The organism is Tessaracoccus massiliensis (assembly GCF_000826065.2).
GTDB lineage: Bacteria > Actinomycetota > Actinomycetes > Propionibacteriales > Propionibacteriaceae > Arachnia > Arachnia massiliensis_A.
The window spans coordinates 740,881-798,229 of the sequence record NZ_LN623543.1; the positions used below are offsets into that span (position 1 = coordinate 740,881).

The window sequence follows — 57,349 nt, forward strand, 5'->3', positions numbered from 1 at the left end:
GCAAGACGTACCACCTCAATCAGCCGTTCATGGTGATCGCGACGCAGAACCCCATCGAGATGGAGGGCACCTATCCCCTCCCTGAGGCGCAGCGAGACCGCTTCATGGCGCGCATCACCATGGGCTACCCGGCCCGCACTGCGGAGGTCGCCATGCTGGAGCACCACGCCGGTGGCGACCAGCTGGATTCCGTCTCCTCGGTGACGGACGCGGCCAGCGTCGCCGCCGCCATCCGGGCCGTGCGCAAGGTCTACGTCGCGCCGGTGATCAACGACTACATCGTCAGCATCGTCGAGGCCACCCGAACGAACTCGGATCTGCGCCTGGGCGCCAGCCCCCGCGCGTCGCTGCACCTCATGCGCGCCGCCCGCGTCGAGGCGGCGCTGGCCGGCCGCGACTACGTGATCCCGGAGGACGTGCGCACGCTGGCCTCCGAGGTGCTGTCGCACCGCGTCCTGCCCACGGTCGAGGCGCAGGTCGCCCGCCGGGACCCGGCCGAGATCATCCGCTCCGTGCTGCACTCCGTGCCGACCCCGGCCAGGAACTGAGCCCGTGCGTCGTGGCACCTGGCTGACCGGGCGCGGCATCGCGATGCTGGCGTTCGGCATCCTCGCGGCTGGCGCGGCCGGCTACTTCGGCGAGACCGACCTGCTCTGGCTCGGGCTCGCCCTCGTGGCCCTGCCCCTACTCGCCTTCGGCTACCTGCTGCTGGCCAGGCCGCTGGTCACCTTCGACCGCACCCTCACCCCGGCCATGATTCCGGTGGGCACCTCCACCCGCGTGGTGCTCAACGTGGCGAACCAGTCCCCCGCCCAGGCCGCGGCGCTGCGCTTCCACGACACCGCCGACGAGTCGCTCGGTGGCGGCGCAGCGTTCGTGATCGCTCGGGGGTTCGGCGAATGGACCCAGGCAGTGGGTTACACCGTCGAGGCGTTGCGCCGGGGCCGGTTCACCGTCGGACCCCTCCGCGCTGATGCCTGGGATCCGCTGGGGTTGGCCCGGCGAGGCTTCACCGCCCGCGGTGCGGAATCCACGCTGCGCGTCACCCCACGCATCTGGCGACTGCAGGACCTGGCCGCCGGCACGGGGTTGGGCAGCGCGGGCGACGCCACCCCGCAGCGCATCGGCGCCGCCGGCGCCGATGACGTGCTCGTACGCGAACATCGCCACGGCGACGACCTCCGCCGGGTGCACTGGAAGATGACCGCCAAGAAGGACGACCTCATGGTGCGCCTCGAGGAACACCCCTGGGACCCGTCCAGCACGTTGATCGTCGACACCCGACGGGGGGCGCACTTCGGCGAGGGAGCCCAGGGTTCCCTCGAATGGGCCGTCTCTACGGTGGCCTCCATCGCGGCACTGTTCAGCGAGGGTCGCCACAAGGTGGCCATCCTGGCGCCGTCGGGCCGGGTCTTCGAATCCGGCCACGCCGTCGGGGAGGCATCCAAGCAGATGATGATCGAGGCCATGACGGATCTGGAGTCCTCCGAGGAGGGATGGCTCGGTTCGGCCGTGGAGGACCCGGAGTCGCTGACCTCGGTGGCCTCGCTGGCTGCCGTGACCGGGCGCCTCTCAAACTCCGATGCGGCCGCGCTTGTGGCCGCCGGTGGCCGTGCCCGCAGCCTGGTGGCGATCGTGCCGGACGTGGCCGCCTGGCAGCCCGGCACTGAGGACGAGGAGCACAAGGAGGCCATCCGCTTCCTCCGCGGCCGCGGTTGGCGCGTGGAGACCTTCGGCCCCGGCGAGCCGGCGCCCCAGGTGTGGGGGCGGGTGACCCGATGAAGTTCACCTACCACCCGTTCTCCAGCGTCATCGTCGCGGTGGCTGTCTGGCTCAGCCTCGTCCCACTGTCACCCCTGCTGGCCGACACCGGCACGATCCTCACCCATTCCTGGTTCATCCTCGGCACCTCCGCTGCAGTGGGCCTCCTGCTTGCGCTCCTCCGCGCGCCGCGCGCGCTGATCCTCTTGAGCCAACTGGTCGCCATCCTGGGCGTGCTCGCCTGGCGGGGGCTCAGCATGGCGCCACCCGGAGACAGGGTGGAATCGCTGCGCTTTCTGACCGCCGACGGCATCCGCTCGATCCGCGAGGGGATTCCGCCGGTGCCGCTTGAGCCCGGCCTGCTGTGGCTGTGCCTGGTGCTCACCGCGCTGCTGGTGATCGTCGTGGAACTACTGGTCAACGGCCTGGAGCAACCGGCCTGGACGATCGCGCCGCTGGCGCTGACCTATGGTGTCGCCGCGCTGGTGGTGACCGAAGATCTTGACTGGACCCTGCTGGTGCCCGTGCTCGTCGGCTACGTGGCCGTCCTGTTGAGCACCACGGACATCGGCTCGTCCGCCGGTAAGGCGTCGCGGGCCGCCTCGCACCACCTGTCCAGGGTCTCCGTGGGGGTGGCGGGTGGAGCGGCCGCCCTCGCGCTGGCCATCCTGGTCTCCTCGGTGGTGCCGCTCGGCGACAAGCAGCCCTGGCCCGAGGGCGGCTCCAGCGGCCCCATCCAACTCGCGGACCCGACGGTGCGCCTGGACGAGGACTTGCGCCGCCCGTCGGATCGCCCCATCCTCAGCTACCGCACCGATACGGGCCAGGGCGTCTACCTGCGCACCGTCGCCCTGCCCAGCCTCACCTCGTCTGGCGCGGGCCTGCTGCCCATGACGCTGAGCCGCTCGGGCCTGGGCAGCGCCTACGACTACGAAGGGGTGCCCGTCAAGGTCGAGGTGCAGATGGAGGCGGTGCCGTCGGAGTACCTCCCCGCACCGTTCGCCGCCACGGATTTTGACGCGGAGGGCTCCTGGAGCTTCGACCCGGACACGCTGGCCATCGTGGCCTCGGGCGACAACCGCACCCAGCAGACCGTCAACCTCAGCTACGAGGTGGAATCACAGGTGCCCTCCCCCAGCCGCGAGGAGGTTCAGCAGGCGGGGGCGGGCACCGGCCTCGACCCGGTGACCCGCGAGGTCCCCGAACTGTCTGCCGATGTCATCAACCTCACCAAGGATGTGGTCAGTGGCGCCAGCACCGCGGGGGAGAAGGCGTTGGCCATCCAGCGGTTCCTCCGCTCCGACGCGTTCACCTACACCCTCCAGGCGCCCAACTCGATGGGCAGCGACGCCATCTCCAGCTTCCTGCTCCAGGAGAGGGCCGGGTACTGCATCCATTTCGCCGCGGCCATGATGACCATGGCCCGGGTGGAGGGCATCGACGCCCGGATGGCCGTCGGCTTCGTGCCGGGCGAGCGGCAGGAGGACGGTAGCTACCAGGTCACCTCCCATGACGCCCACGCCTGGCCGGAGCTGTACCTCGACGGCCTGGGCTGGGTGGCGTTCGAGCCCACGCCCGCCTACCAGGGCGACCCCGAGTACGTCGACCCCTCGGCGATGCAACCCACCCCCACCCCCAGCGCAGCTTCCAGCCAGGAGTTCATGGACAAGCTCGAGGAACGCTGGCGCCGTCGCCAACAGGGCGACCTCTGACTCTCGTGCTCTGATTCTCACGATCCCTGAGCCAGCCGTCTACGGCTGGTCGAAGGGCCCTGAGCGCTCAGCTTCAAGGAGAGGCCGGGCACAGGGGGTCGCATGTCGGCGTTCGGATTGTGCCCCAGACGGAGCAAAGTGGTTGCCCGGCAACCGCAACCAATAGACGGACGTACCCTGTGCCCGGACGCTCCGGCACTGACCTCACCCAGGGTTTCGGTCAGCACCACCAACAGCCGAATGGATCAAAGCCGGAGCCGGGGAAGGAAGGGCGCGAGTTCGAGTCCACCCCGGTCAGATCCCGCCGAAACGTCGCCAGAGACACCACTACAACACGAGCGCCCTTCCTTCCCCGGATCCGGCGGAACGGAGTCATGCACCGTTGGCGGAAGCGTCACTCAGGACGCCTGGCGCTCGACCCGGCGGGTGAGACGGGCGCGTTGCACGGCTTTGGGGCCGAAGCGCAGCACCGCCCTGTCGATCGCCTGTTCCGCCTCGCTCCAGCCGTGGGTGGGCTCGTCGAGTGCGGGCTGTTCGTAGGTCTCGGCCTTCGGCACGAGCTTCTCCATCCGCACCCCCACGCGCCGGATGCGGGCGCGCTGCAGGTTGAGCCGGGTGAACAGTCGTAACGCCTCGGCGTAGATGTCGTTGGTGCGGTCCGTGTACGCCTTGAGCGTGCCGGTGCGCGTGATGGTGGTGAAATCCGCGAACCGGATCGACAGCGTGACCGTGCGCCCCACCATCTGCTGGGCGCGCATGCGGGAGGCGGTGCGCTCCGCCATCCGGAGGATCTCCGTGGTGACGATCGAGGCGTCGTCGGTGTCGCGGCCGAACGTCTCCTGCGAGCCCACGCTGTGCTCGGCGGGTTTGCGGGCCAGCACCGAACGGTCATCGCGACCCCAGGCCAGGTCGAACAGCATGGCGCCCTGATTGTCGCCCAACGCCCGCTGCAGGGTGGCGCGCGGGGTGTTGGCCAGCTCCCGCACCGTGTCGAGGCCCAGCTTCCGCAGTTTGCCCGCGGTGACCTCCCCCACCCCCCAGATGGCGTCGACTGGCAGCGGGTGCAGGAACGCGATGACGTCCTCTGCCTTGACGCGGCACAGCCCGTCCGGCTTGGCCTGCTTCGAGGCGAGTTTGGCGATGAACTTGCTGGGGCCGATGCCGACGGAGCACGCCACGCCCTGTTCGTCCATCACCTGGGCGCGCAGCTGCTCCCCGATGCGGACAGGGTCTCCACCGAGCCTGCGCAGCGCGGTGGTGAGATCGATGAACGCCTCGTCGATGGAGGCCATCTCCACCCTGTCGGTCAGCGTGTCGAAGATCTCCCCGATGCCGTTCGAGACCGCGCTGTAGTGGTCATGATCCGGGTGCACCACCGCCACCTGGGGGCACAGCCGCCGGGCGCGGCTCGACGGCATGCCCCCGGTGATGCCGTACCTGCGGGCCGGGTAGTTGGCCGACAGCACCACCCCGCGGGTGGAGCCGCCCACGAACATGGGCACGTCGCGCAGTTCGGGGTGGCGCGCCATCTCCACGGAGGCGTAGAACGCGTCCATGTCCACGTGCAGGATGGTCTGCACCGCCGCCTTCGCCGCTGTCTGCATGATGGGTCTACCTCCCTGAACTGCCCGGGCTGGAGTGCCACAGCTTGCGCGGGGCGTCTGCGGCACCGGTGCCCGCCGGTTTGATATCTGAATACGGCGACTGCTTGAACCCGCTGGCGTGCACCAGCACCCGCCGCCTGCCCATGCCGCCGGTGTGCTGCTGCGGATCCGGGGGCGGCTCCTCCCCGTCAGCAGGGATGGGGGCGGGTTCGTCTGCTGGGGGGTTTCGACGCGACTGCGCTCCTCGTTCCTCGGGGGCAGCCGGCTCACCCAGCGTGGGCTTCCACTCGCCCACCAGCGAGTAGCCCTCGGGCTCCTCGTTCAGGATGGCGGTCACCGCCGCGATGGCCTCCTCCTCCGAGGCGCCCTGATTCAGCGCGGAGCGCCACTCAGCGTCGAGGACGCCGAGGTCCCAGGCGCCGGTGGCGCGGATGGAGATGCCACGAGCACCAGTGCGGCGGATGAGGCCCCGCACCAGCAGGATCCACGAGGAGAACACGGTGGCCGCGTACGGGCCCTGCACATCCTCGAAGAACGTGGTGTCCACCGGGCCGGTCGAGTCGTCGAGGGTGAGGAAGATCACGCGCCGGCCGGAGCGCACCGGTGGCGTCTGCGTGGCCACCTTCACCCCGGCCACCAGCACCTCCTCACGGTTGCGGTGTTGCAGCAGGGTGCGCGAGCTGGCCGCGCCGATGGCCCGCAGCAGCGGGAGGTAGCGCTCCATGAGGTGGTGGCTGGCGTCCAGGCCGAGGATCTCCAACTCGGCCTTGAGCCGCTGTTCGTCGTCCATCTCCGCCAGGCCGGTGGGCACCACGTCCGAGGTGGGGTCGACGTCTGCATCCTCGTCGCCGAAGCTGAACGCGCCCTGCAGCGCCCCCACCCTGCTGTCGGCGCGGCGTTCGCGGTGCAGGTCAGCCAGCGCGAGCAGCAGGTCACGCCTGGTGACCTGCGTGCGGCGCTGCACCGCGGCGTGGCGCCCGATGCCGTAGAGCTCGTCGAACGCACCGGCCAGGATGAGCCGCTCGACGACGGGCTCCGACACGTTGGCGCGGGACCAGAAATCCGTCAACGACACGTAGGGCTGAGCGGAGACGATCTGGGCCATCTCCTGCTCCGAGATGCCCTTGACGTCTGCCAGCGCCAGACGGATTCCCCAACCCTCAGCCAGCGGCTCGGCGCGGTAGTCCTGCACGCTGCGGTTGATGTCGAGGCCGAGCACGGCGATGTCCATCCGGCGGGCCTCCTCCAGGAGCAGCCGCTTGGGATACATCCCCGGGTCGTGCGTGAGGACGCCGGCCAGGAAGTGCGCCGGGTGGTGCCGCTTCAACCAGGCCGACTGGTAGGTGGGCAGCGCGAACGCCGCGGCGTGCGCCTTGCAGAAGCCGAACGAGGCGAAGGATTCGAGAATGGCCCAGATCTCCTCACACAGGTGCTCCGGGTAGCCGTTGCCCAGCGCCTTGGGCATGAACCATTCCTTGACCTTCGCCTGCCCCTCCCGGTCTCCCAGGGCGCGGCGCACCTCGTCGCCCTGGGCGAGGGAGCAGCCGGTCACGATCGAGATGATCTGGATGATCTGCTCGTGGAAGACCACCACGCCGCAGGTCTGTTCGAGGGCCGGGATGAGGCTGGGATGGAGATACTCCGGCTCCGCCCAGCCCTGGCGCGCCTCGAGGAAAGGGGTGACCATGTCCGACTTCACGGGGCCGGGGCGGAACAGCGAGATGTCGATGATGATGTCGTGGAAGGTCTCGGGCCCGAACTTGCCCACGAGCTCGCGTTGGCCGGGCGACTCGATCTGGAAGCAGCCCAGCGTCTGGCGGTGGGCGATCATCTCGTAGACCTCCGGATCGTCGAACGGCGCGAGCGCGTCGATATCCGGCGCCGGCCCGTCGGTGCGTTCGATCTCCGCGAGCGCGTGGGCCATGGCGGACTGCATGCGGATGCCCAGCACGTCGAGCTTGAGCAGGCCGAGATCCTCCACGTCGTCCTTGTCGAACTGGCTCATGGGGTAGCCGCTGAAGCTGTTCTCCAGCGGGGTGCGCTGCCCCAGCGACGAGTCACTGAGGATGACGCCGCAGGGGTGCAGCGCGATGTGGCGGGGCAGCCCGTCGAGGGACTCCACCAGGGAGAACAACATGTCGAGGCGCTCCTCGCCCAGCCCCGCGGCCCGTAGCTCCGGCAGGTCGCGCAGCGCGGCCCTCGCATCGCGGGCGCGGATGTGCGGGAAGGCCTTGGCCATGGCGTCGATCTCCACGGGTGGCAGGCTGAGCGCCGCCCCCACGTCGCGCACCGCGTGGCGCACGCGGTAGGTCTCGATCATGGCCACGCAGGCCACCCGCTCCCGACCGAAGGTGGCCAGGATCTTGTCGTAGACCTCGGTGCGGCGGGCTGATTCCACGTCGAGGTCGATATCCGGCAGTGCCACCCTCAGCGGGGAGAGGAAGCGCTCCATCAGCAGCCCGTACCGCATGGGGTCCACCCCGGAGACGCCCAGCGCATAGTTGACCAGGCTGCCTGCGCCGGAGCCGCGGGCCGCGCAGCGGATGCCCAGCTCACGGATGAGGCCCACCACATCCGCCACGGTGAGGAAGTAGGACTCGAAGCCCAGCGTGCCGATCACGGCGAGCTCGTCGTCGAGCCGGGTGAGGGTCTCCGCGTCCGGCGTGCCGTAGCGCTCCGCCAGGCCTGCCTCGCAGCGGGCGCGCAGCACCCCGGGCGCCTCCTCGACGGTGGTACCGAGCTGTTCGAACTCCGGCAGCCGGATCTCCCCCAGCCCGATATCCGCGATGGGGTCCAGCATGCAGCGCTCCGCCAGGCCGCGGGTGGCGGCCAGCAGCGCCGACGCATCCGGCCGGCCGGCGAGCAGCGCGGCCTCGCCGGCGGCCAGCGCCATCGCGGCCCCACCCTTGAGGTGGCCCTCCGCGTTGCGGCGGTCGATGTTGCGTGCATCGAGGGGCACCAGGCGGCGGGCGGCGTCGAGCACGTCGACGGTGGCGGCCTGTTCGCGGCGGGCCATGCGCACCATGTTGGTCAGCACCACGGGCACGCCCAGCTCGTCGCCCAGCCGGATCAGCCCCGCTGCCTGGTGCGCGGAGGCGACACCCCGGCCGCCGGTCTGGTGGTTGGTGGCCGCCAGGAAGAGCCCATCGCCCACCTCTGCGCGCCACGCCCGCACCTCCGCGGCCGCCTCCGCGGGATGCCCGGCGACGAGCAGCTCACCCACCCGCGAATCCGCGCCCAGCAGCACCACCACGTCGTGGCCGGCGCAGTGCTGCGCGATGATCTCGCGGGTGACCACCGGATCTGAGCGTTCCCCCGTGGTCTGCGCCGCCGTGATGAGCCCGCACAGCGCGCCCCACCCGGAGCGGGAGGTGGCCAGCATGACCGCGCGGGGCAGCCGCTCGTCGCGCAGTTGCCCACCGCGCGCCGCGGTGGGGCGGCGCCGGGCCATCCACCCGTCGGGCTTGACGGCCAGATCCACGCCGACGATGGGCGAGATGCCCGCCTGGAGGCACGCCTTGGCGAACCGCACGGCGCCGTAGAGGCCGCCGCGGTCCGTGATGGCCAGCGCGTCCATGCCGTGCGCCACGGCCTCGGCCACCAGCGCGCTGGGGTGGGAGGCGCCGTACTGGAAGGAGTAGCCTGAGGCCACCCGCAGGTGCGTGAACATCAGTCCAGCACCGCCTGGAGCACCCAGTCTTCCGCGCCGATGGTGCGGGCCAACTCGTAGACGCCGCGGTGCCGGCCGTTGCCGGCCTCCACCCGCCACACCTCGCGCTCGCCCAACACATCCGTCCCGGCCGCCGTCGCCTCGGTGACCTCGCCGCGGGCGGCGCGCGCCTGCCGCCCCGCCCACCACGGCGTGGCTCGGCTCCACCGGCTCTGCACCTCTTTGACCAGCAGCAGCCGGTCACGCCAGATGAACTGTCTGGGCTCATCGGCGAACAGCACGAAAATGGGGTCGTTGTAACTGCGCATGGGGCCACCTCCCGGGGAACACGTGAATAGAACAAGTTGTGCTTTCGACCCGGGTGCCCCGGCCCGGCGCAGGGGTCGAGGCTACGCCGGGCCGGGGCGGCCCATTCACCGCACGCCTGTTCCGACCAGAGCTTCCCCGAACTAATCGAACAGGTGTGCAGTGGTAATCACTATAGATCCCTCCTCCGACAAAAGAAAAGAGGGCCTACGATGACGGTCATGCTCATCGTCCGCGGCGCCACCCTGGCCGGCCTGGCCGCCGCTGCCCGGCTGGCCAGGCTGGGCCACGAGGTGACGCTCGACGCGGCGGGCCACGTCCCTGACCCGCTCCCCCCCACAATCGTGCTGCCCGCCACCTGGCGGGACCTGTTCAAGAAATCCGGCGCCCACCTCGTCACCGCGCTCAACGGCGCCGGGCTTGAACTCACGGAGGCGCCGCCCACCAGGCACGTGCTCGGCGACGGCACCGTCCTGGAGCTACCCAGCGAGCGCGGCGCGCAGTTCTATGCGCTGTCGGACGCCTTCGGCAAGGATGAGGCGGCGCGGTGGCGGGACCTGCTCGACGACCTGATGCCGGTGTGGGAGGCCTTCCGACGCCACGCACTGGAGGGCACGGAGCCGGTGCGCACGAAACAGCAGCGCGCCGCGCTCTGGCTCGACCGCAGCGTCGCAGACGTGGCCGGCAGGCTGGGCACGCCGTTGGCCGACGTCGTGCTCGCGCTGGGCCCCGAGCGGCCCGGGATGGCGGCCCTCCCCCTCCTCCTGGAGCGGATGTTCGGGCGCTGGCAGGTCACCCGGGCGGGGGGTCCGCAGCCGGCCGACCTGCTCGTCGACCTGCTCCGGACCAGACTGGCGGAGCGCGGCGTCCGCACCGTCGAGACCTACGACGGGGAGGCCGACATCGACTGCCGTCCAGCCACTGCGAAGACCCGCTGGTGGCAGCGCCCTCCTGCGCTGGGCGTACCGATCAACGACGGCGGGCAACTACGGGCCTCGTCCGCCTCGCCGGCCGGGGCCGCACCCTGGGCGCAGTTGGCCAGCGCCGCGTTGGCGGTCTACGAGCTGCACGAGCGGCTCACCGGTGAGGACCCGCGCCCCACCAACAAGGAGTTCACTCTGCCGCGTCTGAACTGGCCGGGGCGGGGCGACGCAGCCACCGCCACAGCAGCAGGCCTGCGATGACGACGATCACGGCCACGACGGCGAGGTCCGGGATCCGCAGGCCGATCTCTCGCAGCCAGGACTCGAGGTAGAACTGCTGCGTCGCGTCCAGGATGCCGCCGATGCCGGTGGTGGCGTCGGTGGTGATGAACACGACGCCCACGCCGATGAACAGCAGCCCGGAGACGATGCCGAGCACCGAGGTGATGAACGGACCCAACTGGAGGGGGCGCGGCCGCATGCGCTCGCCCAACCTCAGCCGGTCCCACACCAGGGCCAGGACCAGGAGCGGCACCACCATGCCGGCGCCGAACAGGGCCAGCAGCAGGCCGCCGCGCACCGCGTTGCCGCCCACCGCGGCGACGGTCAGCACAGCGCCCAGCAGCGGGCCGGTGCAGGCGCCGGCCAGGCCGTAGGTCATGCCCAGCAGGATGGCGCCGAGCGGGCCTTTGGGGTCGCCGCGCTGGGTGAGACCGGGGATCGGCAGCTTGATGCCCAGCGCCATGATGAGACCGAAGATGATCAGCACGATGCCGCCCACCAGCGCGAGCGTGTCGCGGTGGGTGGTGAGCAGGCCGCCCAGCGCCCCCGCCGCCAACCCCAGCGGGACCAGCGTGAGCAGCAGGCCCAGGTAGAACAGCGCGGTGCGGCCCACGAGACGGGCGCGCCGCTGCCCGAAGGCGTAGGCGAAGAAGGCCGGCAGCACTAGGGCCGCGCACGGGCTGAGGATGGCGGCGATGCCGCCGAGGAAGGCCCCGGCGTAGCCGATGGTCATCCGAGCTTGGCGGCTTCCTGCTCGATGATGCGTTCGAACTCGGCGATGGGCTGGGCGCCGGTGAAGAACTGGGTGCCGACGACGAAGGCCGGCGTGGCGGTCACGCCCATGTCCTGCGCCTCCTGCGAGTCGTTGAGCACCGCCTGCCGGAGTGCCGACTGCTTCCAGTCCTCCTCGAACTGCACGGGGTCGAGCCCCAGATCCGCGACGATGCCCATCACGAGCTCATCCGGGATGTCGGGGTGCCCCTCGTTGGGGGTGGCGGCGAAGATCGCGTGCTGGAACTCGAAGAACTTGCCCTGCAGACCTGCGGCGCGCGCGGCCGTGGCGGCCTTGATCGACTCGTCGCCGAACAGCGCGAGGTCGCGGAACTCGACGCGCAGCGTGCCGTCGTCGACGTACTTCTGCAGCAGCGGCAGCGTCTCCTCCGCGAACACGGAGCAGAACGGGCAACGGTAATCGGCCCACTCGGTCAGCACCACCGGCGCGTCGAGCGCGCCCATCGCCATGGGGTCGCCCTCCATGCGCCGCGGGAACTCCTCGGTGACCCACCTCTCATAATCGGCCTGCTGGGCGCCGGCATCCGTGCCCTCCTCCGGCGGCGGTACGGCCTCGGCGGGATCCCCGGTGGGCACCGCTGCAGGATCCTGCGCGGCAGGCTCCTGAGCGACGGGGGCCTCCGCCGTCGGGGCCTCTGCGGCGGGCGCGGTGGACGCGGGCACCGCTTCACGGTTGGGCGCCGCCTGATCGAGCGGCCTCGTCTGCGAGAAGGCGATCAGGGCGATGACGAGCGCGACGAACACGCCGAGCACGATCCATTTGTCCGTGGTCATCGCCTTCTTCTGCTGCTGGGGGGTGCTCATGGGCTCACTCACATCACTGCCGACTCGGTTTCCCTCCCCACTCTGCCTCATGCCCCAAGCAGCGACCAACCCGGGGGATGACCAGCGACCAACCCGGGGGATGACACTGTCACCGTTGATGCGCGGACCGGTCACCCCCCGTGACCCCGGGGGTAGTAGGGTTGACTGTCTGTCTTTCACGGAGGAAGGTCTGATTTGACCAGCACATCGCGCGCTGACCTCGACCGCGAGATCGCCAAGGAACAGGCGCACGTCGACCGGGTCTACGCCAACCTGTCCACGGCCACCGCCAGCGCCAAGAACCTGGCTCGGCAGGGCCGCGAGATCTTCGTCACCGACCGCACGGATTTCCTGCGTGAGGAGATGGGCACCGCGCTGTTCGAGCGCGACGCGTTCGCCTACCAGGCCGCCAAGCGGCTGGCCATCCTCGACGCGGAGCACGAGGGCCTCGTCTTCGGCCGCGTGGACCTGACCACCGATGAGACCCGCTACATCGGGCGCATCGGCGTGCGCGACGACGACTACGAGCCGCTGGTCATCGACTGGCGCGCCCCCGCCGCCGAACCGTTCTACCGGGCCACGCCCGCCGAACCCATGCAGGTGATCCGGCGGCGGGTGCTGCGCTGCCGCGACGACAAGGTGGTGGGCCTCGAGGACGACCTCCTCGACTCCTCGGTGGAGACCGACCTGCCCATCTTCGGCGAGGGCGCGCTCATGGCGTCGCTCAGCCGCGCCCGTGGCCGCACCATGCGCGACATCGTGGCCACCATCCAGGCCGAGCAGGACGAGGCGATCCGGGCCCCCTACCAGGGCGTCACGATCATCGCCGGCGGCCCCGGCACCGGCAAGACCGTGGTGGCGCTGCACCGCGCCGCCTACCTCCTCTACACGAACCGGGCCAGGCTGGAGAAGGGCGGCGTCCTCGTCGTCGGCCCCTCCAACGTGTTCATGAACTATATCGAGCGGGTGCTGCCCAGCCTCGGCGAGGATTCCGTGACGCTGAAAGCCATCGGCGCGGTCGCCTCAGACGTGCTGGGCTTCGCCACCGAGCGGGTCGACGGCGCCGCTGCGGCCACCGTCAAGGGCTCGCTCGCCATGCAGAAGGTGCTCACCAGGCTGGTGCGCACTCCGCTGCCCGAACACGACGTCACGACCATGCGCGTCACCGTCAAGGGCGAGGTACTCAGACTGGGAGAGCAGGAACTGCACAAGATCCGCGAGCAGGTCCTCTCCAGCGTCAAACTCAACCGTGGCCGGAAGATGGCCACGGACCTGGTGCTCAACGCGCTGCTGCGCAAGTTTCCAGACGACGTCGAGATCGACCCCCACGAACTCGAGGAGCAGGTGCGCGAGCATCCCAACCTGCACTCCTTCATGGCCACCTGGTGGCCAGCGCTGAGAGCGACGCGGGTGCTGGCCAGGCTGGCAGATCCCGCCGTCGTCGACCATGTGGCGCAGAGCCTCGACGCTGGACAACGCGCCGCGCTGGTGTCGTCCTACGCCTGGCTGGCGGCGGCCGATGAGGGCGAGGAGATCGTGCGGGGTTGGTCCGTGGCAGACGTCGCTCTGCTGGACGAACTGATCCACATCCTCGGCACCCCGCCGGAGGAACAGCAGGAGATGGACGTGTTCCTCGAGGGCGGAGACGTGGCGGAGGTGCTGACCACCGCAGACATCCTGCGCCACGAGCGCCACACGGATCCGGATGAGGACCCGCAGACCACGTTCGCGCACATCCTGGTCGACGAGGGGCAGGACATCACGCCCATGCAGTGGCGGATGTTGCGCCGCCGCGGCCCCCAGTCGTCGTGGACCATCGTCGGAGACCCCGCCCAGAGCTCCTATCCCCACCAGCAGGAGACGGCCAAGGCCCTTGCCGACCTGGTGGGCCGGGCTCCCAGCCGCACCTTCACGCTCTCGACGAACTACCGCTCCCCCAGCGAGGTCTTCGAGTTCGCGGCCAAGGTCATCACCAAGGTCTTCCCCGATGCGGACCTCCCGAAGGCTGTGCGCTCCACGGGCGTCGAACCCCGCGTCGAGGCCACCACCTCCGACGGGCTGCACGAGGCGATGCGCGAGCACCTGCTCACCCTGGCGGCCAAGGTCAACGGCACGATCGGCGTGGTCGTCCCGCCGTCGCGGCTACGCGACGTCCAGTTGCATGTCTTCCGCGACGATCGGCTGGCCGCGTTCGAGGATCGCATCATCGTGGTGACTGCCCTGCAGGCCAAGGGCCTGGAATACGACGGCGTGCTGGTGGTCTCGCCCGACGAGATCATCGCCGAGGCACCGGGCGGGGTCCGCGTCCTCTATGTCGCCCTGACCCGTGCGACGCAGATGATGATCACCCTGGACGTCGACACGTCTGACTGGCGCCAACTGCTGAACTGACAACGAGGGCCCCGGTCCCTGAGCGTCGCGCCCCGCGCTGGTTGAGCCCGCGAGTTCTACGAGCGGTGTCGAAACCCCTGAAGCGTCCCCAGCACCTCTCCACAGCGGGTGCGTTCCGCCCCGGCTGGGGAAGAAGGACGCGGGTGGTCATGCTGCGCTGCGCCAAGTGTCTCGCGAGTGACGCCGCAGAAAGGGACACTGCGTAACACGCGGGCTCATAGTGGCACTCCGTGCGGTGTAGTCGCCGCACGGAGTGCCACCATGAACCGCACGAAATCGTTGTGTCAATCAGTACGTCGTCAGGGCGACGCTCAGGGACCGGTTGTGGCCGTCAGCCGACGTTCTTGAGTTCCGCGAGGATCTCGCGGGTCGCCTTGGAACGGTTCTGTGTGAAGAACTGCAGCCCGGGGGCGCCGGCGTCGAGGAGGGTGCGGCACAGCTCGAGGCAGTGGGCCAGGCCGATCTGCCGGACCTCCTCCTTCGAGCCTGCAGCACGCAGCTCGGCGACGAAGTGCTCGGGCAGCGGCTGGCCGCTCAACTCGGCGAACCGCTCGATCTGCGTGATGACGGTCAGCGGCATGATGCCGGGGATGATCGGCACATCGCAGCCCAGCGCCCGGACGCGGGCAACCATGTCGATGTAGGGCTGGGCGTCGAAGAACAGCTGGGTGATGGCGAACTCGGCGCCGGCCTCCACCTTGTCCAGCAGGATCCGCGCGTCGAGGTCCGGGTCGTTGGTGGTCTCATGCGGGTTGGCGAAGGCGGCGACACCAACGCAGAAGTCGCCCTGCTCCTTGATGAAGCGCACCAGCTCGGTGGCGTTGCGCAAGCCGTCCTCGTGGGCGACCCACTCCCCCCCACCGGGCATGTCACCGCGGATGGCCAGGATGTTGGTCACACCCACCTCACGGTAGGCGGCCAGCGCATCTGCGATGTCCGCGCGGGACTGGTCAACGCAGGTGAGGTGACCCACGGTGAGTGGTCCGTCGGCGCCGGCGATACGGCGGGTCGCGTGGATGGTGCGGTCGCGGCGCGAGCCGGTGGCGCCGTAGGTGACCGAGACGAAATCGGGCTCCAGCGGGGTGAGCGCCTCGACGGCCCGCCAGAGGATGGGCTCCTCTTCCTCAGACCTGGGTGGGTAGAACTCGAAGGAGAACAGGGGACCTTGGGCCGAGGAGAACAACTCCCCCACCGACTGTGGTCTGGAGATCGTCGAAGGCATGACTCCAACCATAGGGAAGCCTGGAGACGGTCGACTAAACTGCCCACCGTGCGCACTCCGTTTGACCCGACGTCCCCGCTGAGCCCTGAACTCCTGTCCGCCATCGGCGAAACCATCGAGGGCTTCATCGACAACCAGACGCAATTGCTGACCGAGGTGGGCGCCACCGATCTGCTGCCGATCGCACGGGAGGCGACCGCGGGCGGCAAGCGACTGCGCCCCGCCTACTGCTACTGGAGCTACGTCGCGGCCGCCGGCCAGCCCGAAGATGCGCAACCGCTGCTCGACGTGGCCAGCTCCCTGGACCTGCTGCACGTCTCCGCACTGGTGCACGACGACCTGATCGACGCCGCGGACACCCGCCGCGGCCTGCCTGCCGCCCACAAGCGCTTCGAAGCCCTGCACGGCGAGCGCGGCGGCCGCGGATCGGCCACCGAGTTCGGCGTCTCGTCGGCGATCCTCCTGGGCGACCTCCTGCTCATGTGGAGCATCGAACTGGCGGACCGCTCCGGCGCTCCGGGCCTGGACCGCGCCCGCCCGCATCTGAGCACCATGCGCTCCGAGGTGACCGCCGGGCAGTTCCTCGATGTCAGCGCCCAGTACGGCACCACAGGGGTCGCCGGAGTCGCCGAGGAACTCGACGTGGCCCGGCGCATCCTGGAGTACAAGTCCGCCAGCTACTCCATCCGTCGACCTTCCCTGATCGGCGCCGCTCTGGGTGGCGCGAGCGACCAACTGCTGGGGGCGCTCGGCGAGTTCGGCTCCGTCATCGGGCGCGCCTTCCAACTGCGCGACGACGTCCTCGGCGTCTACGGCCGCCCCGAGGTGACCGGCAAGCCCTACGGAGGCGACATCCACGAGGGCAAGCGCACCGTGCTGGTCCTCACCGCCCTGTCCAACGCCTCGGACGAGGAAGCGCGCGAGCTCAGCGACATGCTGGGCGCCGAGGGGCTCACCGACACCGATATCGACCGCGCAGCCGAGATCATCGAATCGACGGGTGCCCGGGCACACGTCGACGGCGTGATCGAGGAGAACATGCGACACGCGCTCGCTGTACTGGAGGACACAGAGATGACCGCTGACGGCCGCACCGCACTCGCGGAGCTGGCCGAGCGGAGCGTCAAGCGTGCTCACTGAGCTGGCCGGTCTCAGCCCCGCCCAGGTCGCCGAACGGGTCGCGGCCGGGCAGGTCAACGCGCTGCCGTCGCGGTCCGGCCGCAGCACGTGGAGCATCATACGCGCCAACGTCGCCACCCGCGTCAACGGCATCCTGTTCGTCCTGTTCTGTCTGGTGGCCATCACCGGCAACCTCATCCAGGGCGCGTTCGGCCTGCTGATCATCGCCAACTCCATCATCGGCATCATCCAGGAGCTCCGCGCCAAGCGGACCCTCGACAACCTGGCGGTCGTCGGCGAGGCCCACCCCATCGTCGTGCGCGACGGCGAGCGCCGGCAGATCGGGCGCGACGAGGTGGTCCTCGACGACCTCATCGCGATCTCCCCCGGTGACCAGATCGTCGTCGACGGCTCGGTGGTCTCGGCCGATTACCTGGAGGTGGATGAGTCGCTGCTGACCGGCGAGGCGGACCCCGTCGCGAAACGGTCCGGCGACCAGGTGCTCTCCGGCGCCTACGTCGTCTCCGGCACCGGCACCTACCGGGCGGAGAAGGTGGGCGCCGACGCCTACGCGGCCCAGATCACCGCGCAGGCCGCGAAGTTCACCCTCGTGTCCTCAGATCTGCGGCAGGGCATCAACAAGATCCTCAGGATCGTCAGCTACCTGCTGTTCCCGGTGGGGGCATTGGCGATCTACGTGCAGTTCAACCAGCCGGACACCACCTGGCAGGAATCCGTGCTGCGGATGGTGGCGGTGCTGGTGCCGATGGTCCCCGAGGGCCTGGTGCTGCTGACCTCGATGGCCTTCGCGCTGGGCGTCATCCGGTTGGGTCGACGCAAGTGTCTGGTCAACGAACTGCCCGCCATCGAAGGCCTCGCCCGGGTCAGCGTCGTGTGCGCGGACAAGACCGGCACGCTCACGCAGAACGCCATGACGCTGGGCGAGATCGTCGACCTCGACGATGACGCCGAACGCACCCGCCGGGTCCTCTCGCAGCTGGTGGCGGCGGATCCCGCGCCCAACGCCTCGATGCAGGCCATCACCGCAGCCGTCGAGCCGGCCGCCGAACCGTGGCCACTCACCGGGCGAGCGCCGTTCACCTCGGCCAAGAAGTGGTCCGGCATCAGCTTCGGCGCCGGCCACGGCCACTGGGTGCTGGGCGCCCCCGACGTGCTGGCCGGCGAGGGCCGTCTCGCCCGCCGCGCCGAGGAGATCGGGGCCACCGGCCGCCGGGTGCTCCTCCTGGCCGAGGCCCAACGCCCCGTCGACGGCCCCGACGCACCCGGCCCGCTGTCGCCAGTTGCGCTGCTGGTGCTCGACCAGTTGATGCGCCCCGACGCGGCCGAGACCCTCTCCTACTTCCGGGACCAGGGTGTCGAACTGAAGGTCATCTCGGGCGACAACGCGGCGTCGGTGGGTGCTGTGACGCGCTCGTTGGGCGTGACCATCGGCGACGTGGTCGACGCCCGCACGCTCCCCGCGCCCGGCGACGAGTTCAACCGGATCGTCTCCGAGGCCGATGTGTTCGGCCGGGTCACCCCCGAGCAGAAGCGGCAGATGGTCGACGCGTTGAAGGCCGATGGCCATAGCGTCGCCATGACCGGCGACGGCGTCAACGACGTGCTCGCGCTCAAGGACGCGGACCTGGGTGTCGCGATGGGTTCAGGTGCCCCCGCCACCCGTGCCGTCGCGCAGATCGTGCTGCTCGACGACAAGTTCGCCACCCTCCCCCACGTGGTGGCGGAGGGCCGGCGCGTCATCGGCAACGTCGAACGCGTCGCGAAGCTGTTCCTCACCAAGACCATCTACGCGATCACGCTCGCGTTGATCATCGGGCTGATGGGGCTGCCCAGCCCGTTCCTCCCCCTGCAGATGACGGTGGTCGGCTGGTTCACGATCGGCATCCCGGCGTTCATCCTCAGCCTCGCCCCCAATCACGAACGGGCCAGGTCTGGGTTCGTGACCCGCACCCTCGCCGTCGCGATCCCCAGTGGCCTCATCGTGGCCGCGGCCGCCATCATCACCTACGTGGTGACGCGCGGTTTCGGCGACGTCTCGGACACGGCCCAGACGCAGGCCTCCACCGCCACGCTCATCGCGCTGATCCTGACGGCCACCTGGGTGCTCTCCATCGTGGCGCGCCCCTACCAGTGGTGGCGGTTGGGCCTGGTGGCGTTCGCCTACGGCTTCTACTTCCTGGTGTTCTTCCTGCCGTTCGCGCGCAAGCCGCTCGGTCTCGACATCAGCGATCCGTGGGAGATCGCCTTCGGGATCGTGGCCGGCCTCATCGGCATGGCGCTGGTGGAGCTGACCTGGTGGGTCACCAAGGCGATCCGGCGCGAGCGGCCCCGGGTGTGGGCTCAGCGGAAGGCCGCCACCCCGTAGTCCTGCGCGCCGGGGTCGGCATCCCACGCGGCCTTGAGCGCATCTGCGATGGCCTGCGACTCGCGGAACGGGTCCGCTGCGGTGAACACCGCCGTCGAGACCGTGGCGCGCCGCGCACCCGCGGCGACGACCCGCTCGATGTTGGCCGACGCGATGCCGCCCGCCGCGAACCAGACGGGGCCCGGGGGCAGGGCCGTCGGCGGGTACTGCGTGGCCATCTCGGCGATTGCCCGGCTGGCCTCGCCGCCGACGACGGCGGGGCCGACGAAGCCGAAATCGAAGGGGTCGCCGTCAATCTTGTCGGCCCCACCCGCGTCGTCGATGGAGCGTCCCAGCAGCGCGAACTCGTGCGGCCGCCTGATGCCGAAGGGGCGCCAGCCCGGGCGCTTGAGGAACACGACATCGGCGCTGGCGGCCTCGGCCACCTCCAGATTGTCGGCCGCCACCAGCGTCTGGAGCCCGACGAGGCGGTTGCGGGCCACTCTGATCCCCTCGGCGGCCTCCTCGACGGAGCGCTCGCCCCGGGTGAGGATCAGCAGGTCCGCGCCGTGCGCGGCGAAATCCGCGGCCTCGGGACCGGAGCGCTCCGGCGGCACGACGAGCGCGAGGCGGGCCAGTCGGATACGGGTGGCGAGAGACAGTGGTGCGTTCACAAGGGCAATCTATAGCCTGCGGGGCGCGGGTGGCTGGCACTTTGCCGAGGTGACCGCGCGCCCTCCCCCGCCCGCCCGGGTGGGGAGCCTACAATCGGTTACGCAAACGGGCCCACGGCCTCCTTCCCCGACCGTGCATGGAGTGGCATGAACAGCACTTTCGACCCGTTGGTCGGGCAAGACAATCGGTTACGCAAACGGGCCCACGGCCTCCTTCCCCGACCGTGCATGGAGTGGCATGAACAGCACTTTCGACCCGTTGGTCGGCCAAGTGCTCGACGGACGCTACGAGATCGTGGCGAAGGTCGCCCGCGGAGGCATGGCCACGGTCTACCGCGCTCGCGACAGGCGCCTGTCGCGCGTCGTCGCGGTCAAGGTCATGCGCAGCGACCTGGGCGAGGACGACGAGTTCGCCGCCAAGTTCGACCGCGAGGCCCGCTCGGCAGCCGTCCTGTCCCACCCGTCGGTGGTGTCGATCTTCGACCAGGGCTCCTCGCAGGGCCAGCCGTACATCGTGATGGAGTTCATCGACGGTGAGACGCTGCGCCGGATGATCAGCCGCGACGCCCCCCTGCCCCCGGAGCGCGCGCTGGAACTGTTCGAACAGGTGGCCGCCGCTCTCGCCGCCGCCCACGAGGCCGGCGTGGTGCACCGCGACATCAAGCCCGAGAACGTGATGGTCACGCGCCGCGGGCAGCTCAAAGTGGCGGATTTCGGGCTGGCCCGCCAGGTGGGTTCGCCGCAGATGACGGCCACCGGCATCCTCGTCGGCACCGCAAGCTACCTCCCCCCTGAACTCGTGACGCACTCGCGCCCGGACGGCCGCAGCGACGTCTACTCGGCCGGCGTGGTGCTGTTCGAGCTGCTGACCGGCAAGAAGCCGCACACGGGTGAGAACAACTACCAGATCGCCTACCGGCACGTGAACGTCGACATCGAGAAGCCCTCCGAACGGCTCGCCGAGATCGGCCACCGGGCCGATTGGGACATCCCGGATTACGTGGACACGCTGGTGCTGGCCGCCACCCGACGTGACCCTCGGGCCCGCATCGCCGACGGCCGGGAACTGCTCAGCGCGGTGCGCCGGGCCCGCCAGGAGTTGGCCCGCAGCGGCGGGCACGACAACCCCACACTGGCGTCGGCGCTGCTGCCGGACAGCCCCGTGGAGAACGAGACCGAGCCCATCCGCCCGCGCACGGCGGACCGGCCCCGGCCGTCGCCGTCGGGCTCACCCCCCACCGTCGTCATCCACCGCGATGAGCAGTGGCGCCCGGCCAGCCGGGAACCCCACCCAGCCCAGCGTCCCACCCCCATCGAAAGGCCCGAGCCCGTGTCACCACGCCCGGCCGTGGCCACGCAGCCACGGAGCCAACGCACGCCTGTGTTCCCCAACCTCCACATCTCCGACGACCCGGTGCACCGCCGGCGCAGAGGCGTCGCCCTGCTCCTCCTGGTGCTGCTCATCGCCGGCGCCGCCGGCCTCGGGTCCTGGTGGTGGCTCGACGGACGGTTCACGACGGTGCCCGCCATGGCCACCCTGAACGAGACCAAGGCCAGGGAGGCGGCCGAGGCCAACGCGCTGACCGTGCACACCACCGACGAGTACTCCGAAACCGTGCCCGCGGGTGTGGTCATCGACACGGACCCGGGGGCAGGCGAACGGCTGTTCCGCGGTTCCGACGTGACGCTGGTGCTGTCCAAGGGCCCCGAGCGCTATCCCGCGCCGACGTTGGTCGGGCTGGGGCGCGAGGAGGCGGCGCAGGCGATCCGCGAGCACTTCATCGTGGGCACCATCACGGAGACGTACTCCGAGACCGTGCCAGTTGACCAGGTGATCTCCGCTTCCCAGGAGGCGGGCGCGCAGCTCAAGCCGGGCACCACCATCGAGATGACGGTCTCGAAGGGTAAGGAGCCCATCCGGATCCCGGACCATGTGGGCGGCAACGCCGACAAGGCCGTCGAGGAGCTCAAGGAGCTGGGCTTCGAGGTGAAAGTCGAGGAGGAGAATTCCGCCGAGGTGGAGGCCGGGCGCATCATCCGGCAGGACCCGCGGGACGGCACCGGCCACCGCGGCGGGCAGATCACGCTGGTGAAGTCCCTGGGGCCGGTCATGGTGACGGTGCCGGACGTCTTCATGAAGAGCACCGCCGAGGCCACCCAGGCCCTGGAGGACCTTGATCTGGTGGTCAAGCTGGAACGCAGCTCGAACTTCCCCATCCCGCTGGACCTCGCCAACGGCACGGATCCGGCCGCCGGCACCGAGGTCGCCGTGGGCACCACCGTGACCCTCTTCTACGCCTGAGCGGCCCGGCTGGCACACTGTGGCACGGAGGTGGATCCATGAGTGCGGGGCTACGTGGTGGCCATGCCGCTGCCCCGGTCGCTGCCGCCCGGGGTCGTCGGCGAGGTGGCCGACACCCGCGTCGGGGATATCGGCCCGTTCCTGGAGGTGGGCGCCCACCGGGCCTCCTCCCAGGATTATGACTACACCCAGGAGTTGATCGCCGCCGTCGGGCCGCACCTGCGCCCGGGATACCGCATCAGCGTCGATCACGACAACGTCGTCCTCGTGCACGCGCCAAAGGACGCCGACGGCCTCGAGGCCGCCGTCGAGCAGTTGGCCGCGGTGCGCACCGCGCTGCTCTCCTCGCCTGTGGCCCAGCGCCCGGGCCCGCCGGCACCCGCCTCGCTGAGCTTCTACGAGCGCCCGGAGTGGGTCTACATCGTCCGCGACGATTCCTACCTGCGGCAGGTCAACCACTCCAGCGGCGGATCCAACCATCAGGCCCACGACATCATCTATGCGGACAATGGCGGGTTGCCGTTCCTCAGGCTGCGGCACACCTGGCAGACCCAGTACACCCGCACGGACGCCAACGGCAACCGGCGCACGGAGACCCGCGACCACGCAGAGATCCTCTGCGAGTTCCGAGGGCGGCCACTGGCTCCCCGCCGACATCGACCGCGCGTCACGCTTCCTGCACGGCTTCTTCGGCCACGTGCCCGATGTCGTCTACCAGCAACTGGGTGCGTGGCCCCGCCCCATCCCGGACATCGAAGACATCAACCCTGAGCCCACAACAGGGCCGTGGGGGCTACAGGCTGCGGGCGATCAGGGCGCCGGCCTCGGCGCACTGGTCGACGGTGACGTCGAGGTGGGTGACCGCGCGTAGCGCCTTCCGCCCCAGCACACTGACCAACACCCCCCGCTCCTTGAGCCGGGCCGCCGCAGCCGGCGCGTCGGGGCTGGGGATCACCACGATGTTGGTGGCCACCCCGGCGGGGTCCACGACGCCGGGCCGGGCCTCGTCGAGCGCCTCGGCCAGCGCCCTGGCCGCGCGGTGGTCCTCCGCGATCCGCCCCAGGTGATGATCCAGCGCGTACAGCCCGGCGGCGGCCAGCACCCCGGCCTGGCGCCAGCCGGCCCCCATCCGCTTGCGCTGTACCCGGGCCCGGGCCATCTGCTCGGCGGTGCCCGTCAACACGCTGCCGACGGGGGCGCCCAGCCCCTTCGACAGGCAGAGGCTGACTGTGTCGAACAGCGCGCCGTAGCGGCTGAAGGGCAGGCCGGTGACGGCCGCGGCGTTGGCCAGGCGCGCCCCGTCGAGGTGCATGGCGATGCCGAGGACCCGCGCGCCCTGTGAGAGGCGGGTGAGCTCGTCGATGCTCTGGACCGTGCCGCCGCCGAAGTTGTGGGTGTCCTCCACCTCGATGCAGGCGGTCTCCACCAGATAGGGGCCGCAGTCGACGGCTGCCATCGCCAGCGCGTCGTCGGCCACGAGGCGGCCGTGCTCGGAGCCCCAGGTGCGCATGGTGACGCCGGCGATCGCCCCGTGGGCACCCATCTCTGCGCGCGCGATGTGGGCCAACGAGTCGCACAGCACCTCGGTACCGGGTGGGGTGTGCAGCCAGACGCCCAGCTGGTTGGCCAGGGAGCCGGTGGCGCAGAACAGCGCCGCCTCCTTGCCGAACAGCTCAGCGATCCGCGACTCGAGCGCGGCCACCGTCGGGTCTTCGCCATAGACGTCGTCGCCGACGGGGGCCTCGGCCATGGCGGCCAGCATCCCGGCCGAGGGCCGGGTCACCGTGTCGCTGCGGAGATCGATCACAGGTCCTTGGCCTGGAACCACTGCACCGGATTCTCCCGGTTCAGGCGCCCGGAGCGCAGCCGGCGGGCCACCAGGAAGGCGAGCTCGAGGGACTGGTTGCGGTTGAGGCGCGGATCGCAGAACGTCTCGTAGCGGTTGGCCAGGTCGTCCTCGTGCAGGTTGTGGACGCCGCCGACGCATTCGGTCACGTCGTCGCCGGTCATCTCCACGTGGAGGCCGCCGGGCCAGGTGCCCAGCTGCTCGTGCACGTCGAAGAAGCCGTTGACCTCCTCCGCCACATCGGCGAACGAGCGGGTCTTGTAGCCGTTCTTCGCCTCGAACGTGTTGCCGTGCATCGGGTCGCAGACCCAGGCGACCTTCCGCCCGGACGCCTCGACGGCCTCGATGACGGGCGGGAGCACGTCGCGGACCTTGCCGGCGCCCATGCGGGTGATGAACGTGAGCCGGCCGGGGATGTGGTGCGGGTCGAGCTTGTCCACCAGCGCGAGGGCGTCGTCGACGCTGGTGGTGGGGCCCAGCTTGACGCCGAGGGGGTTCTGCACGCGGCTGAGCAGCTCCACGTGGGCGCCGTCAAGTTGCCGGGTCCGTTCCCCGATCCAGAGCATGTGTCCGGAGCAGCCGTACAGCTGCTGCGAACGGGAGTCGACGCGGGTGAGTGCGCGCTCGTACTCGAGCAGCAGCGCCTCGTGGCTGGCGTAGAAGTCGACCGTGCTCAGCGAATCGTCCTCGATGCCGCAGGCCACCATGAAGGCCAGCGCCCGGTCGATCTCCGCTGCCAGTTCCTCGTATTCGGCCTCCACCTGCGAGTCCCGCACGAACTCGGCGTTCCATGTGTGCACGCCGCGCAGGTCGGCGAAGCCGCCCTTGACGAAGGCGCGCACCAGGTTGAGCGTGGCGGCCGAGGAATTGTACACCTGCAGCAGCCGCTGCGGGTCGTGCGCGCGGGCCTCCGCGGTGAAGTCGAAGCCGTTGATGGCGTCGCCGCGGTACGACGGCAGCGTGACCTCTCCCCTGGTCTCCATGCCGCTGGAGCGGGGCTTGGCGTACTGTCCGGCGATGCGTCCCACCTTGACCACCGGCACCTGAGCCGCGTAGGTCATGACCACTGCCATGGACAGCTGCACCAGCAGCTTGCCCTTGATGCCCTGGGCCGTCACGGCGTCGAACGTCTCGGCGCAGTCGCCGCCCTGGAGCAGGAAGGCGCGGCCATCGGCCACGTCGGCCATCTTCAGGCGCAGGTCGTCGCACTCTCCGGCGAAGACCAGCGGGGGAAGCTTCTCCAGCGTGTCGATGGTGCGATCGAGGACTGCTGGATCCGGGTACGACGGCTGCTGGATGTAGGGCAGCGCGCGCAGATCTTCCCGGGAAATGATGCTCGACATGCGCGTTAGGTTACCCCACCGCGGCGCCCCCTCCGCGCTGGCGGATGCTGGGTGGACGGGGCTACTCGTTGGGGTCGTGGAAACCCTTGTCGATGGCGTAGAGCGTCAGCTCCACACGGTTGTGCAACTGCAGCTTGCGCAACACGTTCTGCACATGGTTCTGCACCGTGCGGTGCGAGACGAACAGCTCGTCGGCGATCTCCTTGTAGGCCATGCCCTTGGCGACGCGGCGCAACACCTCGATCTCGCGGCTGGTGAGCACCGGCCCCTCCTCGTTGTGGGAGTGGGCCACGTGGACCATGCGCCGGAACTCGCCCAGCACCAGGCCCGCCAGGCCCGGCGTGAAGACGGCATCCCCGACGGCGGTGCGGCGCACTCCCTCGATGAGTTCCTCCTTCGACGCCGACTTGACGAGGTAACCCTTGGCGCCGGCCTTCATGGCCCGCAGTACGTCGTCGCGCTCACCGGAGGCCGACATCACCAGCACGTGCATGTCCGGGAACTCCTGCAGCAGGATCTCGATGCAGGTGGCACCGTCCGGCTCCGGGATCTGCAGGTCCATGACCACCACCTCCGGGCGCGTGGCCCGCGCCCTGGCCAGGCACTCCTCGCCGTTCTTGGCCACGGCCACGATCTCGAAGCCCACCTCGGTGAGGTCTTCGCTGAGGGCATCGATCCACATCGGGTGATCATCGACCAGCATGACCCGCTTGCGTTCCAGTTCCTTCATGCTCAGCTCTCTATCGCTTCCACATCGATCGGGAACCGCAGTTCCCATTCCGCACCGGCACCCGGCGACGATTTGAGGATGGCGCTGCCACCCAACGCCGACACGCGTCCCACGATCGAATCGCGGATACCCATCCGGCCCTTGGCGGCAGCGGCCTCCACCTGATCGGCCCGCATGCCGACACCATTGTCCCTGACCCAGAGGATCACTTCGTCGCTCAGCTCCTGATCCAGGAGGATCCACACCTGGGCATCCTCACCGGCGTGCTTGTCGACGTTCTTGAGGATCTCGGTCAGCGCCGCCTCCACCTCGTCGGCCAGGAAGCGCGGCACCTGGACGAGGCTGGCCATGGTCGAGACGGTGACCTTGGCGGATTCGTACTTGTCCAGAACCGCCGCCAGGTCCACCGTCGTGGTCTGCACGACGTCCAGCACCTCGCGATCCTGCAGGTGGCTGCGCAGCTGCGCCTCAGATTCCCGGGCGAGCGCCGCAAGCCGGATGCCGCGGGGTCCCAGGGAGGGCCCCTCGCGCTCGACCAGCGCCAGCACCTGCAGCGCACCGTCGTGCACGAGGCGCGAGAGGCGCTCCCGCTCCGCGAGGGCCGCGGAGCGGATCCGCTCCTGCTCCTGCTCAATGATGGTGGTGCGGAACTGCGAGATCAGCAGCCCGAGGCAGGCGGTGAACAGGATGAGCACGAAGCTGACGCCCACCCGTTCCATACTGAAGTGGTCAGGAGTCACCAGCAGCGCCGCGCTGGTGATCACAGCGAAGATGACGCCGCACCGCACACTGTAGAAGAGCGCGGCGTAGGCCGCGGCGCCACCCAGCCAGTAGCCCGCCAGCGAGAGCGGGGCGGCGCCCGGAGGCACCACCAACGCCGTGGCCAGCACGAGGGTGACTGTGACGCCCAGGTCGGCCAGGTGCGCCCGCCAGGTCCGGCGGGCGGGCTTGCGCATGCGCACCGAAATGAAGAAATGCCAGAAGACCAGCGCCAGGGTGGCGACGATCACGCCTTCCCTGTTCGTGGCCCTCGGCAGGACGATGAAGAGGTTGACCAGCACCGCATGGGCACCCAGGCAGCCACGGGTGATGCCGACAACGGTGTAGACGCGCCCCAGCACGTCGTAGCGGTCGTGGTACCAGAGGGCGTGCGCCTGCAGCCAGCGGAGCCCCACGCCGAGGCGCGACTCCTCCAGAGGGTGCCCGTCACTCATCTGTGACCGTGGGGCTCGCCTCGCCCACGGGAGGTTCCCCTCCACCCGGGCGCGACAACAGGAACTCGTCGGAGCCCACCTCCTTGAGGTCGCCGTGCTTGACGCGCGTGGCGTACACGTCGGCGTACTCCTGGCCGGTCAGCCGCTGGATGGCCGCCAGAGTCTCGTCGGTGACCCACCGCAGCAGCTTCGTACTGGGCTTGGCGGTGGCATATGGGGAGAAGTCGAGCGGCTCGCCGATGATCACGACGGGGCGGCGCGACCACGGGATGCCGAACGGCCCCTTGTGGGACTTGGTGCCGCTCACGCCCACCGGGATGACCGGCACATCGTTGCTCAGCACCATGCGGGCCATACCGGTCTTGCCCTTGTACAAACGGCCGTCCGGCGAGCGTGTCCCCTCAGGGTAGATGGCCACCACGTGGCCCTCGGCCAGAACCGAGGTGATGCTGCCTAGTGCATCGGCGCTGGCGCGCCCGCCGCTGCGGTCCATCGGCACCTGGCCGACGGCCTTCAGGAACCAGGCCACGATCCTGCTGCCCACACCACGGTCTCCCACGAACAACTCCGCCTTCGCGGGGAAGGTGATCTTGCGCGGCATGCTCGCCGGGATCACCAGCGAATCGAGCGCCCCGATGTGGTTGCTGGCGAGGATCGCGCCGCCCTTCCGGGGGAAGTTCTCCTTCCCGATCACCCGCGTGCCATAGCCGAATTTCACGAGGGGCTTGAAGATCGTGAACTTGAAGAACTGGTACCACATGAGCGGCAGTCTAATCTCTGTCATCGTATGGGTATGACAGCCTCCAGCAGCGTGCACATCCAGGCCCGCCCCTACCGGGGCGGCGAAGGCGACATCGGGGTGGTGATGAGCCACGGCTTCACCGGCAGCGTCGCCTCCGTCCGGACATGGGCGGAGGGCCTGGCCCGGCCCGACGGCAACTGGCCCGGCGTGCGCGTCGTCGCACCCAGACTGCCGGGGCACGGCACCCACTGGCGCGACCTGGCCCGCACGCGGTGGTGGGACTGGTACAACACCATCGAGGACGCCTACCACGAACTGGCCGGAACCTGCAGCACCGTGTTCGTGGCCGGGCTGTCGATGGGCGGGGCGCTCGCGCTGCGCCTGGCGGCCCTGCAGCCGGTGCGCGGCACCCTGCTGGTCAACCCTTCGGTGGGCACGAAGGACCGACGCGTGGGGCCCGCCACCAAGCTGCACCGCCTGCTGCCCCCGCAGAAGGGCATCGGCTCAGATGTCGCGCTACCGGGCGTCGAGGAACCTGCCTACTCCCACTTCTCGGTGACCAGCCTGGCCACGCTCAGCGACCTGTGGACAGACACTCAGGCGAAGCTGCACCGGATCCCCGGCCGCGTGTTGTTGATGACGTCGACCGTCGACCACGTCGTCGACGGCCTGAGCCGGCAGCTGATCCGCGAGAAGGTGCTGCACGTCGAGGACGTGGAACTGACGAGGAGCTACCACGTGGCCACGATGGACCACGACGCAGGCCTGATCGTCGCTGAGTCCCGCCGCTTCATCGCCGAACGCTCCTGAGCGGGTCGGGCAGCTGGGCCACCGGGATGCTCCGCCCTGTCGGATTGCCTGATCGTCCGGCCGAAACCGTCGTTGGCGTTACTGCCGGAGCGTCCGGTGCCGGGGTGCCTGTTGGATGGTCGCCGATGCCAGCCAACAGGTATCCGGGCGCGAATCCGTGCCGGAGAAGCACTTGCGTACCCCCCGACCCCGGCCAACTCCGTGACGCTTGGAGAACCGGACACTCCTTGGCGCTTGGAGACAACGTTGAGGGCCCTTCGACCAGCCGCGGGCGGCTGGCTCAGAGACCGCGAAAGGTAGCCTTCCGACAGGGACACTCAGGCGTCAGCCGAGGACGCGGCGGGCGCCGGTGAACGGCATCGAGTTGAGGCTGGTGATGCGCACGCCGGTGCGAGGGTTGGCGGCGTCGACGATCTTGCCGTTGCCGATGTAGATGCCCACGTGGCTGACCGGGCTGTAGTAGAACACCAGGTCTCCCGGCTGCAGCTCGGACTTGGAGACCTTGTAGCCGGCGGAGCTCCACTGGGTGCGCGACGAGCGCGACAGGTTGATGCCGACCTGGCGGTAGGCCCAGCTCGTCAGCCCAGAGCAGTCGAAGGTGTTCTCACCCGACGTGCCCCACACGTAGCGGCTGCCCACCTTGCTGACCGCGGCGTTGACGACGTCCTGGGCGCGGCCCGAGGCTGCGGGCGTCAGCGCGGTGGCGGCGGGTGCGGTGCCGTCAGCGGCCGCCGACGCGGCAGCCGCGGCCTGGGCCGCAGCCTGCTGCTCCGCGCGGCGCTGGGCCTCCTCTGCGCGGCGCTGACGCTCGGCCTCGATGGCGGCGAGGCGCTGGCGCTCCTCCTCCGAGAGGCGCTCGTAGACCTCCTCGGCCTCCGCCTCCTTGGCGTCGTAGTCCTCCGCCAACTCGATCTTGGCGGCGTGGTCTGCCTTCAAAGCGGCCTCGGTGGCCGCGGCATCCTCGCGGAGGGTGGTGAGCTTCGCCTGATCCAGCTGTAGCTGCTGGATGCCGGCGTTGTTGCGGTCCACCTCGCTGTGCAGCGTGGCGAGGCCGCTGAGGAAGTTGTCCGACGAGCTACTCAGCAGCAACTGCGCGGCCAGTGAAACGGAATCGTGCTGCATCTGGAAGGCGGCGACGTCACCCAGTTGCGTGGAGAGGTCATTGACCTTGCTCTCCTGCGCCGAGACGTCTTCCTTGAGGCGCTCGAGCTTCTTCGTGGCATGGGCCGCGCGGTCGTGCGCCTCGATGATCTCCTGATCGATCGCGGAGGCCTCCTGCTGGATGCGCTCGAGCTCGGCGCGGGCCTGCTCAACCGCCTCGGGATCCGCGTTGGCCACGACGTTGCCGGTCGCGAGTACCGCGCAGGTGACGATGGCGGCGAGGGCGGCACGAACTCGGTTCACAGATGCTCCATGCATGGTGGGCGGGAGGGAAGTCTGAGAGAATTCTAAGCCGGTTTCAGGGTTTCTCAAAGTCGTTACGCCGCTCCGTTCTCGGGGCGTCGACGCACTTTGTCGGAGGCGACGGTTACGGTGCTTGACATGGCCCAGGAAACCGCTGTTCAACCCTCATTCGATGACCTCGGCGTCCCGTTGTCGGACGTCACGTTCGTGGTGGTGGATCTGGAGACCACAGGCGGCGCAGCCGATGCCGAGATCACCGAGGTGGGCGCGGTGAAGGTGCGCGGCGGTGAAGTGCTCGGCGAGTTTCAGACGTTGGTTCGGCCTTCAGCCCCCATCCCGCCCATGATCCAGGTCCTCACAGGCATCACCAACCAGATGGTCGCCAGCGCGCCCCCCGCCTCCCAGGTACTGCCCGCGTTCGCAGAGTTCGCCAAGGGTGCGGCCCTGGTGGCGCACAACGCCCGGTTCGACACCGGATTCCTGCGGCGCGGCTACGACCAGCTCGGCATGGCCTGGCCACGCCCCACCGTGATCGACACGGTGGCGGTGGCCCGCACCGCGCTGCTGCGCGACGAGGTACCCAACTGCAAGCTGGCCACCCTCGCCCGCTACTTCCGCTCCTCCACTGAACCCAACCACCGGGCGCTCAGCGACGCCAGGGCCACCGTCGACGTCCTGCACGCGCTACTGGGCCGCGTGGGCAACCTCGGCGTTCACACCTTGGAGGACCTCACCGAGTTCGCCCTGCAGGTCTCCCCGGACAGGCGCGCCAAGCGCGTCTGGGCGCAGCGGGCCCCGGAGCAGGCGGGGGTGTACTACTTCGTCACGGATTCGACGGATTCAGACGGCAGGCCCAAGCGCGAGGTGCTCTACGTCGGCAAGTCCAACAACCTCAAGCGGCGGGTGCGCTCCTACTTCTCCGCGGCGGAGAAGCGCGGCCGCATTCACGAGATGGTGCGTGTGGCCACGGGGGTGGAGTTCATCGCCTGCGCCACGGATCTCGAGGCCGAGGTCCGCGAGCTGCGGATGATCGAATCGCTGGCCCCGCGCTACAACCGCAAGTCGAAGAACCAACGCAAGCTCACCTGGCTCAAGCTCACCAATGAGGCTTTCCCCCGCCTCTCCATCGTCCATGCCGTACGAGACGACTCTGCGCACTTCGGGCCGTTCCGCAGCAGGGACGCGGCGGAGAGCGCGGCGCTCACGCTGTACGACGCGTTCAAGCTGAGGCGTTGCACCACCAGGCTGTCCAAGAAGAAGGCCTCTGCACCGTGCGCGCTGGCTGAGATGGGCCGCTGTCTCGCACCGTGCGAGTTGGGCGAGGGCGCCGAGGGCTATGCGGGCATCGTCGAGGAGGTGCGCGCCAGTTGGCACACGGATGTGCGCCCCGTGCTGCGTAGTGTTCGCGGGCGCCTCAACAAGCTGGTGGCGCAGCAGCGCTACGAGGAGGCCGGGGTGCTGGCGGAGCGGCTGACGGCCTACTACCGCACCTCGCTGCGCTTCCACCGGGTGCGCTCACTTGCGCGCTGCCGGCAACTGGTGGCGGCTGTGCCGTCAGCGGCCGGCTGGGACATCCACGTGATCAGGTACGGGCGCCTCGCCGCCGCCACCAGCGCCCCGTCCCCCCGAGCCCGCGCTGCTGCCGAGGAGGCGGTGGCCGGGGCGGAGACTGTGCTCGCGCCGCTCGGAGGCTGGCCGGCGGCCAGCATCGAGGAGGCCGAACGGATCGCCGCCTGGCTCGAACTGCCGGGTGTGCGGCTGATCGAGACCGACGGTGACTGGGCCTGGCCGCTGCACGCCGGGCTCCCAGAGGGAGACCTCCCCCGGGAACTGCTCGGCGAGCAGCCCCTCTCGGGACTGCTCGCCTCGTAGTGGTGCCGGATCGGCCTCAGTTGATGGTGACGGTCTCGATCACCACGGGCTCGACGGGGCGGTCCCCGAAACTGGTGCGGGTGGTGGCGATGGCGTCGACCACCTTCTGGCTGTCCGCGTCCTTGACCTCACCGAAGATGGTGTGACGGTTATTCAGGTGCGGCGTGGGGCCGACGGTGATGAAGAACTGCGAGCCGTTCGTGCCCGGCCCGGCGTTGGCCATGGCCAGCAGGTAGGGGCGGTCGAACTGGAGCTCGGGGTGGAACTCGTCGGCGAAGGTGTAGCCGGGGCCGCCGCGGCCGTCGCCACGAGGGCAGCCGCCCTGGATCATGAAGCCGTCGATGACGCGGTGGAAACCGAGGCCGTCGTAGTAGCGGCCGGTGGTCTTCTCGCCGGTCTCCGCGTCGGTGTACTCCCTGGTGCCGTCCGCGAGGCCGACGAAGTTCTCGACGGTCTTGGGGGCGTGCGTGTCGAACAGCTCGATGACGATGTCACCGTGGTTGGTCTTGAGGGTTGCGGTGGTCACGCGCATTCCTTTCTGATGGTCAATGAGACCCGTCCAGTGTGTCAGACGGCGGAAGCGGCGGCGATCTCGTCGGCGATGTCGTCGACGAATCCCCGCACCTCATCGATGCCGTGCACGGGACCGCCCGCCAACATGCCGTCCGCACCCAGCAGCACCGCCGCCACCTGGCCGGTGGCCCCCAGCGACCGGGTGGCGAGGCCGCCATGGTCGTAGAGGGCCAGGCGTTCCTGCTCCGGAGTCAGCCGGCCAGGCTGCATCCGGAAGGGTAGCACCAGCCGAACGTCCAGCATCGGCAGCTTCTCCTGCCAACCCACCACGGAGTCCATGGCCATCCGCGCCGGGGGACACAGGCAGTCCACGGCCACCAGTAGCTGCGCCTTCTCCCCCGCCAGCTGCCGCAGTGTGCTGGGCGCGCCGTCGGGGTCCAGCACGACGCCGTCGGGGATGGGGCTGCGCACGTAATCGAGTTCGTCTTCCTCCACCGTCTCCGGCACCGCTGCGGCGGGATCATCAGCCGGTGCAGGCTCCGGCTCGTGAGGTTCCGCATCCATGCCCAGCTCGAACAGTTGCTGCACGGCGGGGCCCCCGGTGTGGAACTCGCCGACGGGCCGACCCGACGCATCGACCACTAGCGCAGATGGCGCGTAGACCATGCCGAGGGCGGCCGCCACGTTGGAGCCTGGGTCGCGGTGCAGGTCCGGCACAGCGGCCAGTTCCTCGTCGATGCTCGCCCAGCCCGGAATGACTGGCACGACGAAGCGTTCCGGGTTCGCGGCGCGCAGGCGCGGCAACTCCGCCAGTGCGCGACGGCAGCCGCCACACCCCGGCAGCACGAACAGCAGGGCGACGCCCCCGTGGGCGCCGGCCAACTCCCGGACGCGCACGGTCTGCCCGTTGGACTCGTCGATCAGCGAGGCGCCCTGGATCCATTCCATCGAGCCGGGGGATGCCGGTGCGGCGCCGCCCCCCAGCGACAACGCGACGGCGGCGGCCGAGAGCAGCGCCACCAGCACCCAGCCCCAGGACGTGGCGGGCTGACCCCACGTCGCCACCCCCCAGACAGCGCCGGCCACGCTGAGGGCGGCCAACGCGACGAGAAGGACGTTGCGCACGAGCGTGGCCCTGGTGACGTCGCCGGAGCCGAGCGCCCCGAAACAACCGCAGCGCACGGGCTCGTCGAACCCGAGCGCCCGGGCGATCACCACGGTGTAGGCCAGCATGAGGACCAGCACGGCAACCGTTGCGGCGGTGAGCAGCCACCCTCTGCCGAGCACGAGTAGTGCCGCCAGCACCAGTTCCGCAACCGGAAGCAGCAGCGGGGCGCCCGCGCCCACCAGCCATGACGGGAGGCGCAGCGCCTCGAAGGCATCGGCGGTCGCGTCCCTGTCGCGCAGCTTCGCGACCCCCGAAATCAGCAGGAGAACAGCCAGCACCACATGAGCCAGAAGGAGAAAGTCCACGGCAGCATTATGGCAGGGCCCTCTGGGGTGGAATCCCCCACAAAAATCTGGTGATCGCCTTGAGTGATCCCCACAACCCGGTAGCGTGGAAACTGCTCGATTACGAGCCACAACCACAGGAGGAACTTGTGAGAAGGTCACAAGACGTGAAGAAGGCCGCCGCGGATACCGCATCCGCCGCCGCCGAGTACTCAGTCAGCGCTCTGAAGGACGGACTGGACCGCGCCCAGCACCTGCTGGCCGATCTGCAGAAGCAGGCCGCGCCCGTGCTGCGCGACGCCAAGGTCCGCACCGCGGATTTCGCGGCCAAGCGCCTGGACGATCTCGAACCCCACCTCAAGGGTGCGATGGGCAAGGTCGCACCGGCTGTCGAGGTCGCACGCGAGAAGGTCGAGGATGACTTCCTGCCGAAGGTGCAGGGCTTCCTGCATCAGGCCGCCGAGCACCCCGCCGTCGTCGAAGGCGGCAGGCGCGGCAAGGCCGCGGTGCAGGCACTCAAGGGCGAACTGGAACCCGCTAAGCAGCGCAGCGGATGGCGCACGTTCGGCAAGGTCCTCGCGGTCGGCACCATCGTCGCCGGCGCGGTGGCAGCGGTGCGCCACTTCCTCGCTCCGAAGGATGACGGCTGGACCGCCCACGAGCCCTCCAAGGCCTACGTGAACAACAACGACACGTTCTCCAACGCGGCCAAGTTCGCATCGGACACCGCGGAGCAGGCCGAGGCTGATGCTGAGCCCGTCGTCCCGCACGAGGACACCCCCCAGGAGACGGAGATGACCTCGGAAGGCTCCCCCGCCCCCGAGACCACCGTCATCGAGGAGACCGAGGTCGTCGAGGATCCCTCGGCAGACGACGGCCCCGAGTACGGCGAGGGCGCCTACGTGGGTTCCGAGCCGCCTGAGGGATACACCATCAAGGGCAACGAGCGTTCGAAGAAGTACCACGTCGCAGGCACGGGCGGGTACGAGCGCACGATCGCCGAAGTCTGGTTCAACTCTGAAGAGGCCGCTGAGGCCGCAGGCTTCACCAAGGCTCAGCGCTGATCCGCCAGCCACCTGAACCCTGAACCGGGCGCCGACTCACCAGTCGGCGCCCGGTTCTATTGTTGGCCCATGACACGACGCCTCAGCCCCGCCGCCGCCCGCCGCGTCGCCGTCCGTGCCCAGGGCCTGGCGCTGCCGCGACGCGCGACGGTGGGGCCCGCCGCGCTCCGCAAGGTGATCTCCCGCCTGGGTGTGCTGCAACTCGATACCGTCAACGTGTTCGAACGCAGCCACTACCTGCCGCTGCTGTCCCGGCTCGGCCCCTTATGACCGCGCCGTCCTGGACCGGTTGGTGCACCACGACCATCGGCTCGGCACGCTGGGCGAATACACGGAGTACACCGCCCACGAGGCGACGATCCTCCCCGTGGCCGATTGGCCGCTGTGGGCCTGGCACCGCGCGAGACCGGAGCGGCCTTCCACGCAGAGATGGGCGGCTCAGAACAGCCGGCTGATCGCCGAGGTGTTCGACGAGTTCCGCGCGACCGGTCTGCGGACCGCCTCTTCCGACGGGGCGATCTGGTCGTCGTGGGCCGGCACCGCTTCGAGCGGGTGCTGGCCGCGGCTGAGGACGTGCTGCCATCCGAAGCCCACGCTGCGCCGCCACGGGAGGAAGCGCTGGTGGAGCTGATCCGCCGCGCGGCCGTCGCCTGGGTTCGGTGTCCTTCACCGGGCCGGGCACGTGGGTCACTGAGCCCGGCAGCCACTTCTGAGTTATCCACACCCCTGGCGCGTGCCCCCGGGTGCTACCTAGGCTTCGGACATGACCTGGCTCACCGCCTTGGGCGTGATCGTCGCCGCACTCGCCACCTGGCGGATCGTGGTGCCCCGCCTGCGCATCGACGATCCCGAGGCTCCGCACCTCCCGGGCCTGGTCACCGCGAGGTCGACGGCGGCACTCGGCGCCGTGGCAGCCATCACCTCCGGGGTGCTATGGCTGGTGCCGCCGGCCCACCACTGGCTGTGGGCGCCCTACCTGGCGCTCGGTCTCCCCCTGGTGGCCATCGATCTTCGGACCACCTTCCTCCCCAAGCGCCTCAGCTGGGCGGCTTCCGCCGTGATGGTGGCGGCCTTGGTGCCGCTGACCGTTACTGATGGGCGCGCCGCCGTCGCGGCTGTGCTGGGCGCGACGGGTGCCTTCCTATTCTTCTACGTGGCCTGGCGCCTCTTCCCGGTGCTGGGGTTCGGCGACGTCAGGCTCTCGCTCCTCACCGGGGCGGTCAGCGGGCTCGCAGGCCTCAACTCCTGGGCGACGGCGCTACTCGCCGGCACGGTGGCCGGCGCCCTGCACGGCGTGGCGCATGCGCTCTGGGCGCGGGGAGACGACAGCCGCCCGCGGCACTTCCCGTTCGGGCCTGCGCTCTGGCTCGGCCCGCTCGTGGCGGCAGTGGGCGGGGTGCTGGCTACCGCTGGGTAGCCGCCACCCAGGCTTCGAGGGTCTGGGACGCCTTGCCCGAGTCGATGGCTTCGCTGGCTGCCTTGACGGCCGGTTCCAACTGGGCCACCAGTTCGGTGACCGTCGAGATACCGCGATAGGACAGGAGCGCCGCGGCGGCGTTGAGCACCACGATGTCGCGCACGGCACCAGGCTTGCCCGCCACCATGTCGCGCACCACCTGCGCGTTGTGTTCCGGCGGGCCTCCCTCCAACTCGAAGGGTGAGGCGGGCTCCAGCCCGAGGTCCCGCGGGTCGAGCACGGTGCGGAACACCCTGCCCTCCGAGATGAGCCACACGTCGGATTCCGAGGTGGTGGTGAGTTCGTCGAGCCCGTCGAAGCCGCGGAAGACCAAGCCCCGGGTGCCGCGCTCCGCGAGGACGCGGGCGATCACCGGCGCGATGTCGTCGTTGGCCACACCCAGCGCCATCGCGCGGGGGCGGGCGGGGTTGGCCAGGGGACCGAGAAAGTTGAAGGTGGTCTGGATCCCCAGCTTCTTGCGCACACCGGCCACGTTCTTCATGGCCGGGTGGTACTGCTGTGCGAACAGGAACGCGATACCCACCTCGTCGAGGATGGCGGCCTGCTTGCCCGGCTCCACATCCAGTTTGACGCCCAGCGCCTCCAGCGTGTCCGCCGTGCCGGCCTGGGACGACGCGGCGCGCGAGCCGTGCTTGACCACCTTGGCTCCTGCGCCTGCGGCCACGATCGCGGCCATCGTCGAGACGTTGACCGTGTTGGCACGATCACCGCCGGTGCCGACGATGTCGACGGCATCGGGGTTCAGGGCGATGGGCGTGGCGTTGGCCAGCATGGCATCTGCCAGGCCGGCGATCTCGTCCTCGCTTTCGCCCTTGGCACGTAGCGCGGTGAGCATGGCTGCCACCTGCACCTCCGAGGCGCGCCCGGCGAGGATCTCGTTGAGGGCCCAGGACGCGGCGGTGGACTCCAGCCCCTCCCGCCTCACCAGGCCCGTGAGGATGTCCGGCCAAGTGTAACTGGTGGCCATCAGGCGACCTGGGCGAGCCGCGCCCGGATCAGGTGGGCCGCCTGCTGCGGCATGGTGACGGGGTCGACCGGGAACGGTGTGACCGCCTCGGCACGCGTCCAGGAGGCGAGCCAGGCGTCTGCCTCACGCGTGACGAGCAGCATGATCGGCGCGCTGTCCGCGTACTCCTCCTTGACCTGGTGGGCGAGGCCGAATCCGCCCGACGGCTGCGCGTCGCCGTCAAAGATCATCAGCGCATACTCGGTGCCCGCATCCAGCGTGCGCAGCACGGCGCCCTGGGTGGCCACTTCGAAGACCTCGATCTGAGGCAGGTCCGGCGCAACCCGACGCCCCAGCGTCAGGCGGATCTGCTCCCGCACCAGCCGGTCGTCGGAGAACACCAGCACCTTCACGGTGGCATCGCTCATTATCGGTCTTCCTTCCGAGATTGTCTCTGGGTGTCATCGTAGCCAAGTGTCTCGGCCCGGGCGCGCCGGGCGTCCTCGCGGTCCAACGCGCGGTCCACCCGCTTGGCTTCACGGTTGGAGTCCTTGACCCATTGCACGAAGATCGTGATCATTGCCGCGAACATCGTCAGGTCGCCGGTGGCCCACATCAACGCGCCGGCCCATTCCTGATCCTTCATAGGTGAGAGCCCCCAGCTTCGTTCGAAGGCGAGGTACCACTCCTCGGCGATCAGCCTGCTGGAACCCATGATCGTGACGCCGAGGAAGGCGTGGAACGGCATGGTGATGAAGAACAGCAGGATGCGGATGGGGTACGGCATCTTGATCGGCACCGGATCCACGCCGAGGAGCGGGAAGAAGAAGAGGCAGCCCATCGTGATGAGGAAGAGGTGGAGCAGGTCGTGGGCGAGGTCGTTGCGCAGGGTGATCTCGTACAGGCCGGTCATGTAGAGGCCGAAGGGGTAGATCACCATGAGTGCGGTGGCCAACGGCGGGAAGAGCAGCACCTTCGCGAACCTGGAGTGCAGCACCTTGAGGAACACGTCACGCGGCTTCTTGGGCAGCGCCCTGAGTGCCAGGGTCGCGGGCGCCCCGAAGACGAGGAACACCGGTGCGATCATGCTGAAGAGCATGTGTTGGATCATGTGCGCCCAGAACAACACCGTGTCGTAGACGCCGAGGAAGGAGAAGGTGGCCACGGCGATGGAACCCAGGCCCAGGACGATGAAGGAGACGGTCCGGCTCAGCGGCCACTTGTCGCCGCGTTTCCGGAGCCGCTGGACGCCCCAGAGGTAGAGCCCACCGACGACCAGCAGCCCGAGCACCGCCTCCCAGGGGAAGTCCCACGCCGTGAAATAGCGGGTCCCCTCCAGTGGAATGATGTCGTCATCGGGCTTGGCGTGCGTCGGAAATGAGGCCGGAAAGCCGCTGAACATAGGGCGCATTATCTCATGTCCCCTCTCTCGAATCATCGGGGGGTGGTCCCAATGTTCGTGCTTGGCGTGACCTCTGCGCGTTTTGCGGCAATAATGAGCCCGTGGCCACGAATCATGAACTTACCCAAGCGCCGGCGAAGATGCCTACCGGCGCAGTGCATCCAGTGCCGTCAGCCCGGCTGAACAAGCCTCTGGGCCGTCCGGACGTGACTGCCATCGGCGTGGTGGTCTGGCTGGCGAGCGAGGTGATGTTCTTCGGCGCCATCTTCGCCGCCTACTTCTGGACCCGGTCCATGGCGATCGACGCCGCCGCCGCTGGCACGCCGTCCCTGTGGGACACGGAGAGCGCACACCTCGACGTCGTGTTCGCCAGCATCAACACCAGCATCCTGGTGTTGAGCTCCGTCACCATCCAGTTGGGCGCCAACGCTGCCGAGGCGGGCCGCGTCAACGGCTCCTGGCTCAACCCGTTGAAGTGGGGCGTGCGGCAGGGCTTCATCGTCTCCGCCATCCTCGGCTCCGTGTTCCTCGCCGGCCAGGTGTGGGAGTACTTCACCCTCTTCAACGAGGGCTTCGTGATCTCCACCAACCAGTACTGGTCGCTGTTCTTCATCGCCACCGGCATCCACGGCATCCATGTCTTCGGTGGCATCGTCGCCATGTGGTACGTGCTGGCCCGCTCCTACATGACCCGTATCCACACCCACGAACAGACCGTCCACGCGCACGTCGTGTCCTATTACTGGCACTTCGTCGACGTGATCTGGGTCGCCCTGTTCGCCGTGCTCTACTTCCTCCGCTAGACCGAGACCGGGAGTTTCATTCAGTGAAGAAATCCACCAACCTCAGGCGGCATGCCGCGGCGCGGCCCCTGCTGCTGATCTTGGCCCTCCTCGTCGTCGGCCTCAGCTACTCCGTGGTGAGCCCACAGCGTTCCTCCGCGGAGACCGAGACCACCCTGCAGATCGAGCAGGGCAAGGACATCTACATGACCACCTGCTCGTCGTGCCACGGCCTCGGCGGCGAAGGCACCACGCAGGGCCCCACGCTGATCGGCGTCGGTGCGGCCTCGGTCGACTTCCAGATGGGCACCGGGCGCATGCCCGCCGCCCGCCTCGAGGCCCAGATCCCGGCCCGCAAGGTCAACTACACCCAGGAGCAGATCGAAGCGGTGGCCGCGTTCGTCGACTCCATGGGTGCAGGCCCCGCCATCCCCGAGGAGTCCCAGTACTCCCTCGACGCCCTCAACCTGAGTGATGACGATAAGGCCCTCGCGATCGCTCGCGGCGGCGCCCTCTTCCGCGCCAACTGCTCCGCCTGCCACGGCATCGTCGGCGGCGGTGGCGCCATGCCGGAGGGCCGCTACGCCCCCAACCTCACCAAGACCGCCCCCGTGCACATCTACGAAGCGGTGCGCACCGGGCCGCAGCAGATGCCGATGTTCTCCAAGGACGTCCTCACGGATGAGAGCGTCAGCGAGATCATCGCCTACCTCGACGCTGCGGAGTCGCAGCCCAACTACGGCGGCCTCACCATGGGTGACGCCGGCCCGGTTGCTGAGGGTTGGTGGATTTTCATCATCGGTATCGGCGGCTTGTCCATCGTCGCCCTCTGGATCGCACGGAAGGGGGCTCGCGCACGATGAGCCACGACAATCTGCCGGTGAAAGACCCGGATCTGGGTCACAGCGTGGCCAACCCCGGCCTCGAGGAGCACGTCGAGCGCTTCACCGACGTCGACGAGGGTGCGGGCAATCGCGCCTACCGCGCCATCCTGCTGATGCTGGCCGCGGTGCCGGTGCTGGCGATCGCCTTCGTGGTGATCTACTTCGCCGTGCCGCGCAACGCCTACATCGATTTCGGGTGGTTGCAGGCCAGCGCCATGAACGTGGGCCTCGGCGTCACCGCAGGCCTGGCCGTGCTGTTGATCGGCATCGCCGTGATCCAGTGGGCCCGTGTGCTGATGGGCGACGAGGAATCCGTCGAGTACCGCCACACCGCGGCCTCCTCGGATGAGGACCGCGCGGTGGCGTCCCAGTTGTTCGCCGACGGTGTGGAGCAGTCCGCGGTCAAGCGCCGCCCGCTGATCTTGGGCGCCCTCGGCGGCGCGCTCGGTATCTCGCTCGTGCCCGCCGTCGTGCTACTGACCGATATGGGCCCCCACCCCACCCGTCGCGTCCGCGAGCAGACCATCGAGAAGACGATCTGGGCCAACCAGGTGCGCCTCGTCAACGACGAGAACTGGGTGGAACTGCGCCCCGAGCACCTCGAGGTCGGTCAGCTGGTCAACGCCCAGCCCGCCAACCTGCAGGAACTGCACGGCGTGGAGGCCCACCAGGCCAAGGCCAAGGCCGCCATCGTCGTGGTGCGGATGGATCCCAATTCGATCACCATTCCCCCGTCGCGGGCGGACTGGCAGGTCTCCGGCATCCTCGCCTACTCGAAGATCTGCACCCACGTCGGCTGCCCCATCTCGCTGTGGGAGCGCCAGACGCACCACCTCCTCTGCCCGTGCCACCAGTCGACGTTCGACCTCGGCAACAGCGGCGTTGTGGTGTTCGGCCCCGCCGCCCGCGCACTGCCGCAGCTGCCGATCTCTGTCGACGACGAGGGCTATCTGATCGCCACCAGCGACTTCCCCGTGCCCGTCGGCCCGAGCTACTTCGAGCGCGATTCGCGCAATGACTTCAAGGATGGAGACCAGTGATGGCCAAGCCCACCAGCGTCGTCGACACGTCGCCCGCGGTCGAGGCCCAGGAGGCTCCCAGCGAGAAGAGCGGCACCCAGCCCGGCATCGTCACCTGGGCCGACGAGCGCGTCGGTCTCAACAAGATCGGCCGCTTCGGCCTGCGCAAGGTGTTCCCCGACCACTGGTCGTTCCTGCTCGGCGAGATCGCGCTGTACTCGTTCATAGTCCTGCTGCTCACCGGCATCTTCCTGACCATCTGGTTCAAGCCCTCGATGGCGGAGATCCATTACGACGGCTCCTACCAGCTCATGAAGGGCATGCCCATCTCGGAGGCCTTCGCCTCCACGCTGGAGATCTCCTTCGACGTGCGCGGCGGCCTCCTGGTGCGCCAGATGCACCACTGGGCCGCACTGCTGTTCGTTGCCTCCGCGACCGTGCACATGCTGCGCGTGTTCTTCACCGGCGCCTTCCGCAAGCCGCGTGAGATCAACTGGCTCATCGGCGTGGGCCTGCTCACCATGTCGCTGATGGCCGGCTTCACCGGCTACTCCCTGCCCGATGACCTGCTGTCCGGTACCGGCCTGCGCTTCGTCGACGGCCTGATCCGCTCGATCCCGCTGGTGGGCACCTGGGTGGAGTTCTTCGTCTTCGGCGGTGAGTTCCCCGGCAGCCTGATCATCTCTCGTCTCTACATGGCGCACATCCTGCTGATCCCAGGCCTCCTGCTGGGCCTGATCTCGGCACACCTGGCGCTCGTGGTGTACCACAAGCACACGCAGTACCCCGGCCCCGGCCGCACTGAGAACAACGTGGTGGGCTACCCGCTGTTCCCCGTCTACATGGCCAAGGCCGGCGGCTTCTTCTTCGTGGTGTTCGGCTTCCTGGTGCTGATGGGCGGTCTGTTCCAGATCAACCCCGTGTGGACGTACGGACCGTACGACCCCGCGAAGGTGACCGCCGGTTCTCAGCCCGACTGGTATATGGGCTTCGTCGAAGGAGCGCTGCGCCTGATCCCGCCGTTCTGGGAGTCGCACTGGGGTGGCACCACGTGGACGTGGGCCGTGTTCGTCCCAGGGGTGGGCATGATGGGCCTGCTGTTCACTGCACTTGGCGTGTGGCCGTTCATCGAACGGTGGCTGACCGGAGACAACCGCGAACACCACCTCCTGGACCGTCCGCGCAACGCCCCCGCGCGCACCGCGCTGGGCGTGGCAGGCATGACGGCCTACGGCCTGTTCTGGCTGGGCGGCTCCAACGACATCATCGCCACCCGCTTCGGGATGAGCCTCAACGGCATCACGATCTTCCTGCGGTTCGCCGTGTTCATCGGCCCCATCATCGCGTTCATCATCACCAAGCGCATCTGCCTGTCACTGCAGCGCGCTGACCGCGAGCGGGCCCTGCACGGCTCCGAGGACGGCGTGATCGTCCGCTCCCCCGTGGGCGGCTATTCCGAGGCCCACGTTCCTGTCCCGGCCGATGAGCAGTTCACGCTGACGCAGCACCTGCAACATCAGCCACTGGTGGCGGGTGGGGACACCGACGCCTCCGGTGTCGCCCGCAAGGGAGGCATCAGCAACCTGCGTTCGCGCCTGTCGCGCTGGTACCTCGGCCACGAGATCGCCAAGCCCACGGCGGCGGAGATCGAGGCGGCGCACCATCACGGTGACCACGACGATCACGACGACGCCCCGGCCATCGAGGACGCGCCCCGCCACTGAGCCGAGCCGTCCGTGACCTGATCGGCGCCGCACCTTTCAAGGGTGCGGCGCCGATTCTGTTACCGGAGCGCGCCCAGGTAAACTCCCCACACGTGCGCTTTCTCAATGGTGAACCTTCCCACGACCTGACCTACAACGACGTGTTCATGGTGCCCAGCCGCTCCGGTGTGAGTTCCCGGTCGGATGTCGACCTCACCTCCACCGATGGGTTGGCGACCCCCACCCCCCTGGTAGCCGCCAACATGACGGCGGTCGCCGGCCGCCGGATGGCTGAGACCATGGCCCGCCGCGGTGGTCTGGCCATCTTCCCGCAGGACATTCCTTCGGACGTGGTGGCTGAGTCCATCCGCAAGGTGAAGGACTCCCACGTCGTGTTCGACACTGCGGTGACCGTGTCACTGGACACCACCGTCGGCATGACGCTGCAGCTCATCCCGAAGCGCGCCCACGGGGTCGCCGTCGTGATCGACGAGAACCGCAAGGTGCTCGGCGTCGTGCACCCATCAGCGGCCGAGGAATCTGACCGGTTCGCTCAGGCCCGGGACGTGATGACCACGGATCTCGCCGTCGTCTCGGCTGAGGCCTCACCTTCCGAGGTGTTCGATGCGTTGACCGATGAGCACCAGAAGGTCGCCCTGGCCGTGGATTCCGACGAGCGTCTCATCGGCGTGATGACGCCGAAGGGCGCCCTGCGCTCCGGCATCTACTCCCCCGCCGTCGATCACGAGGGCAAGCTGCGCGCGGGCGTCGCCGTCGGCATCAACGGCGACATCGCCGCCAAGGTGCGCGCCGCCCTGGAGGGACGCGCCGACGTGCTGGTGATGGACACGGCGCACGGCCACCAGGAGAAGATGATCAGCGCGCTGAGCCTCGCCCGCGAGGAGCGCGACCGCTACGAGGCTGAGACCGGCCGCCGGATCCTCATCGTCGCCGGCAACGTGGTCACCGCCGACGGCTGCCACGACCTCATCGAGGCCGGGGCGGACATCCTCAAGGTGGGCGTCGGGCCCGGCGCCATGTGCACCACCCGCATGCAGACGGGTGTGGGCCGCCCGCAGTTCTCCGCCGTCCTGGAGTGCGCCGCAGCCGCGCAGGAGCACGGCAAGTCCATCTGGGCCGACGGCGGTGTCCGCCACCCGCGCGATGTCGCCCTCGCCCTGGCCGCAGGCGCCGGGTCCGTGATGATCGGGTCCTGGTTCGCCGGGACCCACGAGTCGACCGGTGACCACCTCGTCGACTTCGAGGGCAAGATGTACAAGGAGTCCTTCGGGATGGCCTCCGCCCGCGCCGTACGCAACCGCACCCGCGAGCAGTCCGCGTTCGACCGCGCCCGGGCCGCCATGTTCGAGGAGGGCATCTCCACGTCGCGGATGTACCTCGACCCCAGGCGCCCCGGCGTGGAGGACCTCATGGACTGGATCACCAGCGGCGTGCGCTCCTCCTGCACCTACGCGGGAGCCCGCAGCCTGGCCGAGTTCGCCGAGCGCGCAGTCGTCGGTGTGCAGAGCGGCTCCGGCTACGAGGAGGGCCGCCCGCTCGACCGCAGCTGGTAGGACGGCCACCCGCCGAGTGCTGAGCGCCGCCTAGACTCTGGGCCATGGTGGATGCGCTACGCGGCTTCTTCGGTCTCGACAACGACTTCGTCCGGCCCACCCCTCGCCACCCGTCGATCACCGACCTCGGGGTGGCCGCGCTGCTGGGTCTGATCACCGCTGCCCTCGTCCTGGCGTACGCCGACGTGGAGGAGCTCGCCGAGCACGTGGACGTGTGGCCCAACCTGGGCGCCATCCTGATCGCCGTGGTGCTGCTCGCATACCGCCGCGTCTACCCGTTGCTCTCCATGGTGCTGCTCACGGGCGTGCACTTCATCGCCGCTGGCACCATCTGGCCGCTGATCGCCTCGTTCATGAGCATGCAGGTGATGTACTTCCTGGGCCTGTACACGGCCATGGCGTATGCGAAGCGACGAGACGTGCTCGCGCTGGTTGTGGGCGCGATCCTCCTGGCGATGACGGTGTGGCTGGTGCTGGCCGATTCCTACGCCCGCGCCACCACGCCCGGCGAGTTCCAACCCAACGGGTGGTACTACCTGGCCACCGTCCTGCTCAACGCGGCCTACTTCGGGGCCGCCATGTGGCTGGGCGCCAACGCCTGGCGCCAGGCTCGCGACGCCGCCCGCCTCGCCGAATCCCAAGCTCTGGTCCAGGCGCAGGCCGGGCAGCTGGCGCAGCAGGCGGTGCTGGCTGAGCGGTTGCGGATCGCCCGCGACCTGCATGACTCGGTGGCCCACCACATCTCCCTCATCGGCATTCAGACTGCTGCGGCGCGGCGGGCCATGGCTGCCAAACCTGATCTCGCCACGGAGGCGCTCGTGGCGGTCGAGGACATGTCACGCAGCGCAGTCTCGGAGCTACGAAGCCTGCTGGGCTCGTTGCGTGACGTCCCCTCGAGCGAGGATGTCGGCGGCTCCCTGCAGGCGTTGGAGGCGCTCTGTGAGGACGCCTCCACCGACGGGTTCCAGGTCACCTACGAACTTGTCGGCGACGCGAGCCTCGCAGATGGTCTCACCCCCACGCAGGGCAGCACGCTGCTGCGCATCGCCCAGGAGGCCCTCACCAACGTCCGGCGGCACTCGACGGCGGACCACGCCCGCGTCGTCGTGCGGCTCGGTGACGACGCCGAGCTCGAGGTCACCGACAACGGCCTGCCCGTGGCCAACGCCTCGGGGTCTGGCCTCGGCCACGTGCGGATGCGCGAGCGCGTGAGCGCGCTCGGTGGCACCATCGAGCTGGGGCCACGCCCCTCCCGCGGTTACCGCGTCCACGTCCGGCTACCCCGAAAGGCCACCGCCTCATGATCCGTGTCGCCATCGTCGATGATCAGGCGCTCGTGCGCCGGGCGTTCTCGCTCATGCTGGGTGTGGAGGACGACATCGACCTCGTGGGTGAGGCCGCCGATGGCGCCGCGGCGATCGACCTAGCTGCCTCGGCGAATCCCGACATCATGCTGATGGACATCGAGATGCCCCGCATGAACGGGCTGGACGCGACCCGCGCCATCCGTGCCGCCGGCGAGTCGCAGGTGATCATCCTGACGACGTTCGACCGCGACGACTATCTCTTCGAGGCCCTCGACGCCGGTGCGGCCGGCTTTCTGTTGAAGAACTGCGAACCGGAACGGCTCCTCGAGGCCATCCGCACCGTCGCCGACGGCGGCGCGCTGCTGGCGCCCGAGGTCACACGCCGCGTCATCGAGCAAGCTGTGCACGGCGGCGGCCAGCCTGCGCTCAGCGCGCCCCACCCCGCCGTCGAGCGGTTGACGCAGCGCGAACTCGATGTGCTCACCGCCATGGCAAGCGGGCTGAGCAACGCGGAGATCGCGCAGGACCTGTACGTCAGCGAGGCCACCGTGAAGACCCACGTGTCGAGCTGCCTGTCGAAGCTCGGCGTGCGCGACAGGGTGCAGGCGGTCATCTTCGCGTTCCAGCACGGCCTGGCCGGATCTCATCCGAAAGGCGGAGCCCCGGAGCGCTGATTTCCACCCGGCGGGCGATGTGCGACGCCCCGCCGGCCGGGCATGCTGGAGTCATGCTTGAAATCAACTCCGTCATCCGTCGGTTCGGTGACCTGACCGCGCTCAACGACGTGTCGTTCCGCGTGCCTGATGGCCGGTTCACCGGCTTCGTCGGAGGCAATGGCGCGGGCAAGACCACCACCATGCGCATCATCATGGGCGTCCTGGCCCCCACCTCCGGGGAGGTGCTGTGGGACGGTCGCCCCCTGACCGCCAAGGACCGCGCCGAGTTCGGCTACATGCCGGAGGAGCGCGGCCTCTACCCCAAGCAGCCCATCCAGGCGCAGCTCGCCTACCTGGGTGAGCTGCACGGCATGGCCCCGCAGGACGCGAAGCAGGCCGCCAGGGAACTGCTGGAGCGCTTCAACCTGGGCGACAGGTTGAAGCACAAGCTGGAGACGCTGTCGCTGGGCAACCAGCAGCGGGTGCAGATCGCCGGCGCGGTGATCGCCTCCCCCACCGCCCTCATCCTCGACGAGCCGTTCAGTGGGTTGGACCCGGAGGCGGTCGACGAGATGTTCGCGCTCCTGACGGAGTTCACCAAGCGCGGCGTGCCGGTCCTGTTCTCCTCCCACCAGCTCGAGCTGGTGGAGCGTCTCTGCCATCAGATCGTGATCCTCCGCAAGGGCGAGGTGGTGGCCGCCGGCACCGTCGACGAGCTCCGCAGCGCCGGCCCCACGCATCACCAGATCCAGTCGGACACCGACCTGGGGTGGCTCCGTGGCGAGAGCGGCGTGACCGTCATCGACCTCGACGGCCCCAACGCAGAGGTCGCCTTCGCCGACGGCACGGTCGCCCAGCGCGTGCTGGCCGAGGCCATGCAGCGCGGCGCCGTCCATTCCTTCGGGCCCATCGTGCGGCCCCTCAGCGACTACTACCGGGAGGTCACCCGATGAAGAACCGCACCACCACTCCCCCCTGGCTGATCGTCGCCAAGCGCGAGATCCTGGTCCAGGTCACGGACAAGGCCTTCTGGATCGGCACGCTAACCACGCTGGGCCTCGTGGCGCTCGGCTTCGTGTTCGGCGGATTCTTCGGCGGCGGCAGCGGCGACCCCGACAAGGTCGCCGTCGCTACGGATGACGCCGCACAGGTGATCGTGTTGGGGCAGGAGGACGGCCTCAACATCGAGCCGCTGCAGGTGGCTGAAGACGAGTTGCAGGGCGCCGTCGAGAACGAGGACGCGGTAGCGGCCCTCTCCCACAGCGAGACCGACGGCTGGCAGCTGACGGTCAAGGACATGATGGACGCCCCGAACCTCGCGCCGGTCGTCGAGAAGTACCAGATGGGTCTCAACGCGGCTGAACACAATATCGACGTCGCCGAGTTGCAGACGGGCACGGAGCTGGCCCTGGTGACCCTCGGCAGCGACGAAGGTCGCGCCGTGGCTGTGATCATCGCGACCATGGCATTCGCGGTGTTGTTCCTGATGTCCGCGATCACCTACGGGATGCAGATCGCCAACTCCGTGGTGACGGAGAAGGAATCCCGCATCGTCGAGATCCTGGCCGCGGCCATCCCGGCGCGGCATCTGCTGATCGGCAAGATCGTCGGCAACACGATCCTCGCGCTGGCCCAGGTGATCCTGATCGCCACCGTCGCGCTCGTGGGGCTTTCGCTGTCCGAGTGGAGTGGCTTCGTGGGCATGATCGCCCCCGTCGCCGGCTGGTTCGTCGTGTTCTTCCTGGTGGGCTTCGCGTCCCTGGCGTGTCTGTGGGCCGCCGCAGGCGCACTGGCCACGCGGATGCAGGACCTCAGCCAGACCACCACCCCGCTGATGATGATCGTGATGCTGGTCTACATGGCGGGATTCTTCGCCACCGGCACCCTCGCAAAGGTCCTGAGCTACGTGCCGATCGCCTCCACCGTCCAGATGCCCGGGCGTCTCCTCAGCGGCGACTCCTCCTGGGTCGACGCACTGATCGCCCTCGCGGTGGCCATGGCCTTCATGGCCGTAGCGGTCTGGTTCGGCTCGAAGATCTACCGCCGCGGCCTCCTGCAGACCGGCAGGGTGCTGTCCTGGAAGGACGCCTTCAAGAAGGCCGCCTGACCTGGCTGCGCGACCGGAGCCCGCTCCCCTCCCCGGGGGCGGGCTCAAGGCGAAGAAGAGCAGGTTCACGGCGCCGGTGGCGAACATGTGGTGGGCCCACACCGAGATCGACAGCACGCCGATCGCGAGGGTGGCGAGGACCAGGCCGTAGTAGCCGAAGACGGGCTTGCGGCTGAAGGCGCTGACCATCAGCGAGGTGACCACGATGTTCCAGCAGAAGATCGGCATCCGGAACATCGTCAGGCCGGGAGCACGCATCCTGATGATGGTGGTGATGACGTTCACCGAACCAAGGATCGGCGACAGCCCCAGCAGGTAGCGCCCCATGATCCACAGACGTGACCCATGCCGGGCGAGTGGATCGAGTTGGACAGCGGCGCGCAGGCGAGCACGCCGCCCCAGCAGGAAGAAACAGAAGACGGTGACGAAGTACATGTTGCCGATCACCTTGTGATCGGTGGTCGTGAGGTACTTGATCCGGGCGCCGAGACGGTGCGTCTCCTCCGCGGCCCTGGCCGCGGACGGCACCTGGGTAGTAGGTGTGATGCGTTCGGTGATCCTGGCGCTACTCACAGCTGCTCCTCAGAGGCTGAGATCTGCCAGACGACTGCCGGACAGGCCCTCAGGGCACGCCTCCGTTCACACAATGGGAATAGCAGACGAAAGACCCGCCCCGAAGGGCGGGTCTTCGCGTGCAGTCAACGGATCAGTGCTTGTAGTCGCCGCGGTAGAACTCGAGCACCCAGCCGGAGCAGGCCCAGATGCCGATGCCGAGGAACAGGATGGTGATCCACGCCTGGTGCAGTGCGGGGCCGAGGAAGAGGCCTGCGGTCACGACGGCGCCCCAGAAGGGCCAGATGGACTTCGGGGCGAAGAAGCCCATGTCCCCGGCACCCTCGACCACCTCGGCGTCCTCCCGGTCTTCCGGGCGGGGGTCGAAGCTGCGGGCCTGCAGCGTCAGGAAGCCGGCGATGAAGCCGCCCAGCACGCCGGTGGCGCCCAGCACGAAGGTTCCCGCAATCTCGCCCGAGACGAAGTAGTAGATGGGCGTGACAATCCCGAAGAAGACGAAGATGAACCAGAACGAATACTTCTCAGGCTTCACTTTGCGGCCCCTTCCAGCTCAGAGGTCTCGTCGTCGAGCAGTTCGCCCGGATCATCGAGGTGATGGGTGGCCAACTCGGGACGGGCGAGGTCCAGCGCAGGGCTGATGGAACGCACGCGCGGCAGCGAGTCGAAGTTGTGGCGCGGAGGCGGGCAGGACGTGGCCCACTCCAGCGAGCGGCCCCAACCCCACGGGTCGTTGACCGTGACCTTGGGCGAGTTGCGGGTGATCCACATGTTCCAGAAGAACGGGAGCATCGAGACGCCCAGCAGGAACGCGCCGAACGTGGAGACCTGGTTGAGGAGCGTGAAGCCCTCCCACGCGCCGTAATCGGCGATGCGGCGCTGCATGCCCGCCACGCCGAGCCAGTGCTGCACCAGGAACGTCAGGTGGAAGCCGATGAAGATCGTCCAGAAGTGGACCTTACCCCACGTCTCGTCGAGCATCCGGCCGGTGAACTTGGGCCACCAGTAGTAGAACCCCGCGAACATCGCGAACACCACTGTGCCGAAGAGCACGTAGTGGAAGTGCGCCACGACGAAGTAGGTGTCGGACACCTGGAAGTCCAGGGCAGGGGCGGCCAGGATGATGCCGGTCAGGCCGCCGAAGAGGAACGTGACCAGGAAGCCGATGGCGAACGTCATCGACGTGTTCAACGTCAACGATCCCCGCCAGATCGTGCCCACCCAGTTGAAGAACTTCACGCCCGTGGGCACCGCGATGAGGAACGTCATGAAGGCGAAGAACGGCAGGTTGACCGCGCCGGTGACGAACATGTGGTGGGCCCACACCGACACTGACAGAGCGCCGATCGCGAGGGTGGCGAACACCAGGCCGTAGTAGCCGAAGACCGGCTTGCGGCTGAAGGCGCTGAGCACCTCGGTGATGACGCCGAAGAACGGCAGAGCAATGACGTAGACCTCGGGGTGCCCGAAGAACCAGAACAGGTGCTGCCACAGGATGGGGCCACCAGTCGAGGGGTCCAGCACCACCGAGCCGAGCACGCGATCCGACTCGAGCACGAGCAGGCCGACGGCGAGCACGGGGAAGGCGATGATGATCATCAGCGAGGTGACCAGGATGTTCCAGCAGAAGATCGGCATGCGGAACATGGTCATGCCGGGGGCGCGCATCGTGATGATGGTGGTGATGAAGTTCACCGCGCCGAGGATCGAGGAGAGGCCCAGCAGGTAGAGCCCCATGATCCACAGGTCGTGGCCCATGCCGGGCGAGTGGATCGAGTTGGACAGCGGCGCGTAGGCGAACCAGCCGAAGCTGGCCGCACCGCCGGGCATGATGAAGCCGGTGCAGGCCATCACCGAGCCGAAGACATACAGCCAGAAGGCGTAGCCGTTCATGCGGGGGAACGCCACGTCGGGGGCGCCCAGTTGCAGCGGCAGGATCGCGTTGGCGAAGCCGGAGAACATGGGGGTGGCGAACATCAGCAGCATGATGGTGCCGTGCATGGTGAAGAACTGGTTGAACGTCTCGTAGTTCATGTAGTCCATGCCAGGGCTGGCCAACTCCGCCCGGATGCCGAGGGCGAGCACGCCGCCCAGCAGGAAGAAGAAGAACGCCGTGACGAAGTACATGTTGCCGATCACCTTGTGATCGGTGGTGTTGAAGTACTTCATGATCTGCGAACCGAGCCGGTGCGACTCGGCCGTCACGGGCCGCGCTTCCGTCTCAGTGGTGGTGCGTTGGGTGACTGTGGCGCTACTCACTGCTGCTCCTCAGGTGCTGCGGTCTGCAAGACGGCCTGCATTGCTTCCTCGAGCTTGCGCTCGCCGGCGTTACCGCCCTCGGCCAGCTCGCGGACTTTGGCTTCGTACTCCTCTTCGGAGACCACGTGCACCTTGAACAGCATCAGGGCGTGGAACTCGCCGCAGAGCTCGGCGCACTTGCCGTCGTAGGTGCCCAAGCGGTTGGGCGTGGCGTCGAAGGAGTTGTCATGGCCGGGGATGACGTCCAGCTTGAAGTAGAACGACGGGATCCAGAACGAGTGGATGACGTCGGCCGAGTTCAGGTTGAACCGGACCCGCTTGTTGACGGGGAGGTACAGATCCGGGATGCGCTCCAGCGTGCCGATCTCATGCGCGTTGGTGCCGATGTCCGGGTTGTCCTCCTCCATGTAGTTGAAGGTCCACGACCACTTCTGACCGATCACGTTGATCACGACGTCAGGCTCGGCGTCCTGTTCGATCATGGTGTCCTGCGCCTTCACCGTGTAGAAGAACAGAACTCCGACGATGAGGAACGGCACAAGGGTGTACAGAAGTTCCAGCGGCAGGTGATAGGTGGTCTGCCGGGGTGCCGGGGCGTCGCCCTCGCGACGGCGGTACCGGATGATGGACCAGATGATCAGGCCCCACACCAGGCCACCGACGGCGAACGACGCGATCCACGCGCCGATCCAGAGGTTACCCATCGCCGGTGCCTGCTCTGTGGCGGCTTCAGGAAGGCCCAGCCTGGCGCCCTGGCCGGAGCATGCGGTCAGTGTGACCAGCACCAGCGGGAGTCCAGCTGCCAGGAGACCACGGACCCACCGTCTCGACGGCGCAGTTTTGCCACTCACTAGTTGCCCTTCCGTTCTACCGTTGCCGACCCTCGCACCCCTTCGGAGGGCATGGGCCGTGTACTGCTGCGCCCACCTTAACGTAAAAAGGCCACCCCGGGTGAGCTGTCTCCCACGGGGTGGCGTAGAATCGCGCGACTCCGGCGCGACGGTGGCGGTGCGATCAGTGGAACGAATCGCCGCAGGCGCAGGATCCGCCGGCGTTGGGGTTGTCGATGGTGAAGCCCTGCTGCTCAATCGTGTCCATGAAGTCGATGCTGGCCCCGCCGAGGTACGGGGCGCTCATCTTGTCGGTGACGACCTGAACGCCGTCGTAGTCGGTGACGATGTCACCGTCGAGCGAGCGGTCGTCGAAGTACAGCTGGTAGCGCAGGCCGGAGCACCCACCCGGCTGCACGGCGATGCGCAGCGACAGATCGTCGCGGCCTTCCGCGTCGAGCAGGGAGCGCACCTTCTGCACGGCGACATCGGTGAGGATGACGCCCTGGGTGGTCTGAGTATCGGTCACGGCAAATCTCCAAAGGTTGATCAGTGGTCCCGGCGATTCTACGCCGGAGTTGGGCGAAACCCCAGAGGGGTGTCCGTCCGGCTCCTCGGCTGTGGGCGAACTACCAGGTCCAGGAGGTGGCGACCCGCTCGGCCACGCGGGCCAGTTCCTCCGGTGTGGAGGGCTCCTCCCCCACGCGTTCGCGCAGTGGATAGGCGTTCTCCAGGCCCGCGGTGCGCAGCTCACGCGCCGAGACGAAGTTCCGCCCTGCGATGGCGATGACGGGGCGCAACTGCTCCTCCGCCCAGCCGATGACCCGCTTGACCACGGGCCCTCCCACTTCGTGGAATTCGAGCAACTCGGCACCGGTGACCACCAGGTCCGCCTTGGCGATGGTGTCATTGAGGCGGTAGCTGTCGGCGAGCCAGGTCAACGGGTCCACGACGCGCCCGCCGAGGGCGGCGATGATCAATCCCGCTCCGCCTGCCGCGCCCGCGCCGGGTCCGGGCTCGACGCTGAGGCCTTGGGCCCAGCGCTCGGCGTCCGCGTCGAATTCGAGGATCTCCTGGAGGGTGGCACCGGCGGCCCGCATCTCCGTCGAGGCGTGCCCCTCGAGCCCGGTCAGGGGGCGGGCCGCCTGTTCCTGCGGCACCAGCGCCACCAGGGATCTGCCGCGCCACGCCCCCTGCCCGGAGGCGAGGGCGGGGGCCGGCTCCTCCCCGAAGGCGGCCAGCGCACTGCGGCCGAGGTCGTCGATGGCACAGTGCGTCAGGTCGACGACGAGGGGCCGCTCGTCTCTGTGTCCCGCCAGCACCGCGCCCAGGTCGGGCCCCGTGCGGGGCGCGACGAACACTGCGTCTGGGGCGGCGGTACCGACGGCTGAGGCCAACTGATCGCCGTCGACCCCGAGTGGTACGACGACTACCTGGGCGTCGCGGGACGCGAAGGCGTGGCCGATGGTCTCCGACGCAGCCTGTGGGCTGAGCCCGGCGATCACGTCGGTGGCGACGACGACTCTCACAGAGCCGTCGACTCCTCGTCGCCCTCGGCCAGTTCCTCGTCGGCATCCGGGATGATGCCGTAGTACTCGCTGGTGGATTCCAGCAGTTCGCGGACTTCTTCGATGCTGGCGTCCATGTCCGGGAGCACCAGATCCGACTCCACGATCACGTCGTCGGGCACCTCCACGCCGAGCCTGCGCACGCCCTCACTCAGCCCGTTCAGCGCTGCGGTGAGCGCCCCCTGGTCCCCCGCCTCGGCGGCCTCCTCGAGCTTGCGGTCCAGCTCGTTGAGCTCGATGAGGTGCTCGGGCTCGAGCACCCACTGACCGTGTCCCATGATGCGCACGATCATGAGCGCGGCTCCTCACCCTGACCGGCCTGGTAGCCCTCGGCTGCCTGCTGCTGGCCGGCCTCAGGCGCCGGCTGGGCACCTTCAGAACCTGCCTGTAGCTCGGGACGCGCTGCGGCCGGGCCGCCGGTGAGCTGTGCCTTCATCGCCGCGAGTTCGTTCTCCACCGTGGAATCCGACGCCAGAGCGTCGAGTTCGCGGGTGATGTCGTCCTTGTAGGTGCCGGTGGCGTCGTCAAGGGCGCCGGTGGCGAGCAGTTCGTCGACGGCGGAGGCGCGGGCCTGCAGCTGCAGCGTCTTGTCCTCTGCCCGCTGGATCGCCAGGCCGACATCGCTCATCTCCTCCGAGATACCCGTGAAAGCCTCGTTGATGCGGGTCTGTGCCTCGGCGGCCGAGTAGGTGGCCTTGATGGTCTCCTTGCGGGTGCGGAAGGCGTCGACCTTGGCCTGCAGGCGCGAGCTGGCGCGCACCAGCTTCTCCTCCTCGCCCTGCAGCTGCGCGTGCTGGGCCTGGAGATCGGTGAGTTGTTGCTGCAGGCCGGCCTTACGGGTCAGGGCCTCACGGGCGAGATCCTCGCGGTTGGACTCGAGGGCACGCTGGGCGGCCGACTGGAGCCGCTCGACCTCGGAGTTGAGCTTGGATGCCTGCAGCTCGACACGCTTGCGGCTCGTCGCGACGTCAGCAACGCCGCGCCGCACGTTCTGCAGGAGTTCGAGTTGCTTCTGATACGAGTAGTCGAGCGTCTCACGGGGGTCTTCGTACTTGTCGAGTGCCTTGTCGGCCTTCGACCGGAAGACCAGAGCGATGCGTTCAAAAATGCTGGCCACGGGGTGTCCTTCCAGGAACGTGCGGTGTTCACCCCCGAGGTTAGCGCGCATCCGGAGCGTTGACAGCCCGACCGGCCCCTGAGCCGACCCTGAACCCACGTCGCCGCCCGGTATGATGGGCCGCTGAACCCCTCCGATCCAGAAGGACCTGCACAGTGGCCCTCTTCCGCCCGTACGAGCGCAAGCAGACGACGTCGACAGATCACATGTCGACGCTCACCCCCAAGGGCGCCAAAGCCGCCGCCAAGGCGGAGAAGCGAGCGGGAGCCACCGAGGTGGAAGCCGCCGCCGAGCCAGCCGCGGCTACCGGGACCACCGCCCCGCAGAAGATCAAGGTCCCACGGAAGAAGGACACCCCCACCCCCAGCCGTCGGCAGGCCGAGGCAGCGCGCATGGAGCGCCTGCACCCCAGCCTCACCCCGAAGCAGCAGCGCAAGGCTGATGCCCGCGCCCGTCAACAGGAGCGCATGGAGAACTGGGAGCGCACGGAGAACTCCCCCGCCCGCCAGTTGGTGCGCGACTACGTGGACACACGCTGGACGGTCGCGGAGTTCATGCTGCCCGCGATGATCCTGGTGATGGCCGCCGTGATGGCCACCATGAGCAATCCCGTGCTCTCCAGCTACATCGCCATGGGGCTGTGGGTGCTGCTGCTGATCACGATCATCAACGTGGCGATCATGTGGCGCGGCTACAAGAAACTGCTCGCCGAACGCCACCCGAACGAGCCGACGCGGGGCCTGCTGATCTACATGTTCAACCGCTCGCTGATGATCCGCCGCTTCCGCCACCCCGGCCCCCGCGTCCGCCGCGGCGAGCCCATCTGATCGGAGCATTCCATGAGCTACCGCTGGCAGCCCGTGGCAGGCACGTATGCGCAATCCTCGCTGTCCGCAGCAGGACTGGTGCAGAGCTTCGAGGATCAGGGCGCGGCCGAGGACTGGCTGACGCTGTTCTTCGACGAACTCCTGGAGCAGGGTGTCACGGAGGTGAGCCTCTACGAGGAGGACCGCCTCGTGTACGGCCCCATGTCGCTCAACCCCTGACCGGCACTTCGTCAGCGACCGCGTCGCGACGCAGCAGCCACACCCCGAAGCCGGCCATGCCGAGACCCGCGGCGACCGCGAAGGGAACCTGGCTGCGCGCTTCGGCCACACGGTCCTCATAGGTCTGCACGCGACCGGTGTGCTCGTTGGTGCGGCTGGAGTATTCGCAGGTGTCGCCCGGGCCCATCTCCACACCCCGGCACATCATCGTCGGCGACACCCAGGACGCCACGCCCCAGGCCACGACGGCGATCCCGGCCACGATGAAGGCCCACAGCCCAGCACGTTTCATGGCGCACAACGTAGCAGCCCGGGGCCGGATCTCCCCCTTTGGATAGGCTGGCTGGCGTGAGTGATATGTGTCCTGACCTGTCCCTGTCCACCTCCCTGCCCAAGCGCCAAGACGCCGTGCTGTTGGGCATGGCCTCGATCAACAAGGACGAGCCCGCTCTCGTGGGCACGTCGCCAGAGCTCGACAAGGCCTACCAGAAGACCTTCGGCGTGACTGTGGCCGCCATGGCCACCGCCGTGGGCGCCGTCGCCAAGCAGGGCACCGTCAAGGCGCTGCCCGCGCTCGACGGCACGCGCCTATTCGTCGTGGGTCTCGGCGACGCCGATGTGACCCCGGACGTCGTGCGCACCGCCACCGGCAACGGCCTGCGCGCCATCGCCGGGCAGGAGGGCGTCGAAAAGCTGTCCGTGGCTGTCTCCCTGGAACTGTCAGATCCGGAGTTGATCCAGGCCGCCGGCGAGGGCGCGCTGCTGGGCGCCTACCGCTTCGCGCCGCTGAAGGCCGAGGCTGATCCGGTGGCCGTGCACTTGGTCACCCTCGTCTCGCCGGTCACCAACGCCGCCGCCAAGGACGCCGTGGCCACGGCTGCCATCGTCTCCGAGGCCGTCTACCAGGCCCGCAACTGGACCAACACTCCCCCCAACCTGCTGTACCCGGAGTCCTTCGCCAACGCCGCCCGCGCGTTCCTCAAGGACCAGAAGGTCACCGTCGAGGTCCTCGACGAGAAGGCGCTCGAGAAGGGCGGCTACGGCGGCATCCTCGCCGTGGGCGGCGGCTCCTCGCGCGCGCCGCGCCTGGTGCGGATGTCGTACGCGCCCCGCGGCGCCACCGCGCACCTGGCGCTGGTGGGCAAGGGCATCACGTTCGACTCGGGTGGCCTCGACATCAAGCCG

Annotated in this window: 52 protein-coding genes and 2 pseudogenes (2 of these 54 running past the window's edge); 27 read left to right on the plus strand and 27 right to left on the minus strand. The window is 68.9% G+C overall.

Translation table 11 applies throughout. From position 1 onward, the window contains the following. The 3 genes in view from BN1186_RS14045 to BN1186_RS14055 are tightly spaced (at most 4 nt apart) and all read left to right on the plus strand, a layout consistent with a single transcriptional unit that may run on beyond the window. Positions 1-548 carry the 3' portion of an AAA family ATPase gene (locus tag BN1186_RS14045; RefSeq protein WP_040284577.1) on the plus strand. 418 nt of this gene lie to the left of the window's left edge, so the window shows 548 of its 966 coding nt (coding positions 419-966); its start codon lies off the left edge, out of view; the stop codon is at positions 546-548. Between the two features lie 4 nt (positions 549-552). Beyond that, positions 553-1,782, plus strand: coding sequence for a DUF58 domain-containing protein (locus tag BN1186_RS14050; RefSeq protein ID WP_052460193.1), 1,230 nt, complete (start codon positions 553-555; stop codon positions 1,780-1,782). Next, on the plus strand, positions 1,779-3,473 hold the full coding sequence (locus BN1186_RS14055) for a transglutaminase TgpA family protein (protein WP_040284578.1): 1,695 nt from the start codon (positions 1,779-1,781) through the stop codon (positions 3,471-3,473). Before BN1186_RS14050 ends, BN1186_RS14055 begins: the two co-directional genes overlap by 4 nt. Before the next feature lie 398 nt (positions 3,474-3,871). Here BN1186_RS14055 and dinB read toward each other — a convergent pair whose 3' ends face one another. From dinB to BN1186_RS14070, 3 genes are read right to left on the minus strand one after another with little or no spacing between them, the layout of a single operon-like run. Continuing rightward, entirely contained in the window at positions 3,872-5,077 is a 1,206-nt protein-coding gene (gene dinB, locus BN1186_RS14060; RefSeq protein ID WP_040284579.1) for a DNA polymerase IV, read from the minus strand. A gap of 7 nt (positions 5,078-5,084) precedes the next feature. After that, positions 5,085-8,747 carry a DNA polymerase III subunit alpha gene (locus BN1186_RS14065; protein ID WP_040284580.1) on the minus strand — a complete coding sequence of 1,221 codons (3,663 nt, stop codon included), beginning with the start codon at positions 8,745-8,747 and terminating at the stop codon, positions 5,085-5,087. Further along, positions 8,747-9,055, minus strand: a complete 309-nt coding sequence (locus BN1186_RS14070) for a DUF6504 family protein (RefSeq protein WP_040284581.1) — start codon at positions 9,053-9,055, stop codon at positions 8,747-8,749. The genes BN1186_RS14065 and BN1186_RS14070 overlap by 1 nt, the downstream gene beginning before the upstream one ends. Positions 9,056-9,274: 219 nt before the next feature. Here BN1186_RS14070 and BN1186_RS14075 point away from each other — a divergent pair, with 219 nt between their 5' ends. Beyond that, the gene (locus tag BN1186_RS14075; RefSeq protein ID WP_139651129.1) at positions 9,275-10,237 is read left to right on the plus strand and encodes a hypothetical protein; all 963 of its coding nucleotides are present in this window, start codon (positions 9,275-9,277) and stop codon (positions 10,235-10,237) included. On the opposite strand, the gene BN1186_RS14080 is transcribed toward BN1186_RS14075, so the two are convergent. Together BN1186_RS14080 and BN1186_RS14085 are read right to left on the minus strand one after the other, a co-directional pair. Continuing rightward, positions 10,167-10,991 carry a cytochrome c biogenesis CcdA family protein gene (locus tag BN1186_RS14080; RefSeq protein ID WP_040284583.1) on the minus strand — a complete coding sequence of 275 codons (825 nt, stop codon included), beginning with the start codon at positions 10,989-10,991 and terminating at the stop codon, positions 10,167-10,169. The genes BN1186_RS14075 and BN1186_RS14080 overlap by 71 nt on opposite strands. Next, positions 10,988-11,854 carry a DsbA family protein gene (locus tag BN1186_RS14085; protein WP_052460194.1) on the minus strand — a complete coding sequence of 289 codons (867 nt, stop codon included), beginning with the start codon at positions 11,852-11,854 and terminating at the stop codon, positions 10,988-10,990. Before BN1186_RS14085 ends, BN1186_RS14080 begins: the two co-directional genes overlap by 4 nt. Positions 11,855-12,049: 195 nt before the next feature. On the opposite strand from BN1186_RS14085, the gene BN1186_RS14090 reads away from it, so the two are divergent. Further along, positions 12,050-14,245, plus strand: a complete 2,196-nt coding sequence (locus tag BN1186_RS14090; RefSeq protein ID WP_040284584.1) for a HelD family protein — start codon at positions 12,050-12,052, stop codon at positions 14,243-14,245. Positions 14,246-14,576: 331 nt separating this feature from the next. Here the strand turns inward: BN1186_RS14090 and BN1186_RS14095 are convergent, their stop codons facing one another. After that, positions 14,577-15,467 (minus strand): methylenetetrahydrofolate reductase, encoded by an 891-nt coding sequence (locus tag BN1186_RS14095; protein ID WP_040284585.1) that lies wholly within the window; start codon positions 15,465-15,467, stop codon positions 14,577-14,579. Between the two features lie 48 nt (positions 15,468-15,515). Here BN1186_RS14095 and BN1186_RS14100 point away from each other — a divergent pair, with 48 nt between their 5' ends. After that, positions 15,516-16,607, plus strand: coding sequence for a polyprenyl synthetase family protein (locus BN1186_RS14100; protein ID WP_040284586.1), 1,092 nt, complete (start codon positions 15,516-15,518; stop codon positions 16,605-16,607). Beyond that, positions 16,597-18,972: an HAD-IC family P-type ATPase gene (locus BN1186_RS14105; protein ID WP_040284587.1), complete on the plus strand. Its 2,376-nt coding sequence runs from the start codon at positions 16,597-16,599 to the stop codon at positions 18,970-18,972. Before BN1186_RS14100 ends, BN1186_RS14105 begins: the two co-directional genes overlap by 11 nt. On the opposite strand, the gene BN1186_RS14110 is transcribed toward BN1186_RS14105, so the two are convergent. Continuing rightward, positions 18,948-19,625, minus strand: coding sequence for a thiamine phosphate synthase (locus BN1186_RS14110; RefSeq protein ID WP_040284588.1), 678 nt, complete (start codon positions 19,623-19,625; stop codon positions 18,948-18,950). The genes BN1186_RS14105 and BN1186_RS14110 overlap by 25 nt on opposite strands. A gap of 238 nt (positions 19,626-19,863) precedes the next feature. On the opposite strand from BN1186_RS14110, the gene pknB reads away from it, so the two are divergent. Beyond that, a complete protein-coding gene (gene pknB / locus BN1186_RS14115; RefSeq protein ID WP_040284589.1) occupies positions 19,864-21,927 on the plus strand; it encodes a Stk1 family PASTA domain-containing Ser/Thr kinase in 2,064 nt (687 codons plus the stop codon). Positions 21,928-21,969: 42 nt separating this feature from the next. Then, positions 21,970-22,698, plus strand: a complete 729-nt coding sequence (locus BN1186_RS14120; protein WP_040284590.1) for a hypothetical protein — start codon at positions 21,970-21,972, stop codon at positions 22,696-22,698. A gap of 22 nt (positions 22,699-22,720) precedes the next feature. Here BN1186_RS14120 and BN1186_RS14125 read toward each other — a convergent pair whose 3' ends face one another. The 5 genes from BN1186_RS14125 to BN1186_RS14145 all read right to left on the minus strand — a co-directional run bounded on the left by BN1186_RS14125 (position 22,721) and on the right by BN1186_RS14145 (position 27,820). After that, positions 22,721-23,734 carry a threonine aldolase family protein gene (locus BN1186_RS14125; protein WP_040284591.1) on the minus strand — a complete coding sequence of 338 codons (1,014 nt, stop codon included), beginning with the start codon at positions 23,732-23,734 and terminating at the stop codon, positions 22,721-22,723. Beyond that, positions 23,731-25,116, minus strand: a complete 1,386-nt coding sequence (locus BN1186_RS14130; RefSeq protein ID WP_040284592.1) for a class II 3-deoxy-7-phosphoheptulonate synthase — start codon at positions 25,114-25,116, stop codon at positions 23,731-23,733. The genes BN1186_RS14125 and BN1186_RS14130 overlap by 4 nt, the downstream gene beginning before the upstream one ends. Positions 25,117-25,177: 61 nt before the next feature. Next, positions 25,178-25,846, minus strand: coding sequence for a response regulator (locus tag BN1186_RS14135; protein ID WP_040284593.1), 669 nt, complete (start codon positions 25,844-25,846; stop codon positions 25,178-25,180). A 2-nt stretch (positions 25,847-25,848) separates the two neighbouring features. Then, complete coding sequence (locus BN1186_RS14140) at positions 25,849-27,060, minus strand: sensor histidine kinase (protein ID WP_052460196.1); 1,212 nt, start codon at positions 27,058-27,060, stop codon at positions 25,849-25,851. Beyond that, complete coding sequence (locus tag BN1186_RS14145) at positions 27,053-27,820, minus strand: lysophospholipid acyltransferase family protein (RefSeq protein ID WP_052460197.1); 768 nt, start codon at positions 27,818-27,820, stop codon at positions 27,053-27,055. Before BN1186_RS14145 ends, BN1186_RS14140 begins: the two co-directional genes overlap by 8 nt. 33 nt (positions 27,821-27,853) lie before the next feature. Between BN1186_RS14145 and BN1186_RS14150 the strand changes: the two genes are divergently transcribed. After that, the gene (locus BN1186_RS14150; protein WP_040284594.1) at positions 27,854-28,612 is read left to right on the plus strand and encodes an alpha/beta hydrolase; all 759 of its coding nucleotides are present in this window, start codon (positions 27,854-27,856) and stop codon (positions 28,610-28,612) included. 324 nt (positions 28,613-28,936) lie between these two features. Here the strand turns inward: BN1186_RS14150 and BN1186_RS14155 are convergent, their stop codons facing one another. Then, positions 28,937-30,016: a C40 family peptidase gene (locus tag BN1186_RS14155; RefSeq protein WP_052460198.1), complete on the minus strand. Its 1,080-nt coding sequence runs from the start codon at positions 30,014-30,016 to the stop codon at positions 28,937-28,939. A gap of 138 nt (positions 30,017-30,154) precedes the next feature. Here BN1186_RS14155 and BN1186_RS14160 point away from each other — a divergent pair, with 138 nt between their 5' ends. Beyond that, positions 30,155-31,888 carry a DEDD exonuclease domain-containing protein gene (locus BN1186_RS14160; RefSeq protein WP_040284595.1) on the plus strand — a complete coding sequence of 578 codons (1,734 nt, stop codon included), beginning with the start codon at positions 30,155-30,157 and terminating at the stop codon, positions 31,886-31,888. 16 nt (positions 31,889-31,904) lie between these two features. On the opposite strand, the gene BN1186_RS14165 is transcribed toward BN1186_RS14160, so the two are convergent. Both BN1186_RS14165 and BN1186_RS14170 read right to left on the minus strand, forming a co-directional pair. Beyond that, positions 31,905-32,414, minus strand: coding sequence for a peptidylprolyl isomerase (locus BN1186_RS14165; RefSeq protein ID WP_246043326.1), 510 nt, complete (start codon positions 32,412-32,414; stop codon positions 31,905-31,907). A gap of 41 nt (positions 32,415-32,455) precedes the next feature. Next, on the minus strand, positions 32,456-33,874 hold the full coding sequence (locus BN1186_RS14170) for a TlpA family protein disulfide reductase (RefSeq protein ID WP_180349086.1): 1,419 nt from the start codon (positions 33,872-33,874) through the stop codon (positions 32,456-32,458). An 875-nt stretch (positions 33,875-34,749) separates the two neighbouring features. On the opposite strand from BN1186_RS14170, the pseudogene BN1186_RS16560 reads away from it, so the two are divergent. The 4 genes and pseudogenes from BN1186_RS16560 to BN1186_RS14190 form a co-directional block, all read left to right on the plus strand. Beyond that, positions 34,750-34,917: pseudogene (locus BN1186_RS16560) on the plus strand (sunset domain-containing protein); the annotation flags it as partial. 69 nt (positions 34,918-34,986) lie between these two features. Further along, entirely contained in the window at positions 34,987-35,187 is a 201-nt protein-coding gene (locus BN1186_RS14180; protein WP_052460201.1) for a hypothetical protein, read from the plus strand. Positions 35,188-35,209: 22 nt separating this feature from the next. Next, positions 35,210-35,548, plus strand: coding sequence for a hypothetical protein (locus BN1186_RS14185; protein ID WP_139651133.1), 339 nt, complete (start codon positions 35,210-35,212; stop codon positions 35,546-35,548). A gap of 132 nt (positions 35,549-35,680) precedes the next feature. After that, positions 35,681-36,334, plus strand: a complete 654-nt coding sequence (locus BN1186_RS14190) for a prepilin peptidase (protein ID WP_052460202.1) — start codon at positions 35,681-35,683, stop codon at positions 36,332-36,334. Here BN1186_RS14190 and trpD read toward each other — a convergent pair. From trpD to BN1186_RS14205, 3 genes are read right to left on the minus strand one after another with little or no spacing between them, the layout of a single operon-like run. Next, entirely contained in the window at positions 36,321-37,361 is a 1,041-nt protein-coding gene (gene trpD / locus BN1186_RS14195; RefSeq protein ID WP_040284597.1) for an anthranilate phosphoribosyltransferase, read from the minus strand. The two genes, BN1186_RS14190 and trpD, sit on opposite strands and share 14 nt — an antisense overlap. Continuing rightward, on the minus strand, positions 37,361-37,768 hold the full coding sequence (locus BN1186_RS14200) for a hypothetical protein (protein WP_040284598.1): 408 nt from the start codon (positions 37,766-37,768) through the stop codon (positions 37,361-37,363). Before BN1186_RS14200 ends, trpD begins: the two co-directional genes overlap by 1 nt. Further along, a complete protein-coding gene (locus BN1186_RS14205) occupies positions 37,768-38,742 on the minus strand; it encodes a cytochrome c oxidase assembly protein (RefSeq protein ID WP_052460203.1) in 975 nt (324 codons plus the stop codon). The genes BN1186_RS14200 and BN1186_RS14205 overlap by 1 nt, the downstream gene beginning before the upstream one ends. A gap of 140 nt (positions 38,743-38,882) precedes the next feature. On the opposite strand from BN1186_RS14205, the gene ctaE reads away from it, so the two are divergent. The 9 genes from ctaE to BN1186_RS14250 all read left to right on the plus strand — a co-directional run bounded on the left by ctaE (position 38,883) and on the right by BN1186_RS14250 (position 48,774). Continuing rightward, the gene (ctaE, locus tag BN1186_RS14210) at positions 38,883-39,545 is read left to right on the plus strand and encodes an aa3-type cytochrome oxidase subunit III (protein WP_484421942.1); all 663 of its coding nucleotides are present in this window, start codon (positions 38,883-38,885) and stop codon (positions 39,543-39,545) included. A 23-nt stretch (positions 39,546-39,568) separates the two neighbouring features. Next, on the plus strand, positions 39,569-40,387 hold the full coding sequence (qcrC, locus tag BN1186_RS14215; RefSeq protein WP_040284599.1) for a cytochrome bc1 complex diheme cytochrome c subunit: 819 nt from the start codon (positions 39,569-39,571) through the stop codon (positions 40,385-40,387). Continuing rightward, positions 40,354-41,448 carry a cytochrome bc1 complex Rieske iron-sulfur subunit gene (gene qcrA, locus BN1186_RS14220; RefSeq protein ID WP_139651162.1) on the plus strand — a complete coding sequence of 365 codons (1,095 nt, stop codon included), beginning with the start codon at positions 40,354-40,356 and terminating at the stop codon, positions 41,446-41,448. The genes qcrC and qcrA overlap by 34 nt, the downstream gene beginning before the upstream one ends. Further along, a complete protein-coding gene (gene qcrB / locus BN1186_RS14225; protein WP_040284601.1) occupies positions 41,448-43,151 on the plus strand; it encodes a cytochrome bc1 complex cytochrome b subunit in 1,704 nt (567 codons plus the stop codon). Before qcrA ends, qcrB begins: the two co-directional genes overlap by 1 nt. Before the next feature lie 92 nt (positions 43,152-43,243). Further along, positions 43,244-44,704, plus strand: coding sequence for a GuaB1 family IMP dehydrogenase-related protein (locus tag BN1186_RS14230; RefSeq protein ID WP_040284602.1), 1,461 nt, complete (start codon positions 43,244-43,246; stop codon positions 44,702-44,704). A gap of 44 nt (positions 44,705-44,748) precedes the next feature. Continuing rightward, positions 44,749-46,008: a sensor histidine kinase gene (locus tag BN1186_RS14235; RefSeq protein ID WP_040284603.1), complete on the plus strand. Its 1,260-nt coding sequence runs from the start codon at positions 44,749-44,751 to the stop codon at positions 46,006-46,008. Next, complete coding sequence (locus tag BN1186_RS14240) at positions 46,008-46,685, plus strand: response regulator (RefSeq protein ID WP_218975497.1); 678 nt, start codon at positions 46,008-46,010, stop codon at positions 46,683-46,685. The genes BN1186_RS14235 and BN1186_RS14240 overlap by 1 nt, the downstream gene beginning before the upstream one ends. A gap of 17 nt (positions 46,686-46,702) precedes the next feature. Beyond that, positions 46,703-47,620, plus strand: coding sequence for an ABC transporter ATP-binding protein (locus tag BN1186_RS14245; protein ID WP_425471516.1), 918 nt, complete (start codon positions 46,703-46,705; stop codon positions 47,618-47,620). Continuing rightward, on the plus strand, positions 47,617-48,774 hold the full coding sequence (locus BN1186_RS14250; protein WP_040284606.1) for an ABC transporter permease: 1,158 nt from the start codon (positions 47,617-47,619) through the stop codon (positions 48,772-48,774). The genes BN1186_RS14245 and BN1186_RS14250 overlap by 4 nt, the downstream gene beginning before the upstream one ends. A gap of 48 nt (positions 48,775-48,822) precedes the next feature. Here the strand turns inward: BN1186_RS14250 and BN1186_RS14255 are convergent. From BN1186_RS14255 to BN1186_RS14290, 8 genes and pseudogenes are all read right to left on the minus strand, one after another. Next, positions 48,823-49,169, minus strand: a pseudogene (locus BN1186_RS14255) (cbb3-type cytochrome c oxidase subunit I); the annotation flags it as partial. Between the two features lie 311 nt (positions 49,170-49,480). Further along, complete coding sequence (ctaF, locus tag BN1186_RS14260; RefSeq protein ID WP_040284607.1) at positions 49,481-49,879, minus strand: aa3-type cytochrome oxidase subunit IV; 399 nt, start codon at positions 49,877-49,879, stop codon at positions 49,481-49,483. After that, on the minus strand, positions 49,876-51,513 hold the full coding sequence (gene ctaD, locus BN1186_RS14265; RefSeq protein WP_139651164.1) for an aa3-type cytochrome oxidase subunit I: 1,638 nt from the start codon (positions 51,511-51,513) through the stop codon (positions 49,876-49,878). Before ctaD ends, ctaF begins: the two co-directional genes overlap by 4 nt. Positions 51,514-51,599: 86 nt before the next feature. Next, the gene (ctaC, locus tag BN1186_RS14270; protein ID WP_484421943.1) at positions 51,600-52,454 is read right to left on the minus strand and encodes an aa3-type cytochrome oxidase subunit II; all 855 of its coding nucleotides are present in this window, start codon (positions 52,452-52,454) and stop codon (positions 51,600-51,602) included. A 163-nt stretch (positions 52,455-52,617) separates the two neighbouring features. After that, a complete protein-coding gene (locus BN1186_RS14275; protein WP_139651135.1) occupies positions 52,618-52,962 on the minus strand; it encodes a HesB/IscA family protein in 345 nt (114 codons plus the stop codon). 100 nt (positions 52,963-53,062) lie between these two features. Further along, entirely contained in the window at positions 53,063-53,962 is a 900-nt protein-coding gene (locus tag BN1186_RS14280) for a glycerate kinase (protein WP_040284609.1), read from the minus strand. After that, positions 53,959-54,294, minus strand: coding sequence for a PspA-associated protein PspAA (gene pspAA, locus BN1186_RS14285; RefSeq protein ID WP_074437047.1), 336 nt, complete (start codon positions 54,292-54,294; stop codon positions 53,959-53,961). Before pspAA ends, BN1186_RS14280 begins: the two co-directional genes overlap by 4 nt. After that, the gene (locus tag BN1186_RS14290; protein ID WP_040284610.1) at positions 54,291-55,118 is read right to left on the minus strand and encodes a PspA/IM30 family protein; all 828 of its coding nucleotides are present in this window, start codon (positions 55,116-55,118) and stop codon (positions 54,291-54,293) included. Before BN1186_RS14290 ends, pspAA begins: the two co-directional genes overlap by 4 nt. 155 nt (positions 55,119-55,273) lie before the next feature. Between BN1186_RS14290 and BN1186_RS14295 the strand changes: the two genes are divergently transcribed. Together BN1186_RS14295 and BN1186_RS14300 are read left to right on the plus strand one after the other, a co-directional pair. Further along, positions 55,274-55,945, plus strand: a complete 672-nt coding sequence (locus tag BN1186_RS14295; protein ID WP_052460204.1) for a DUF3043 domain-containing protein — start codon at positions 55,274-55,276, stop codon at positions 55,943-55,945. Positions 55,946-55,957: 12 nt separating this feature from the next. Continuing rightward, entirely contained in the window at positions 55,958-56,164 is a 207-nt protein-coding gene (locus tag BN1186_RS14300) for a hypothetical protein (protein WP_040284611.1), read from the plus strand. Here the strand turns inward: BN1186_RS14300 and BN1186_RS14305 are convergent. Further along, complete coding sequence (locus BN1186_RS14305) at positions 56,154-56,456, minus strand: hypothetical protein (RefSeq protein ID WP_040284612.1); 303 nt, start codon at positions 56,454-56,456, stop codon at positions 56,154-56,156. The two genes, BN1186_RS14300 and BN1186_RS14305, sit on opposite strands and share 11 nt — an antisense overlap. Positions 56,457-56,521: 65 nt before the next feature. On the opposite strand from BN1186_RS14305, the gene BN1186_RS14310 reads away from it, so the two are divergent. Continuing rightward, a protein-coding gene (locus BN1186_RS14310) for a leucyl aminopeptidase (RefSeq protein ID WP_052460205.1) crosses the window boundary here: on the plus strand, positions 56,522-57,349 show its 5' portion. It continues 672 nt past the right edge of the window; only the first 828 of its 1,500 coding nucleotides appear in the window; it begins with the start codon at positions 56,522-56,524; its stop codon lies beyond the right edge, outside the window.

What these genes read in the sequence shown, in the direction of transcription:
- BN1186_RS14055 (WP_040284578.1), top strand. Translation starts at nt 1,779, where the DNA reads ATGAAGTTCACCTACCACCCGTTCTCCAGCGTCATCGTCGCGGTGGCT.
- dinB (WP_040284579.1), bottom strand. Translation starts at nt 5,077, where the DNA reads ATGCAGACAGCGGCGAAGGCGGCGGTGCAGACCATCCTGCACGTGGAC.
- BN1186_RS14065 (WP_040284580.1), bottom strand. Translation starts at nt 8,747, where the DNA reads ATGTTCACGCACCTGCGGGTGGCCTCAGGCTACTCCTTCCAGTACGGC.
- BN1186_RS14070 (WP_040284581.1), bottom strand. Translation starts at nt 9,055, where the DNA reads ATGCGCAGTTACAACGACCCCATTTTCGTGCTGTTCGCCGATGAGCCC.
- BN1186_RS14075 (WP_139651129.1), top strand. Translation starts at nt 9,275, where the DNA reads ATGCTCATCGTCCGCGGCGCCACCCTGGCCGGCCTGGCCGCCGCTGCC.
- BN1186_RS14080 (WP_040284583.1), bottom strand. Translation starts at nt 10,991, where the DNA reads ATGACCATCGGCTACGCCGGGGCCTTCCTCGGCGGCATCGCCGCCATC.
- BN1186_RS14085 (WP_052460194.1), bottom strand. Translation starts at nt 11,854, where the DNA reads ATGAGCACCCCCCAGCAGCAGAAGAAGGCGATGACCACGGACAAATGG.
- BN1186_RS14095 (WP_040284585.1), bottom strand. Translation starts at nt 15,467, where the DNA reads ATGCCTTCGACGATCTCCAGACCACAGTCGGTGGGGGAGTTGTTCTCC.
- pknB (WP_040284589.1), top strand. Translation starts at nt 19,864, where the DNA reads ATGAACAGCACTTTCGACCCGTTGGTCGGCCAAGTGCTCGACGGACGC.
- BN1186_RS14130 (WP_040284592.1), bottom strand. Translation starts at nt 25,116, where the DNA reads ATGTCGAGCATCATTTCCCGGGAAGATCTGCGCGCGCTGCCCTACATC.
- BN1186_RS14135 (WP_040284593.1), bottom strand. Translation starts at nt 25,846, where the DNA reads ATGAAGGAACTGGAACGCAAGCGGGTCATGCTGGTCGATGATCACCCG.
- BN1186_RS14140 (WP_052460196.1), bottom strand. Translation starts at nt 27,060, where the DNA reads ATGAGTGACGGGCACCCTCTGGAGGAGTCGCGCCTCGGCGTGGGGCTC.
- BN1186_RS14145 (WP_052460197.1), bottom strand. Translation starts at nt 27,820, where the DNA reads ATGTGGTACCAGTTCTTCAAGTTCACGATCTTCAAGCCCCTCGTGAAA.
- BN1186_RS14150 (WP_040284594.1), top strand. Translation starts at nt 27,854, where the DNA reads ATGACAGCCTCCAGCAGCGTGCACATCCAGGCCCGCCCCTACCGGGGC.
- BN1186_RS14160 (WP_040284595.1), top strand. Translation starts at nt 30,155, where the DNA reads ATGGCCCAGGAAACCGCTGTTCAACCCTCATTCGATGACCTCGGCGTC.
- BN1186_RS14180 (WP_052460201.1), top strand. Translation starts at nt 34,987, where the DNA reads ATGACACGACGCCTCAGCCCCGCCGCCGCCCGCCGCGTCGCCGTCCGT.
- BN1186_RS14190 (WP_052460202.1), top strand. Translation starts at nt 35,681, where the DNA reads ATGACCTGGCTCACCGCCTTGGGCGTGATCGTCGCCGCACTCGCCACC.
- trpD (WP_040284597.1), bottom strand. Translation starts at nt 37,361, where the DNA reads ATGGCCACCAGTTACACTTGGCCGGACATCCTCACGGGCCTGGTGAGG.
- BN1186_RS14200 (WP_040284598.1), bottom strand. Translation starts at nt 37,768, where the DNA reads ATGAGCGATGCCACCGTGAAGGTGCTGGTGTTCTCCGACGACCGGCTG.
- BN1186_RS14205 (WP_052460203.1), bottom strand. Translation starts at nt 38,742, where the DNA reads ATGTTCAGCGGCTTTCCGGCCTCATTTCCGACGCACGCCAAGCCCGAT.
- ctaE (WP_484421942.1), top strand. Translation starts at nt 38,883, where the DNA reads ATGCCTACCGGCGCAGTGCATCCAGTGCCGTCAGCCCGGCTGAACAAG.
- qcrB (WP_040284601.1), top strand. Translation starts at nt 41,448, where the DNA reads ATGGCCAAGCCCACCAGCGTCGTCGACACGTCGCCCGCGGTCGAGGCC.
- BN1186_RS14235 (WP_040284603.1), top strand. Translation starts at nt 44,749, where the DNA reads ATGGTGGATGCGCTACGCGGCTTCTTCGGTCTCGACAACGACTTCGTC.
- BN1186_RS14245 (WP_425471516.1), top strand. Translation starts at nt 46,703, where the DNA reads ATGTGCGACGCCCCGCCGGCCGGGCATGCTGGAGTCATGCTTGAAATC.
- BN1186_RS14250 (WP_040284606.1), top strand. Translation starts at nt 47,617, where the DNA reads ATGAAGAACCGCACCACCACTCCCCCCTGGCTGATCGTCGCCAAGCGC.
- ctaD (WP_139651164.1), bottom strand. Translation starts at nt 51,513, where the DNA reads ATGAAGTACTTCAACACCACCGATCACAAGGTGATCGGCAACATGTAC.
- pspAA (WP_074437047.1), bottom strand. Translation starts at nt 54,294, where the DNA reads ATGATCGTGCGCATCATGGGACACGGTCAGTGGGTGCTCGAGCCCGAG.
- BN1186_RS14300 (WP_040284611.1), top strand. Translation starts at nt 55,958, where the DNA reads ATGAGCTACCGCTGGCAGCCCGTGGCAGGCACGTATGCGCAATCCTCG.
- BN1186_RS14305 (WP_040284612.1), bottom strand. Translation starts at nt 56,456, where the DNA reads ATGAAACGTGCTGGGCTGTGGGCCTTCATCGTGGCCGGGATCGCCGTC.